The sequence below is a fragment of the Lunatimonas sp. genome, from assembly GCF_020832325.1.
GTDB lineage: Bacteria > Bacteroidota > Bacteroidia > Cytophagales > Cyclobacteriaceae > Lunatimonas.
The window spans coordinates 288,356-340,739 of record NZ_JAFIEU010000051.1; the positions used below are offsets into that span (position 1 = coordinate 288,356).

The 52,384-nt window shown below is 46.3% G+C and carries 58 protein-coding genes (1 of these 58 only partly in view); 53 read left to right on the forward strand and 5 right to left on the reverse strand.

Features of this window, described 5'->3' with window-relative positions; translation table 11 throughout:
• From rpoB to cysM, 44 genes are all read left to right on the forward strand, one after another.
• Positions 1-2,589: the 3' portion of a DNA-directed RNA polymerase subunit beta gene (gene rpoB / locus JJU34_RS21350; RefSeq protein ID WP_228694457.1), read on the forward strand. The gene continues 1,287 nt to the left of window position 1, outside the view; 2,589 of the gene's 3,876 nt are visible here — the last part of the coding sequence; its start codon lies off the left edge, out of view; its stop codon occupies positions 2,587-2,589.
• 50 nt (positions 2,590-2,639) lie between these two features.
• Positions 2,640-6,953 carry a DNA-directed RNA polymerase subunit beta' gene (gene rpoC, locus JJU34_RS21355; RefSeq protein ID WP_228694458.1) on the forward strand — a complete coding sequence of 1,438 codons (4,314 nt, stop codon included), beginning with the start codon at positions 2,640-2,642 and terminating at the stop codon, positions 6,951-6,953.
• A gap of 71 nt (positions 6,954-7,024) precedes the next feature.
• Entirely contained in the window at positions 7,025-7,351 is a 327-nt protein-coding gene (locus JJU34_RS21360; protein WP_228694459.1) for a DUF3467 domain-containing protein, read from the forward strand.
• A 100-nt stretch (positions 7,352-7,451) separates the two neighbouring features.
• A complete protein-coding gene (gene rpsL, locus JJU34_RS21365; protein WP_035806986.1) occupies positions 7,452-7,862 on the forward strand; it encodes a 30S ribosomal protein S12 in 411 nt (136 codons plus the stop codon).
• 22 nt (positions 7,863-7,884) lie between these two features.
• Positions 7,885-8,352, forward strand: coding sequence for a 30S ribosomal protein S7 (rpsG, locus tag JJU34_RS21370; protein WP_228694460.1), 468 nt, complete (start codon positions 7,885-7,887; stop codon positions 8,350-8,352).
• Positions 8,353-8,358: 6 nt separating this feature from the next.
• Positions 8,359-10,476, forward strand: a complete 2,118-nt coding sequence (gene fusA / locus JJU34_RS21375; protein WP_228694461.1) for an elongation factor G — start codon at positions 8,359-8,361, stop codon at positions 10,474-10,476.
• A gap of 13 nt (positions 10,477-10,489) precedes the next feature.
• Positions 10,490-10,795, forward strand: a complete 306-nt coding sequence (gene rpsJ / locus JJU34_RS21380) for a 30S ribosomal protein S10 (protein ID WP_010856297.1) — start codon at positions 10,490-10,492, stop codon at positions 10,793-10,795.
• 239 nt (positions 10,796-11,034) lie between these two features.
• Positions 11,035-11,667 (forward strand): 50S ribosomal protein L3, encoded by a 633-nt coding sequence (gene rplC / locus JJU34_RS21385; protein WP_228694462.1) that lies wholly within the window; start codon positions 11,035-11,037, stop codon positions 11,665-11,667.
• 4 nt (positions 11,668-11,671) lie between these two features.
• On the forward strand, positions 11,672-12,301 hold the full coding sequence (gene rplD / locus JJU34_RS21390; RefSeq protein ID WP_228694463.1) for a 50S ribosomal protein L4: 630 nt from the start codon (positions 11,672-11,674) through the stop codon (positions 12,299-12,301).
• Position 12,302: 1 nt separating this feature from the next.
• Positions 12,303-12,593 (forward strand): 50S ribosomal protein L23, encoded by a 291-nt coding sequence (gene rplW, locus JJU34_RS21395; RefSeq protein ID WP_228694464.1) that lies wholly within the window; start codon positions 12,303-12,305, stop codon positions 12,591-12,593.
• A gap of 13 nt (positions 12,594-12,606) precedes the next feature.
• Positions 12,607-13,431: a 50S ribosomal protein L2 gene (gene rplB, locus JJU34_RS21400; protein ID WP_228694465.1), complete on the forward strand. Its 825-nt coding sequence runs from the start codon at positions 12,607-12,609 to the stop codon at positions 13,429-13,431.
• Positions 13,432-13,433: 2 nt separating this feature from the next.
• Positions 13,434-13,712 (forward strand): 30S ribosomal protein S19, encoded by a 279-nt coding sequence (gene rpsS, locus JJU34_RS21405; protein ID WP_024284771.1) that lies wholly within the window; start codon positions 13,434-13,436, stop codon positions 13,710-13,712.
• A gap of 2 nt (positions 13,713-13,714) precedes the next feature.
• Positions 13,715-14,104, forward strand: coding sequence for a 50S ribosomal protein L22 (gene rplV, locus JJU34_RS21410; RefSeq protein WP_228694466.1), 390 nt, complete (start codon positions 13,715-13,717; stop codon positions 14,102-14,104).
• A gap of 3 nt (positions 14,105-14,107) precedes the next feature.
• Positions 14,108-14,848: a 30S ribosomal protein S3 gene (gene rpsC, locus JJU34_RS21415; protein ID WP_209329894.1), complete on the forward strand. Its 741-nt coding sequence runs from the start codon at positions 14,108-14,110 to the stop codon at positions 14,846-14,848.
• 21 nt (positions 14,849-14,869) lie between these two features.
• Positions 14,870-15,289, forward strand: coding sequence for a 50S ribosomal protein L16 (gene rplP / locus JJU34_RS21420; protein WP_228694467.1), 420 nt, complete (start codon positions 14,870-14,872; stop codon positions 15,287-15,289).
• A 9-nt stretch (positions 15,290-15,298) separates the two neighbouring features.
• On the forward strand, positions 15,299-15,493 hold the full coding sequence (rpmC, locus tag JJU34_RS21425; protein WP_209329892.1) for a 50S ribosomal protein L29: 195 nt from the start codon (positions 15,299-15,301) through the stop codon (positions 15,491-15,493).
• A gap of 8 nt (positions 15,494-15,501) precedes the next feature.
• Entirely contained in the window at positions 15,502-15,765 is a 264-nt protein-coding gene (gene rpsQ, locus JJU34_RS21430; protein ID WP_209329891.1) for a 30S ribosomal protein S17, read from the forward strand.
• A 2-nt stretch (positions 15,766-15,767) separates the two neighbouring features.
• Positions 15,768-16,136, forward strand: coding sequence for a 50S ribosomal protein L14 (rplN, locus tag JJU34_RS21435; RefSeq protein WP_228694468.1), 369 nt, complete (start codon positions 15,768-15,770; stop codon positions 16,134-16,136).
• Between the two features lie 2 nt (positions 16,137-16,138).
• Positions 16,139-16,483 carry a 50S ribosomal protein L24 gene (rplX, locus tag JJU34_RS21440; protein WP_228694469.1) on the forward strand — a complete coding sequence of 115 codons (345 nt, stop codon included), beginning with the start codon at positions 16,139-16,141 and terminating at the stop codon, positions 16,481-16,483.
• Complete coding sequence (gene rplE / locus JJU34_RS21445; protein ID WP_228694470.1) at positions 16,476-17,036, forward strand: 50S ribosomal protein L5; 561 nt, start codon at positions 16,476-16,478, stop codon at positions 17,034-17,036. The genes rplX and rplE overlap by 8 nt, the downstream gene beginning before the upstream one ends.
• A 2-nt stretch (positions 17,037-17,038) precedes the next feature.
• Positions 17,039-17,308, forward strand: coding sequence for a 30S ribosomal protein S14 (gene rpsN, locus JJU34_RS21450; protein WP_228694471.1), 270 nt, complete (start codon positions 17,039-17,041; stop codon positions 17,306-17,308).
• Positions 17,309-17,392: 84 nt separating this feature from the next.
• Entirely contained in the window at positions 17,393-17,788 is a 396-nt protein-coding gene (gene rpsH, locus JJU34_RS21455) for a 30S ribosomal protein S8 (RefSeq protein ID WP_228694472.1), read from the forward strand.
• A gap of 12 nt (positions 17,789-17,800) precedes the next feature.
• The gene (gene rplF / locus JJU34_RS21460; RefSeq protein WP_228694473.1) at positions 17,801-18,358 is read left to right on the forward strand and encodes a 50S ribosomal protein L6; all 558 of its coding nucleotides are present in this window, start codon (positions 17,801-17,803) and stop codon (positions 18,356-18,358) included.
• Positions 18,359-18,365: 7 nt separating this feature from the next.
• Complete coding sequence (gene rplR / locus JJU34_RS21465; protein ID WP_228694474.1) at positions 18,366-18,716, forward strand: 50S ribosomal protein L18; 351 nt, start codon at positions 18,366-18,368, stop codon at positions 18,714-18,716.
• An 8-nt stretch (positions 18,717-18,724) separates the two neighbouring features.
• The gene (rpsE, locus tag JJU34_RS21470; protein WP_209329885.1) at positions 18,725-19,243 is read left to right on the forward strand and encodes a 30S ribosomal protein S5; all 519 of its coding nucleotides are present in this window, start codon (positions 18,725-18,727) and stop codon (positions 19,241-19,243) included.
• A 4-nt stretch (positions 19,244-19,247) separates the two neighbouring features.
• A complete protein-coding gene (gene rpmD, locus JJU34_RS21475) occupies positions 19,248-19,427 on the forward strand; it encodes a 50S ribosomal protein L30 (protein WP_228694475.1) in 180 nt (59 codons plus the stop codon).
• A gap of 60 nt (positions 19,428-19,487) precedes the next feature.
• Complete coding sequence (rplO, locus tag JJU34_RS21480; RefSeq protein ID WP_228694476.1) at positions 19,488-19,934, forward strand: 50S ribosomal protein L15; 447 nt, start codon at positions 19,488-19,490, stop codon at positions 19,932-19,934.
• A gap of 3 nt (positions 19,935-19,937) precedes the next feature.
• Entirely contained in the window at positions 19,938-21,254 is a 1,317-nt protein-coding gene (gene secY / locus JJU34_RS21485; protein ID WP_228694477.1) for a preprotein translocase subunit SecY, read from the forward strand.
• A gap of 1 nt (position 21,255) precedes the next feature.
• Positions 21,256-22,032: a type I methionyl aminopeptidase gene (map, locus tag JJU34_RS21490; RefSeq protein WP_228694478.1), complete on the forward strand. Its 777-nt coding sequence runs from the start codon at positions 21,256-21,258 to the stop codon at positions 22,030-22,032.
• Positions 22,025-22,243 (forward strand): translation initiation factor IF-1, encoded by a 219-nt coding sequence (infA, locus tag JJU34_RS21495; RefSeq protein ID WP_209329880.1) that lies wholly within the window; start codon positions 22,025-22,027, stop codon positions 22,241-22,243. Before map ends, infA begins: the two co-directional genes overlap by 8 nt.
• A 53-nt stretch (positions 22,244-22,296) precedes the next feature.
• A complete protein-coding gene (gene ykgO, locus JJU34_RS21500) occupies positions 22,297-22,413 on the forward strand; it encodes a type B 50S ribosomal protein L36 (protein WP_009053196.1) in 117 nt (38 codons plus the stop codon).
• Positions 22,414-22,418: 5 nt separating this feature from the next.
• Positions 22,419-22,796, forward strand: a complete 378-nt coding sequence (gene rpsM, locus JJU34_RS21505; protein ID WP_228694479.1) for a 30S ribosomal protein S13 — start codon at positions 22,419-22,421, stop codon at positions 22,794-22,796.
• A 15-nt stretch (positions 22,797-22,811) separates the two neighbouring features.
• Positions 22,812-23,210, forward strand: a complete 399-nt coding sequence (gene rpsK, locus JJU34_RS21510) for a 30S ribosomal protein S11 (RefSeq protein ID WP_209329878.1) — start codon at positions 22,812-22,814, stop codon at positions 23,208-23,210.
• An 18-nt stretch (positions 23,211-23,228) separates the two neighbouring features.
• On the forward strand, positions 23,229-23,834 hold the full coding sequence (gene rpsD, locus JJU34_RS21515) for a 30S ribosomal protein S4 (RefSeq protein WP_228694480.1): 606 nt from the start codon (positions 23,229-23,231) through the stop codon (positions 23,832-23,834).
• A 33-nt stretch (positions 23,835-23,867) separates the two neighbouring features.
• Positions 23,868-24,857: a DNA-directed RNA polymerase subunit alpha gene (locus JJU34_RS21520; protein WP_228694481.1), complete on the forward strand. Its 990-nt coding sequence runs from the start codon at positions 23,868-23,870 to the stop codon at positions 24,855-24,857.
• A 6-nt stretch (positions 24,858-24,863) separates the two neighbouring features.
• Positions 24,864-25,415: a 50S ribosomal protein L17 gene (rplQ, locus tag JJU34_RS21525; protein ID WP_228694482.1), complete on the forward strand. Its 552-nt coding sequence runs from the start codon at positions 24,864-24,866 to the stop codon at positions 25,413-25,415.
• A 134-nt stretch (positions 25,416-25,549) separates the two neighbouring features.
• Positions 25,550-26,641: a glutamine-hydrolyzing carbamoyl-phosphate synthase small subunit gene (carA, locus tag JJU34_RS21530; RefSeq protein WP_228694483.1), complete on the forward strand. Its 1,092-nt coding sequence runs from the start codon at positions 25,550-25,552 to the stop codon at positions 26,639-26,641.
• A 19-nt stretch (positions 26,642-26,660) separates the two neighbouring features.
• Positions 26,661-27,938: a phosphopyruvate hydratase gene (eno, locus tag JJU34_RS21535; protein WP_228694484.1), complete on the forward strand. Its 1,278-nt coding sequence runs from the start codon at positions 26,661-26,663 to the stop codon at positions 27,936-27,938.
• A 215-nt stretch (positions 27,939-28,153) separates the two neighbouring features.
• Positions 28,154-29,275 carry a 6-bladed beta-propeller gene (locus tag JJU34_RS21540; RefSeq protein ID WP_228694485.1) on the forward strand — a complete coding sequence of 374 codons (1,122 nt, stop codon included), beginning with the start codon at positions 28,154-28,156 and terminating at the stop codon, positions 29,273-29,275.
• 197 nt (positions 29,276-29,472) lie between these two features.
• The gene (locus JJU34_RS21545; protein ID WP_228694486.1) at positions 29,473-30,684 is read left to right on the forward strand and encodes a carboxypeptidase-like regulatory domain-containing protein; all 1,212 of its coding nucleotides are present in this window, start codon (positions 29,473-29,475) and stop codon (positions 30,682-30,684) included.
• Positions 30,685-30,802: 118 nt separating this feature from the next.
• Entirely contained in the window at positions 30,803-31,090 is a 288-nt protein-coding gene (locus JJU34_RS21550) for a septum formation initiator family protein (RefSeq protein WP_228694487.1), read from the forward strand.
• Positions 31,071-31,646, forward strand: coding sequence for a hypothetical protein (locus JJU34_RS21555; protein WP_228694488.1), 576 nt, complete (start codon positions 31,071-31,073; stop codon positions 31,644-31,646). The genes JJU34_RS21550 and JJU34_RS21555 overlap by 20 nt, the downstream gene beginning before the upstream one ends.
• Positions 31,647-31,673: 27 nt before the next feature.
• The gene (epsC, locus tag JJU34_RS21560) at positions 31,674-32,507 is read left to right on the forward strand and encodes a serine O-acetyltransferase EpsC (protein WP_228694489.1); all 834 of its coding nucleotides are present in this window, start codon (positions 31,674-31,676) and stop codon (positions 32,505-32,507) included.
• Between the two features lie 34 nt (positions 32,508-32,541).
• On the forward strand, positions 32,542-33,420 hold the full coding sequence (gene cysM, locus JJU34_RS21565) for a cysteine synthase CysM (protein ID WP_228694490.1): 879 nt from the start codon (positions 32,542-32,544) through the stop codon (positions 33,418-33,420).
• 13 nt (positions 33,421-33,433) lie between these two features.
• On the opposite strand, the gene JJU34_RS21570 is transcribed toward cysM, so the two are convergent.
• The gene (locus JJU34_RS21570; protein WP_228694491.1) at positions 33,434-38,020 is read right to left on the reverse strand and encodes a LamG domain-containing protein; all 4,587 of its coding nucleotides are present in this window, start codon (positions 38,018-38,020) and stop codon (positions 33,434-33,436) included.
• A 383-nt stretch (positions 38,021-38,403) separates the two neighbouring features.
• Here JJU34_RS21570 and JJU34_RS21575 point away from each other — a divergent pair, with 383 nt between their 5' ends.
• Positions 38,404-39,024 carry a hypothetical protein gene (locus JJU34_RS21575; RefSeq protein WP_228694492.1) on the forward strand — a complete coding sequence of 207 codons (621 nt, stop codon included), beginning with the start codon at positions 38,404-38,406 and terminating at the stop codon, positions 39,022-39,024.
• A 30-nt stretch (positions 39,025-39,054) separates the two neighbouring features.
• Here JJU34_RS21575 and JJU34_RS21580 read toward each other — a convergent pair whose 3' ends face one another.
• Together JJU34_RS21580 and JJU34_RS21585 are read right to left on the reverse strand one after the other, a co-directional pair.
• Complete coding sequence (locus JJU34_RS21580; protein WP_228694493.1) at positions 39,055-41,472, reverse strand: TIM-barrel domain-containing protein; 2,418 nt, start codon at positions 41,470-41,472, stop codon at positions 39,055-39,057.
• On the reverse strand, positions 41,469-41,795 hold the full coding sequence (locus tag JJU34_RS21585; RefSeq protein WP_228694494.1) for a hypothetical protein: 327 nt from the start codon (positions 41,793-41,795) through the stop codon (positions 41,469-41,471). The genes JJU34_RS21580 and JJU34_RS21585 overlap by 4 nt, the downstream gene beginning before the upstream one ends.
• Before the next feature lie 402 nt (positions 41,796-42,197).
• On the opposite strand from JJU34_RS21585, the gene JJU34_RS21590 reads away from it, so the two are divergent.
• The 5 genes from JJU34_RS21590 (at position 42,198) to JJU34_RS21610 (ending at position 45,798) form a co-directional block, all read left to right on the forward strand.
• Positions 42,198-42,467, forward strand: coding sequence for a hypothetical protein (locus JJU34_RS21590; protein WP_228694495.1), 270 nt, complete (start codon positions 42,198-42,200; stop codon positions 42,465-42,467).
• Entirely contained in the window at positions 42,460-42,750 is a 291-nt protein-coding gene (locus JJU34_RS21595; RefSeq protein WP_228694496.1) for a type II toxin-antitoxin system RelE/ParE family toxin, read from the forward strand. Before JJU34_RS21590 ends, JJU34_RS21595 begins: the two co-directional genes overlap by 8 nt.
• A gap of 182 nt (positions 42,751-42,932) precedes the next feature.
• Entirely contained in the window at positions 42,933-43,853 is a 921-nt protein-coding gene (locus JJU34_RS21895) for a GIY-YIG nuclease family protein (RefSeq protein WP_228694497.1), read from the forward strand.
• A gap of 222 nt (positions 43,854-44,075) precedes the next feature.
• Positions 44,076-45,392 carry a DUF6090 family protein gene (locus tag JJU34_RS21605; protein ID WP_228694498.1) on the forward strand — a complete coding sequence of 439 codons (1,317 nt, stop codon included), beginning with the start codon at positions 44,076-44,078 and terminating at the stop codon, positions 45,390-45,392.
• Positions 45,393-45,507: 115 nt separating this feature from the next.
• On the forward strand, positions 45,508-45,798 hold the full coding sequence (locus JJU34_RS21610) for a hypothetical protein (protein WP_228694499.1): 291 nt from the start codon (positions 45,508-45,510) through the stop codon (positions 45,796-45,798).
• 19 nt (positions 45,799-45,817) lie between these two features.
• Here the strand turns inward: JJU34_RS21610 and JJU34_RS21615 are convergent, their stop codons facing one another.
• Together JJU34_RS21615 and JJU34_RS21620 are read right to left on the reverse strand one after the other, a co-directional pair.
• A complete protein-coding gene (locus JJU34_RS21615) occupies positions 45,818-46,903 on the reverse strand; it encodes an Ldh family oxidoreductase (RefSeq protein WP_228694500.1) in 1,086 nt (361 codons plus the stop codon).
• A gap of 88 nt (positions 46,904-46,991) precedes the next feature.
• Positions 46,992-47,963, reverse strand: coding sequence for an exopolyphosphatase (locus JJU34_RS21620; protein WP_228694513.1), 972 nt, complete (start codon positions 47,961-47,963; stop codon positions 46,992-46,994).
• Between the two features lie 316 nt (positions 47,964-48,279).
• On the opposite strand from JJU34_RS21620, the gene JJU34_RS21625 reads away from it, so the two are divergent.
• From JJU34_RS21625 to JJU34_RS21635, 3 genes are all read left to right on the forward strand, one after another.
• Entirely contained in the window at positions 48,280-49,863 is a 1,584-nt protein-coding gene (locus JJU34_RS21625) for an acyl-CoA carboxylase subunit beta (RefSeq protein WP_228694501.1), read from the forward strand.
• A gap of 125 nt (positions 49,864-49,988) precedes the next feature.
• Complete coding sequence (locus JJU34_RS21630) at positions 49,989-51,056, forward strand: M42 family metallopeptidase (RefSeq protein WP_228694502.1); 1,068 nt, start codon at positions 49,989-49,991, stop codon at positions 51,054-51,056.
• Positions 51,057-51,243: 187 nt separating this feature from the next.
• The gene (locus JJU34_RS21635) at positions 51,244-52,218 is read left to right on the forward strand and encodes a D-glycerate dehydrogenase (RefSeq protein WP_228694503.1); all 975 of its coding nucleotides are present in this window, start codon (positions 51,244-51,246) and stop codon (positions 52,216-52,218) included.
• The last annotated feature ends 166 nt before the right edge of the window (positions 52,219-52,384 follow it).

The window sequence follows — 52,384 nt, forward strand, 5'->3', positions numbered from 1 at the left end:
GCCAGGATGGCACGTACCATCCGCGAGCGGATGAACGTGCGGGATAACGAGGACTTCAAACCGGTGGATCTAATCAATGCGAGGACCCTGTCTTCTGTGATCAATTCCTTCTTTGGTACCAATCAACTTTCACAGTTTATGGACCAAACCAACCCACTGGCGGAGTTGACGCACAAGCGTAGATTGTCTGCACTGGGTCCGGGTGGTCTGTCCAGAGAGCGTGCAGGTTTTGAGGTGCGAGATGTTCACTATACCCACTACGGTAGGCTTTGTACCATTGAAACACCGGAAGGCCCAAACATTGGGTTGATATCCTCACTTTGCGTACATGCAAAGGTTAATTCCATGGGCTTCTTGGAAACTCCTTACCGCAAGGTAAAAGAGGGCCAAGTGAGCATGGATCCCAAGGATATCGTGTTTTTGACCGCAGAGGAAGAGGACGACAATAACATCGCACAGGCAAACGCTCCATTGGATGAATCCGGAAATTTCATCAACGACCGGGTCAAGGCTAGGTTTGAGGGGGACTTCCCTGTATTGGAACCTGCCGAGATCAACTACATGGACGTGGCGCCCAACCAGATCGTATCTGTTGCTGCATCGCTCATTCCCTTTTTGGAGCATGATGATGCAAACCGAGCCCTTATGGGTTCCAACATGCAACGGCAGGCAGTTCCTTTATTAAAGGCTGAGGCACCGTATGTGGGTACAGGTCTCGAAGGAAAGGCTGCAATTGACTCCAGGGCGTTGGTTTTGGCAGAAGCAGACGGTGTCATTGATTACGTAGATGCCAAAAAGATTGTCATCAAGTACGATTTGAGCGACGACGAACTGCTGGTTAATTTCAGCGATGAATATAAAACCTATCAATTGACGAAGTTCCGTCGAACCAATCAAGATACCACGATCAATTTGTCTCCGATTGTGCTGAAAGGTCAGCGCGTTACAAAAGGACAAGTACTGGTTGAGGGATATTCGACCAATCAAGGGGAGCTGGCACTAGGCAAAAACCTGCTGGTGGCTTACATGCCTTGGCAGGGATATAACTTTGAGGATGCTATCGTTATCTCTGAGCGGGTGGTGCGCGAGGATATTTTTACCTCCATTCACATCGAAGAGTTTCAACTCGAAGTTCGGGACACCAAGCGGGGAGAGGAAGAGCTTACTTCGGAGATACCGAACGTATCTGAAGATGCGGTCAAAAATCTGGATGAGAACGGAATCATCCGAGTGGGTGCTGAACTGAAGGAAGGTGATATCATCATCGGTAAGATCACGCCAAAAGGAGAAACCGATCCGACTCCGGAAGAGAAATTGCTACGCGCGATCTTTGGTGACAAAGCCGGAGACGTGAAGGATGCTTCTTTGAAAGCGTCCCCTTCGCTCAACGGTGTGGTGATTGAGACCAAGTTGTTCTCTAGACCGAAGAAGGACAAAGACCTTAGGGCAAAGTCAAAAGCTGAAGTTGAGAAGCTTAAGCAGAAGTATAGTAAGGATCTGCTTGGCATACGTGCTAGAATGATTCAGAAGTTGGTGGTTTTGTTGGATGGAAAAGTATCCAATGGTGTGAGGCACAAGTTTGGTGACGAAATCATCAGTAAGGGTATGAAGTTCAACCATCAGAATATCGAAAATAACCTGTTTCCTGCCAAGAACCCATACCGGGACGAGAGCAATTACAACGTGCCAGAGGAAGCCAATTTGATTTCTGACATCATTTTAGATGATTGGACAGATGATGCGCACACCAATAATTTGGTTCAGCAATTGGTGAAAAACTATACCAATTCCCGAAATGAAATTTCCGGGATCTTTAAAAGGGACAAGTTTACTTTGGAAGTCGGTGATGAGCTGCCAGCCGGTATTGTACAATTGGCCAAAGTATACGTAGCCAAGAAGCGAAAATTGAAGGTTGGGGATAAGATGGCCGGACGTCACGGTAACAAGGGTATCGTGGCCCGTATCGTGCGTGACGAAGATATGCCGTTCTTGGAAGATGGAACTCCGATGGATATCGTATTGAATCCCTTGGGCGTACCTTCCCGAATGAACATCGGTCAAATCTTTGAAACCGTATTGGCTTGGGCTGGGATGAGGCTTGGTAAGAAATACGCCACGCCAATCTTTGACGGGGCCACCACAGAGGAAGTTGCAGCAGAATTGACAGCTGCGGGATTGCCATCTTTTGGCAGAACTTACCTGTTTGATGGTCTAACCGGAAAGAAATTCGACCAGCCAGTTACTGTGGGTGTTTCCTACATGCTAAAACTAGGCCACTTGGTGGATGACAAGATGCACGCGAGGTCCATTGGACCATATTCTTTGATCACGCAGCAGCCTTTGGGTGGTAAAGCCCAGTTTGGTGGTCAGCGTTTTGGAGAGATGGAAGTTTGGGCATTGGAGGCATTCGGTGCTTCCCACGTCTTGCAGGAGATCTTGACGGTTAAGTCAGATGATGTAATTGGCAGGGCCAAAGCCTACGAAGCCATCGTTAAAGGGGAGAACCTTCCCAAGCCGAATATTCCGGAGTCCTTTAACGTGTTGGTGCATGAACTTAGGGGCCTTGCGCTGGAAATTACTCTTGACTAGAAAAGACTATTACGGGCTGCGAGGCCCTCAAACTACTCACACAAATAACTATGGCGTTCAGAAAAAATAAAAAACTAAACAACGACTTTTCCAGGGTCACCATTAGTTTAGCTTCACCAGAGTCCATTTTGGACAGCTCGCATGGTGAAGTAACCCAGCCGGAAACCATTAATTATAGGACGTACAAGCCGGAAATGGGCGGTCTGTTCTGTGAGCGGATTTTCGGACCGGTGAAGGACTGGGAATGTCATTGTGGTAAATACAAGCGCATTAGATACAAAGGGATTATTTGTGACAGGTGTGGCGTAGAAGTGACCGAGAAAAAAGTACGTAGAGAGCGCATGGGGCATATCGAACTGGTGGTTCCGGTAGCGCATATCTGGTATTTCAAATCCTTACCTAATAAGATAGGATACCTTCTGGGCCTTCCCACCAAAAAGCTCGATCAAATCGTCTATTACGAAAGGTACGTGGTCATCCAACCCGGTGTGAAAGGGGACGATGGATTACAATACCTCGATTTCCTAACGGAGGATGAGTACTTGGATATCATGGACAAGCTCCCCAAGGAAAATCAAATGCTGGATGACGAGGATCCTACCAAATTTATTGCAAAGATGGGTGCCGATGCATTGGAGATGCTGCTGGCCCGACTCGACTTGGATGATCTGTCCTACAGCTTGAGACACCAAGCTGCTACAGACACTTCGCAGCAGCGTAAAGCTGAGGCCCTAAAGAGACTCAAGGTGGTGGAAGCATTCCGCGATGCCAGAACACGTATTGAAAACCGTCCCGAGTGGATGATTGTCCGTATGGTTCCGGTTATTCCACCAGAGTTGAGACCATTGGTTCCTTTGGACGGAGGGCGTTTTGCGACCTCTGACCTGAACGACCTTTATCGCAGAGTAATCATCCGAAACAATCGTTTGAAGCGTTTGATTGACATCAAGGCGCCCGAGGTGATTCTTCGAAACGAAAAGAGGATGCTGCAGGAAGCCGTAGATTCGCTATTTGACAATTCCCGAAAGGTGAATGCCGTGAGATCTGACGGTAACCGAGCGCTGAAATCGCTTTCAGATATGCTGAAAGGAAAGCAGGGTCGTTTCCGACAAAATTTGCTTGGAAAGCGGGTAGATTACTCAGGCCGTTCCGTGATTGTGGTAGGCCCTGAGTTGAAGCTGCACGAATGTGGACTACCGAAAAATATGGCGGCTGAGCTATTCAAGCCCTTTATTATCCGAAAGTTGATAGAGCGGGGAATTGTGAAAACCGTGAAATCTGCTAAGAAAATTGTGGATCGAAAGGACCCCGTAGTGTGGGATATTCTAGAGAACGTGTTGAAAGGGCACCCTGTGCTGCTAAACCGTGCTCCAACGCTACACCGTTTGGGTATTCAAGCTTTCCAACCTAAGCTGATTGAAGGAAAAGCCATTCAATTGCACCCGTTGGTATGTACAGCGTTTAATGCTGACTTTGACGGTGACCAAATGGCGGTACACGTTCCACTGGGACATGAAGCCATCCTGGAAGCCAGCACACTGATGCTGTCTTCGCACAATATTCTAAACCCGGCAAATGGTGCCCCCATTACGGTGCCTTCCCAAGACATGGTGTTGGGACTGTATTACGTGACGAAAGGCAAAAAGTCCACCGAAGCCGAGCCGGTATTGGGAGAAGGCATGGTCTTCTATGGAGAAGAGGAAGTGATCATCGCATTGAACGAGGAGCGTATATCCAAGCATGCACATATCAAATGTAAGGTTACCGTCCGGAAGGAAAACGGCGAGCTTGCTAGCGAAATCATAGATACGGTAGCTGGTCGATTGATTTTCAATCAGTTCGTTCCAGAGCAGGTAGGTTTTGTAAACGAACTGCTCACCAAGAAGAAGCTTCAGCAGATCATTGCTGAGGTGGTGAAGATCTGCGGTATAGCCCGCACCGCCCACTTTTTGGACGATATCAAACATTTGGGATTCCAGATGGCCTATCAAGGCGGTCTTTCGATGGGATTGGACGATGTGATTATCCCCGAAGAAAAGGATCCGTTGATTGATAAAGCCAAGTCGGAAGTTGATCAGGTATGGAATAACTACCTGATGGGTCTGATCACCGATAACGAGCGTTACAACCAAGTAATTGATATTTGGACCAGAACCAACTCTAACCTCACTAACATCCTAATGAGGCAAATGGAGGAGGACAATCAAGGGTTCAATGCAATATTTATGATGATGCACTCTGGAGCCAGGGGTTCTAGAGAGCAGATTCGCCAGTTGGGCGGTATGAGGGGATTGATGGCCAAGCCGCAGAAGAACCTTCAGGGCTCGGTGGGAGAGATTATTGAAAACCCAATCCTTTCCAACTTTAAGGAAGGACTCGACGTATTGGAGTATTTTATCTCTACCCACGGTGCAAGGAAAGGTCTAGCCGATACGGCACTGAAAACAGCCGATGCCGGTTACCTGACTCGACGGTTGGTGGACGTAGCTCAGGATATGATTATTTCAGAGGAAGACTGCGGAACCCTTCGTGGGCTGGTAGTACAGGCGCTGAAAGACAATGATGAGATCGTAGAGCCACTTTCTGAACGAGTCGTAGGACGTATCGCGGTTCACGATGTGATTGATCCGATCAGTGACGAGCTGATTATATCTTCAGGTGAAGAAATCACAGATGCTGTTGCAAAGCGAATCGATGAATCTGCCGTAGAGGAAATAGAGATCCGTTCCGTGTTGACTTGCGAAACACGAAGGGGAGTATGTGCCAAATGTTATGGTAGAAACCTATCTACCGGAAGCATTGTACAGGTAGGGGAGTCTGTAGGTGTCATCGCGGCGCAGTCTATCGGAGAACCTGGAACCCAGTTGACCTTGCGTACTTTCCACGTAGGTGGTACTGCTTCCAACATTTCGGTGGAAGCCAGCATCAATGCCAAATTTGAGGGTATTGTAGAATTTGAAGAGGAGTTGCGCTGGATTGAAACTACTAACAAGGATGGGGAGTCCGTCTCCATCGTTATGGGTAGATCCGGTGAAATCAAGATCAATGATCAGAAGTCTGGCAAGACGTTGGTTTCGAACCACGTGCCATACGGAGCGGTATTGAACGTGAAGGATGGTCAGAAGATCGGTAAAGGAGAGTCGCTATGTACTTGGGATCCCTACAATGCCGTGATCTTGTCCGAATTCGACGGCACGGTGGAATTTGATTCGATCATTGAGAGTGTTACCTATAAGGAAGTAGCCGATGATCAGACGGGATACCGCGAGAAGGTAATTATCGAAACCAAGGATAAGACGAAGAACCCAGCGGTGATTGTAAATTACGGCGACGAGTCTAAGTCATACAACATACCGGTGGGAGCTCACCTTTCTGTAGAAGAAGGGGATAAAGTGCGCTCCGGGCAGATCTTGGTGAAGATACCTCGTTCAGTTGGAAAGACCCGGGATATTACCGGTGGTCTTCCTCGGGTGACGGAGCTTTTTGAAGCGCGTAACCCATCGAACCCGGCGGTAGTTTCTGAAATTGATGGAGTGGTTAGCTATGGAGGCATCAAACGCGGTAACAGAGAGATTTTCATTGAATCCAAAGATGGTGTGAAGAAGCGGTACATGGTATCTCTTTCCAAGCATATCTTGGTTCAGGAAAACGACTTTATTCGAGCAGGTGAGCCATTGTCTGACGGAGCCATTACACCAAACGATATTCTGTCGATAAAGGGTCCAACGGCTGTACAGGAATACCTAGTAAACGAGATCCAAGAGGTGTACCGACTGCAAGGTGTTAAGATCAACGATAAACACATCGAAGTGATCGTTAGCCAAATGATGCAGAAAGTGGAGATTCTGGATGCAGGAGATACTGGATTCTTGCAGAATCAGATCGTCAATAAGTGGGCGTTCCGAGAGGAAAACGACTCTATCTTAGATAAGAAAGTAGTGATGGATGCGGGAGATTCTTCTACGCTGAAGCCGGGTATGATCATTTCGGCGCGAAGACTTCGTGATGAAAATTCCAGCTTGAAGCGCAAGGATTTGAAACTCGTGCAAGTGCGGGATGCGCAGGCGGCTGTATCTCAGCCTACGCTTCAGGGTATCACTGCTTCTTCATTGGGAACAGAGAGTTTCATTTCTGCTGCGTCCTTCCAAGAGACCACCAAAGTACTCAGTGAAGCAGCCATCAAAGGCAAGCGTGATGAGTTGTTGGGTCTGAAGGAAAACGTAATTGTTGGTCATTTGATCCCTGCCGGTACCGGACAGCGTAATCTGGAGCGTGTGCTTGTGGGTTCAAAAGAGGAATACGAACGTTTGGTAGCGGAACGGGATAAGCAGCCAACTAAAAAGGCTAAAGAAACCGTGAAGTAAGTTTATATCCATAACCTAAAAAAAAAGGTCTGTGATTATGCAGGCCTTTTTTTCATTAAATCTAGACGAGCATGGCAGAACAGGAAAAGGATAAGCCAACAGGGCAGCAGATAAATGTGGAGCTGAGCGACGAAATCGCAGAAGGAGTCTACAGTAATTTAGCGATGATAGCGCATTCGCAGTCAGAGTTTGTGGTAGATTTTATTCGGCTGATGCCAGGAGTACCGAAGGCTAAGGTCAAATCCCGCATTATTATCACACCGGATCATGCCAAGCGATTGTTGGCCGCGCTGAAGGATAATATCGAGAAATACGAGATGGCTTTTGGCAAGATTCAAAATGGGCAGGGCGCTCCGGAATTCCCGCTAAATTTTGGTGGGACACTGGGAGAAGCTTAATGAAAATATAACTGCTTAATTTTGTTTGTTTTATTGATTTGTTTACCTTTGCAGTCCAAAAAATAAAAGTTTAAAAGCAGTAAATTAACTTTATCTATTAATGCCTACTATACAACAGTTAGTAAGAAAAGGTAGAAATACCCTCGAGACAAAGTCCAAATCCAGGGCTTTGGACGCTTGTCCGCAGCGTAGAGGGGTGTGTACCAGGGTGTACACCACTACCCCAAAGAAGCCTAACTCAGCGATGAGGAAAGTGGCCAGAGTGAGGTTGACCAACGGAAAAGAGGTAAATGCCTACATCCCAGGAGAAGGACACAATCTTCAGGAGCACTCGATTGTGCTTATCCGAGGAGGTAGGGTAAAGGACCTTCCGGGTGTTAGATACCACATTATCCGTGGAGCCTTGGACACTGCGGGTGTGAAGGACAGAAAGCAAGGTAGGTCTAAATATGGAGCTAAGCGTCCTAAGGCAGGCAAAGGAGCTCCGGCTGCACCAGCGAAAAAGAAATAAGATTTTATAACGTATAGTTAAAATGAGAAAAGCAAAACCTAAAAAGAGGTATATTCTTCCTGATCCCAAGTTTCACGATACCTTGGTAACCAAGTTTGTAAACTGTCTGATGGTTGACGGGAAGAAAAGTATTGCCTACAAGATTTTCTACGACGCGATAGCGAAAGTAGAGGAAAAAGTAGGTGAGAATGGTCTTGAGGTTTGGAAAAAAGCGCTTAACAACATCACTCCAGCCGTAGAGGTGAAGAGTCGTAGGGTTGGTGGAGCTACATTCCAGGTGCCAATGGAAGTAAGACCAGAGAGGAAGCAGTCGCTTGGCATCAAGTGGATGATTACCTACGCCCGGAAGAGGGGTGAGAAGACTATGATGGATAGGCTGGCAGGTGAAGTCATTGCTGCGGCTAAAGGTGAAGGAGCAGCGGTGAAAAAGAAAGATGATACGCACCGAATGGCTGAAGCAAACAAAGCATTCTCGCACTTTAGATTTTAATAGATAATGGCAAGAGATTTAAAATTCACCAGAAACATCGGTATTGCTGCGCATATCGATGCAGGTAAAACAACCACTACTGAAAGGATTCTTTTTTATTCCGGCGTAAGCCATAAAATCGGAGAGGTTCACGATGGTGCCGCTACCATGGACTGGATGGCACAAGAGCAAGAGCGTGGTATCACAATCACTTCTGCTGCGACTACTGTTTTTTGGAATTACAGAGACAACAAATATCAAGTTAATATAATCGATACTCCAGGACACGTGGACTTTACCGTTGAGGTAAATCGTTCATTGCGGATTTTGGATGGATTGGTGTTCCTTTTTAGTGCTGTTGACGGCGTGGAACCACAGTCTGAGACTAACTGGAGGCTTGCGGATAACTATAAAGTAGCCCGAATCGGATTCGTAAACAAAATGGACCGTGCTGGAGCCAACTTCTTGGACGTGTGTAAGCAGGTAAAGGAAATGCTGGGCAGCTATGCTGTACCCTTGCAGCTTCCTATCGGTGCGGAAGACAAATTCCGAGGCGTGGTAGACCTGGTAAACAACCGGGCCATGATCTGGAATGAAGCGGATATGGGTATGACCTACGAGGTGGTGCCTATTCCAGAAGACATGGAAGAGGAAGTTGCTGAATGGAGGGAGCACCTTTTAGAGGCAGTAGCCGATTACGATGAATCCTTGATGGAGAAATTTTTCGATGATCCTGATTCTATCACAGAAGAAGAGATCCTTTCAGCTCTCCGTAAAGCGGTGATCGATATGAAGATCGTTCCTATGGTTTGTGGTTCATCCTTCAAAAACAAGGGTGTACAGACCATGTTGGATTTGGTTATGGAGCTGTTGCCATCGCCATTGGACAAGGACGATATCATTGGTCACGCCCCTGATTCTGAAGAAGAAATCCGAATTTCCCCAGATGAGAGCGAGCCGTTTACTGGATTGGCGTTTAAGATTGCTACTGACCCATTTGTGGGTAGACTTTGCTTCGTAAGAGCATACTCCGGTAAATTGGAATCTGGTTCTTATGTATATAATACCCGTTCTGGTAATAAAGAGCGTATTTCTCGCGTGTTTCAGATGCACGCCAACAAGCAGAATCAGATCGATGCCTTGAGGGCAGGTGATATTGGAGCTGTAGTTGGTTTCAAAGATATCAAAACCGGAGATACCCTTTGCGACGAAAAGCGTAAGGTAGTATTGGAATCCATGGTGTTCCCAGAGCCGGTAATCGGATATGCCATTGAGCCTAAAACGCAGGCTGACGTGGATAAGTTGGGTATGGCCATTTCCAAATTGGTCGAAGAAGATCCTACTTTGCAGGTCAATACAGATCACGAAACTGGTCAAACGATCCTGAGAGGTATGGGTGAGCTTCACTTGGATATCATCATAGACCGACTTAAAAGAGAGTTTAAGGTAGAAATCAACCAAGGAGCACCTCAGGTAGCTTATAAAGAGGCATTGTTTGGATCGGTAGAGCACAAGGAAGTATACAAGAAGCAAACCGGTGGTAAAGGTAAATTTGCCGATATCGTGTTTGAACTTGGTCCGAAAGAAGCGGATTCTGAGACCGGAGAGATCAAGCCAGGATTGGATTTCGTGAATGGTATCGTGGGTGGTGTGATTCCTCGGGAATTTATACCAGCGATTCAAAAAGGTTTTGCGGAGGCAATGAAAAATGGTCCGTTGGCTGGATATCCGATTGAATCGATGAAGGTTCGGTTGTTCCATGGATCCTTCCACGACGTCGATTCCGATGCGCTTTCGTTTGAATTGGCTGCAAGAATTGGCTTCAAAGAAGCTGCGAAAAAATGTAAGCCCCAGCTGTTGGAGCCTATCATGTCTGTTGACGTGGTTACCCCGGATGAGTACACCGGTCCTATCACTGGAGACTTGAACAGAAGAAGAGGCTTGATGAAAGGGATGGATACGAAGGGATCGTCTACGGTTGTTCGTGCGGTCGTTCCGTTGTCTGAGCTCTTTGGATACGTTACCGACTTGAGGACAATTTCTTCCGGACGGGCAACGGCATCGTTAACATTCTCCCACTATGAGCCTGTTCCTACGAACATTGCTGAAGGGGTAATTGCCAAGGTAAAAGGTGAGAAAGCCTAAATATTGACAGAACATGAATCAGAAAATAAGAATAAAACTAAAATCTTACGATCACAGCCTGGTGGATAAGTCATCAGAGAAGATCGTGAAAGCAGTGAAGTCAACAGGTGCAGTAGTGGTGGGTCCTATTCCTCTTCCTACTAAGAAGGAGAAGTTCACCGTATTGCGGTCTCCCCACGTAAACAAGAAGTCTAGGGAGCAATTCCAACTTTGCACGTACAAGCGTTTGGTGGACATTTACTCCAACAGTTCCAAGACGGTGGATGCGTTGATGAAAATTGAGCTTCCCAGTGGTGTAGATGTTGAGATAAAAGTTTGACGGATGGTCGTCAAAAGCCTGCACCTCGGTGCAGGCTTTTTTATGGCACTATTTTTAGTTGATGGTTTTTGGTTTTTGCTCCCGCGAAAGGTTCCAGATACCCCCATGTTTTTACCTAATTAATTGAAAATATTAAAGTTGGGATTTGTAAGGTGAATTTAAATTGCTAACTTTGCAGTCCTTTAAAAAAGCACAGGTGTGTCCATACTTGTGTTTCTTGGTTTATTATATAACAGAAGATGTCTGGAATAATAGGAAAAAAAGTAGGAATGACTAGCATTTTCAGTGCCGATGGGCGTAATGTCGCATGCACGCTAATAGAAGCTGGTCCTTGCGTAGTGACGCAAGTAAAAAATGTTGAATCAGACGGGTACAATGCTGTTCAGTTGGCGTACGGTGAGCGTAAGGAGAAAAATACTCCCAAGCCGTTGGTTGGCCATTTCAAAAAGGCCGGCACCACGCCGAAGCACAAAGTTGTAGAGTTCAGGGACTTTAGGGTTGAATTCGAAGGTCAGGTTGACTTAGGAAAGACCGTTAAGGCTTCGGAAGTTTTTGTAGAGGGTGACTTCGTGGATGCGATAGGTACCTCTAAAGGTAAGGGTTTTCAAGGTGTGGTAAAGCGTCACGGATTTGGTGGTGTGGGTGGTCAAACCCACGGTCAGCACAACCGTCAGCGCCACCCCGGTTCGATTGGTGCTTGTTCTTGGCCTTCCAGGGTTTTCAAGGGGATGCGCATGGCCGGAAGAACAGGAGGTGACCGGGTGAAAGTGATCAATCTAAAGGTATTGAAGATCTATCCCGAGCAGAATCTATTGTTAGTAAGCGGATCTGTTCCCGGACCGAAAAATTCTTACGTAATTATAGAGAAGTAATAAGATGGAGTTAGCAATATTAAAACAGAACGGTGAAGAAACCGGCAGAACGGTTAATCTCTCCGATGATATTTTCGGCATTGAGCCGAACGATCATGCGATTTACCTGGATGTGAAGCAATACTTGGCCAATAAGAGGCAAGGTACCCACAAGTCCAAGGAAAGAAACGAAGTAGCTGGCTCTACCAAGAAGATCAAAAAGCAAAAAGGTACCGGTGGTGCCCGTGCTGGTTCTTTGAAATCGCCTGTGTTCAGAGGTGGTGGTAGGGTGTTTGGGCCTAAGCCCAGAGACTATTCCTTCAAATTGAACAAGAAGTTAAAACAGTTGGCTAGGAAATCAGCCTTTACTTATAAAGCCAAAGACAACAGTGTGTTGGTTTTGGAGGACTTCAGCTTTGAGGCGCCCAAAACTAAAAACTACATACAGCTTTTAGCCGGTTTGTCGCTTGCGGGTAAGAAGACGTTGTTGTTGCTTCCTGAAGTAGACAAGAACGTGGTATTGTCTAGCAGGAATTTGCCGAAGGCGAAGGTAATGGTGGTTAATGATGTCAATACCTATGAGCTGCTCAACGCCGATAGTTTGGTATTGTGTGAGGGCTCTGTAAGTAAGTTAGAAACCCTATTATCGAAGTAAGATGAAGAATGTATTAAAGAAACCTTTGATTACAGAGAAAATCTCTGCTATGAATGATCGGGGAGTGTACGGTTTTGTCGTAGAAAAGACGGCAAAGAAGCCTCAGATTAAGAAAGCGGTGGAGGATATGTACGGTGTGAAGGTAGTAGATGTACGCACGATGCGTTATGCTGCCAAGAAAAAGACCCGGTATACCAAAGCCAAGATCGTTTCAGGCTATACAAATGCTTTCAAAAAGGCGATTGTACAGGTTGCTGAAGGTGAGATAATTGATTTTTACGGAGAAATATAATTAAGGAAGAATCATGGCAGTTAAAAAACTTAAGCCGGTAACCCCCGGAACCAGATTCAGAGTAGCTCCTGCATTTGATGAGATTACCGCATCAAAGCCCGAGAAGAGTTTGTTGGCACCTTTGAAAAAAACTGGAGGCCGGAACAATTCCGGTAAGATGACCAATAGATATATAGGTGGTGGACACAAGAGAAGGCTTCGGGTCATTGACTTTAAGCGCAATAAAGACGGTGTTCCAGCTACAGTAAAGACAATCGAATACGATCCGAATCGTACCGCAAGGATTGCCTTGTTGTTTTATGCAGATGGGTCTAAGACCTACATTATCGCACCGGAAGGACTGGAAGTTGGCCAGGAAATCGTATCTGGTGAGCAAGTTGCTCCTGAGGTAGGTAACTGTATGCTGATCAATAACATTCCGTTGGGTACCATTGTACACGCCATTGAATTGAAGCCTGGTAAAGGTGCTGCAATGGCGAGGAGTGCAGGCAGCTACGCGCAGATCGTTGCCCGTGAAGGTAAGTATGTAACGGTTAAATTGCCTTCGGGCGAGATGAGAATGGTGTTAGGAACCTGTAGAGCTACTGTTGGTACTGTATCCAATGGCGACCACATGAATGTGGTGTTGGGCAAAGCCGGTAGAAACAGGTGGTTGGGCAGACGTCCAAGAACGAGGGGTGTTGCGATGAACCCGGTAGATCACCCAATGGGTGGTGGCGAAGGCCGTTCGTCCGGAGGTCATCCGAGATCTAGGACTGGTTTGCTCGCTAAGGGTAAAAAGACCAGGTCACCCAAGAAGTATTCTAACAAACTTATCATCAGTAGAAGATCTAAATAATTATGGCACGTTCATTAAAAAAAGGTCCGTATATAGAGCACCATTTGTTGAAAAAAGTGGATGCGATGAACGAATCCGGGAAGAAATCTGTGATCAAGACTTGGTCCAGAAGATCCATGATCTCTCCGGATTTCGTAGGCCATACCTTTGCTGTGCATAACGGTAATAAATTCATTCCGGTATTTGTGACAGACAACATGGTAGGACATAAGTTGGGTGAGTTTGCCCCGACAAGGAATTTCAGAGGCCACATTGCCAAAAAAGATAAAGGAAAGAGATAATCATGGAAGCAATAGCAAGATTGAACGATGTCCCTACCTCCACCAGAAAAATGCGTCTTGTGGCAGACCTTGTACGAGGCAAGCGAGTGGGACATGCATTGAGTATTCTGAGGTATACTCCTAATCATGGAGCCATTAAGCTGGAAAAACTTTTGTTGTCGGCAGTGGCTAACTGGCAGGCTAAAAATCCTGACGAGAAATTGGAAGACGCGGATCTGTACATCAAGACTATCATGGTGGACGGTGGCCGCATGCTGAAGCGTCTTAGACCTGCTCCTCAAGGCAGAGCTCACAGAATACGAAAAAGATCAAATCATGTAACCCTGATTGTTGATTCGGTCAATGAGGGCGTTACCGCTGATGTTGTAGAATCAACCGAAAATGTAAACTAACATATGGGACAGAAAGTTAACCCGATTGGTTTAAGACTTGGTATCATAAAGGGCTGGGATTCAAACTGGTATGGAGGAAGAGATTTCGCCGATAAGCTTTATGAAGATCAAAAAATCAGGAATTATGTGTATGCGCGTATACCTAAGGGAGGTATTTCCAAGGTAATCATTGAGCGTACGCTAAAGCGTATCACCCTTACCATCCAGACAGCCCGTCCCGGAGTAGTAATTGGAAAAGGTGGTTCTGAAGTAGACAAACTGAAAGAAGAGCTAAAGAAGCTCACCAATAAGGATGTGCAGATCAATATTTTTGAGATCAAGCGTCCGGAATTAGATGCAAAACTGGTAGGAGAATCTATTGGTCAGCAGTTGGAGGCTAGGATATCATTCCGTAGGGCCATGAAGCAGTCGATCGCCGCTACTATGCGAGTGGGTGCTGAGGGTATTAAGGTGAAGCTTTCCGGTCGATTGGGCGGTGCCGAGATGGCTCGTTCTGAGATGTACAAGGAAGGACGTATTCCACTTCATACGCTTCGAGCGGATGTGGATTATGCCATTTCTGAAGCTCAAACGGTCTATGGTATCATCGGTATCAAAGTTTGGATTTTCAAAGGTGAAGTTTACGGAAAGAGAGACCTTTCTCCCAACGTCGTAGCCTCCGGTGACAGCAAAGGAAATGCAGCACCTGCGGGCAACAGGAGACGAAGAGAAGGTGGACCGAAACGAAGAAAGCGAAGCAATTAATTTCACCCTAATTGACGAATCATGTTACAGCCAAGAAGAACGAAATTTAGAAAAATGCACAAAGGCAGAGTCAAAGGCCTTGCTCAGCGAGGGCATACTTTGGCATTTGGCAACTTTGGCATTAAGTCTTTGGAGCCGGGATGGATAACCTCCCGACAGATAGAAGCTGCCCGTATCGCGATGACTCGGGCAATGAAGCGAGAAGGACAGGTTTGGATCAGGATTTTTCCTGACAAGCCCATTACCAAAAAACCTGCGGAAGTACGTATGGGTAAGGGTAAAGGAGCGCCTGAATATTGGGTGGCGGTGATCAAGCCGGGAACCATCCTTTTTGAAGCAACCGGCGTTAGTTTGGAAGTGGCCCAGGAGGCGTTGAGATTGGCTCAGCAGAAACTTCCGGTCAGTACAAAATTTGTGGTACGTAGAGAATACGTAGGATAATATACAACGATGAAAAATTCCGAAATAAACGCACTTACAGAGGGCGAACTGAACGAACGTATCGTAGCTGAGCAGGAGAATTTGACTAAGTTGAAGTTCGCTCATGCCATTTCTCCCATAGAGAATCCAAATAAGATCAGTCAGGCAAAGAAGTTAGTCGCAAGATTGAAGACTGCTTTGAGGGCAAAACAACTAGCTAAATAATGAATACGATGGCTACTACAGAAAGAAACCTGCGTAAAGAAAGAATAGGAAAGGTAGTTAGCAGCGCGATGGATAAGTCCATTACGGTTGCTGTAGAGCGAAGGGTAAAGCACCCAATCTACGGTAAGTTCGTCGCGAAAACTACCAAATTTATGGCTCATGACGAGAACAACGACTGCAATCCAGGTGACCTGGTGAAGATCAGCGAAACTCGTCCGCTGAGTAAGAACAAGCGTTGGAGATTAGTAGAAATTATTGAAAGGGCTAAGTAATCATGATACAACAAGAATCAAGATTGAGTGTTGCGGATAATTCAGGTGCCAAAGAGGTGCTTGTCATCCGCGTACTGGGTGGAACCGGCAGGCGATATGCCTCCATCGGAGACAAAGTGGTCGTCACCGTAAAAACAGCTCTTTCATCCAGCAATATGAAAAAAGGTACCGTTTCAAAAGCGGTTATCGTTAGGACTAAAAAAGAAGTGAGAAGAAAAGATGGTTCGTATATCCGATTTGAGGATAATGCCGCTGTTCTTCTCAATAACAATGACGAGCCTAGAGGAACGCGTATTTTTGGGCCAGTCGCCCGAGAGCTACGTGAAAAGCAGTTTATGAAGATTGTCTCTCTAGCCCCTGAAGTACTGTAATCATGGAAAAGAAAGTGATAAAGCATCCCAAAATGCATATCAAAACCGGAGATACCGTGAAGGTTCTTTCCGGAGACGATAAAGGCAAACAAGGTAAAGTGCTTTCGGTAGACATCGCAAAGAGACGGGCCATCGTAGAAGGTCTGAATATTGTGACCAAACACCGCAAGCCTACCGCCAATTCTCCACAAGGAGCTATTGACAAGATGGAAGCGCCTATTCATGCAAGTAACCTGATGTTGGTTGATCCCAAGACTGGAGAAGCTACCCGAATCGGCAGAAAGCGTGACGACAATGGTAAATTAGTAAGGTATTCAAAGAAAACCGGGGAGGTGATCAATGGCTAAACCTAGATTAAAAGAAAAATTTGTTTCGGAAGTTTCCGAAGCATTGAAGGAGAAGTTCCAGTATAAGTCGGTCATGCAGGTTCCTCGTTTGACCAAGATCGTCATCAATAAGGGTATCGGTGCTGCCGTGGCTGACAAGAAATTGGTAGACCAAGGAGTAGAAGAGCTTACCATTATCGCTGGACAGCGTGCAGTGGCTACCAAGGCAAAAAACTCCATCTCTAACTTTAAGTTGAGGGAAGGCATGCCGATCGGTGCCAAAGTAACGCTTCGAGGTGACCGGATGTATGAATTTCTAGACAGGTTGGTAAGCGTTGCGCTTCCAAGGGTGAGGGATTTCAAAGGTATATCTGACAAGGGTTTTGACGGACGAGGTAATTATACACTTGGAGTGACCGAGCAGATTATCTTCCCTGAGATCAGCATCGAGAAAGTAAACCGTATATCCGGTATGGATATTACCTTGGTTACATCTGCTGATACCGATGAAGAAGCCTTAGCGTTGTTGAAAGCATTGGGAATGCCATTCGTAAACAAAAATAAAGATAACTGATCATGGCAAGAGAGTCGATAAAAGCTCGCGAGCGAAAGAGAGAGCGCCTAGTAGCCAAGTATGCCAAGAAGAGAGCTGAACTTAAGGCTGCCGGAAACTACGAAGCACTGGATAAACTTCCCAAGAATGCTTCTCCCGTCAGACTTCATAACCGATGTAAGCTGACCGGCCGTCCTAAAGGATACATGAGGAAATTCGGTATCAACCGGGTTACATTCAGGGAAATGGCTTCTGCGGGTAAGATACCTGGTATAACTAAATCGAGCTGGTAAAAATCAGACAAATGTTTTTATTCTGAGAATCATTGTGTAACTTTGCCCGCCCATTGGGGGCGTGCAGTTAGACTATTTATAAATATGACTGATCCAATAGCTGATTATCTGACCAGATTGAGGAACGCTATCAAAGCGTCTCACCGGATTGTGGAGATCCCTGCTTCTAATATAAAGAAGGAGATCACCAAGGTTCTTTTTGAAAAAGGGTATATTCAGAACTACAAATTTGACGAGAATGGCCCCCAAGGCACCATCAAAATTGCGTTGAAATACAATCCCGCCACCAAAGAGAATGCCATCGTTAATCTTACGAGGGTAAGCAAGCCAGGCTTGCGTAAATATGTGGGTAAGGAATCCCTTCCCCGCGTGATCAATGGTTTGGGAGTAGCCATTATATCTACTTCCCGTGGAATCATGACTGACAAAGAAGCCCGTACTGAGGGAATCGGTGGAGAAGTACTTTGTTACGTATATTAATATCGGAATACGATGTCTAGAATAGGTAAAAAACCAATAAATATACCGGCGGGTGTTACTGTAGACGTGTCCAAGCATAACGAGGTCACTGTTAAAGGTCCCAAAGGTACGCTGAAGCAGGAGATTAATCCTGATATTACCGTAACCGTTGAAGGAAATCAGGTGGTGGTAGTACGCCCCACGGATTCCAAACGCCACAAGTCACTGCATGGTCTTTACAGATCCCTGCTTAACAACATGGTGATCGGTGTAAGCGAAGGATACAAAAAGGAATTGGAACTGGTGGGTGTGGGTTATAAAGCCACTAATCAGGGACAGGTGCTCGAATTGGCACTTGGTTATTCCCACAATATTTTCTTCGCCCTGCCCCAAGAGATCTCCCTGAAAACGGAGACTCCGAAAGGTAAGAACCCCTTGATCACCTTGGAGGGTATCGACAAGGAACTGATCGGACAAATCGCAGCCAAAATCAAGTCCTTCCGAAAGGTAGAACCATTCAAAGGAAAAGGTGTACGTTTTGTCGGTGAGTTTGTGAGACGTAAAGCTGGTAAAACTTCTGCTAAAAAATAATTGAGACATGGCTTTTAATAAAAACGAACGTAGACGTAGAATTAAGAAGAGTATCCGGAGAAAGATCTCCGGTACTGATTCTAGGCCTCGCTTGGCGGTATTCAAGAGTAATACTGGTATATATGCTCAGATCGTGAATGACCTAAAGGGACATACGCTGATGAGTGCGTCTTCTAAGGAATTGGGAGCAAAGGCAAACGCCAATATTTCTGTTTCCAAGGAAGTTGGTAAAAAACTGGCTGAGAAAGCGTTGGCCGGGGGAGTGACCGAAGTAGTATTTGATAGGAGTGGATACCTCTATCATGGAAATGTAAAAGCTTTGGCAGACGGTGCCAGAGAAGCTGGCCTTAAATTTTAATAGATATTATGTCCCAAATACGAAAAAAACCAATTAGGGCTACTGATACTGAGCTGAAAGAAAAAGTAGTAGCTATAAACCGAGTTGCCAAAGTGGTAAAAGGTGGTAGAAGATTCTCTTTCTCAGCGATCGTAGTAGTAGGCGACGGAAACGGAATCGTTGGATATGGCTTGGGTAAAGCCAACGAGGTGACTGATGCTATTACAAAAGGCATAGAAGACGCAAAGAAGAACCTGATTCAGGTTCCACTTTATAAAGGAACTGTTCCCCATGATCAGTTAGGTAAATACGGAGGAGGATTGGTGCTCATCAAGCCTGCCGCTCCTGGTACAGGTGTTCTTGCTGGTGGTGCCATGAGGGCTGTCTTGGAAAGTGCCGGATATACCGATATCTTGGCTAAGTCTAAGGGATCTTCCAACCCACACAATGTGGTAAAAGCTACCATAGACGCGTTGGAAAACATGCGAGATGCTATTGCAGTTTCGCAGCAAAGGAGAGTAAAATTGTCTAAGGTTTTTAACGGTTAATACAATGGCTAAGGTAAGAGTTACACAAATACGAAGCACGATCAAGCGGCCTAAAGACCAAAAAGCGACTATCACTGCGTTGGGTTTGGGAAAGATTAACCGAACTGTTGAACTGGAAGGCACACCTCAGATATTGGGGATGATCAATAAAGTGAGTCACCTTGTAAAAACGGAGGAGGTTTGATTAGTTGATTCCACTTGGATCAGTACGTAATCAAGAAGCTCCTTGTTAAAATATAGACACATGAAACTACATACATTAAGTCCTGCTGAAGGTTCTGTAAAAAACAGAAAGAGGATCGGCCGGGGTACCGGATCAGGGAGAGGTGGCACCTCAACCCGAGGTCACAAGGGTGCGAAGTCCCGTTCAGGGTACAAAAGCAAGCTTGGCTTTGAAGGTGGACAAATGCCTCTTCAGCGTAGGGTACCAAAATTCGGTTTTAAAAATATTAACCGCATTGAATACAAGCCCATCAATTTGGTTGAGCTACAAAGGCTGGCTGATAAACTGAGCACAGACACCATTTCATTTGAAACCTTGGTGGAAAATGGTATTGTGTCCAAGAAAGATGTTGTAAAAGTCCTAGGAACAGGCGAACTTACAGGCAAATTAAATGTGAGTGCGCACAAGTTCTCAGCGTCCGCCGAGGAGGCTATCCAAAAAATTGGCGGAACGGTCAATAAGCTTTAAACAATGAAAAAATTCATCACAACAGTTAAGAACATCTTTTCAATCGAAGATTTGAGAATCCGTATTTTGAATACCATCGGATTTTTGGTGGTTTTTCGGATCGGTTCTTTTATCGTGTTGCCAGGTGTAGATCCCAATCTTCTCGGAGAATCCGCTGGAGGTATATTTGGATTGATAGATACGTTCCTGGGAGGGTCCTTTAGTAGGGCTTCCATCTTTGGGTTGGGTATCATGCCCTACATATCTGCTTCCATTGTATTGCAGTTGTTAACTGTTGGTGTGCCCTATTTTCAAAAATTGCAGAAAGAAGGGGAATCTGGCCGCAAGCGGATCAATCAGATTACTCGGGTTTTGACTATTTTGATTACTGTGGCGCAGGGCATAGGGTACATAACGGCTACCATTCCCAATGAGGCAATCATGATCAACAAGTCCATGTTTATGGTGAGCTCGTTGGTGTTATTGACTGCCGGTACCATGTTCTGTATGTGGTTGGGCGAGAAAATTACTGAAAAAGGTATCGGAAACGGTATCTCCATGTTGATCATGATTGGTATCATTTCTGCCTTGCCAGGTGCGATTATTGCGGAATCTCTTTCCAAAGGTTCTGGTGGTATCCTGCTGTTGATTATTGAGGCGGTTGTCTTATTCTTTGTGGTTGTGGGCACAGTTGCTCTCACCGAAGCCACTAGACGTATCCCTGTGCAATATGCTAAACAGGTAGTAGGGGGGAAAGTGTACGGTGGACAACGGCAATACATTCCAATCAAGGTAAATGCTTCTGGGGTGATGCCTATCATCTTTGCGCAGTCTTTGATGTTCTTGCCGGCACTAATCGCCCAGATATGGGCCGACTCCAGTGATATTGCTGCGTATATTGGTACTACATTCAGTGATTTTACCAGTTGGCAGTATAACTTGGTGTTTGCGTTGATGATTATCCTGTTTACGTTCTTCTACACTGCCATTACGGTGAATCCAGAACAAATAGCGGAGGACATGAAGCGGAACGGTGGATTTATACCAGGCATCAAGCCGGGTGGGCCCACAGCAGACTTCATTGATAACATTATTTCGAGAATTACTTTGCCAGGATCGTTTCTTTTGTCAATAGTCGCGATTTTGCCTGCATTCGCGATTGTTGCAGGGGTCAGTGGAGAGTTTGCTCAGTTTTATGGAGGAACTTCCCTACTGATTATGGTGGGGGTGATTTTAGATACGCTTCGTCAGATCGAAAGCTATCTGCTGATGAGGCACTACGAAGGTATGATGAAGAGCGGTAACATGAAGAATGACCCTTCGAGTTATGCAGTAGCTTAGTATGATACATTATAAGACGAAGGAAGAGGTCGAGTTAATAAAACAAAGTGCTCAGATTTTAGGAAAAGCGCACGGAGAAGTTGCCAAATATGTGAAAGAAGGGGTAAAGACCTCTTTTCTAGATAAGATTGCTGAAGAATACATAAGAGACCATCAGGGAATCCCCTCCTTTAAGGGGTACAACGGGTTCCCTGCTTCTCTTTGTATTTCTGTTAATGAAGTAGTCGTTCATGGGTTTCCCAGTGGCTACGAATTGAAGGATGGTGATATAATCTCAATAGATTGTGGAGTCTTTCACCAAGGTTTTCATAGCGATTCCGCTTATACTTACCCTGTCGGTGAAGTTTCCCCTTCTATATTGAATTTGCTGGATGTTACCAAGGCTTCCCTGTATTTAGGGATAGAGAAAGCGGTTTATAACAGCCGAATTGGTGACATTGGGCATGCCATTCAGAAATACGTAGAATCGAAAGGTTTTACTGTGGTACGTGAATTAGTAGGCCATGGGTTAGGTAAAAGCCTGCACGAAGCGCCCGAGGTGCCCAATTACGGGAAACGGGGTAGTGGTCAAGTGCTGAAGAGCGGTTTAGTGATTGCAATTGAGCCTATGGTTAATTTGGGTACCCGTAACGTGGTGCAGGAACGCGATGGCTGGACAATTCGAACGGCAGATCGCAAAGTGTCGGCCCATTTCGAGCACACGGTGGCGATCTTTGAAGACAAAACGGAGGTTCTCACCACACATCAGTATATAGAAGAAAATTTTACATATGGCTAAACAGGCATCAATAGAGCAAGACGGCACCATTATCGAGGCACTGTCTAATGCAATGTTTAAAGTTGAATTGGAGAATGGGCATCAGTTGATCGCTCATATTTCCGGAAAAATGAGGATGAACTATATTAAAATCTTGCCTGGAGATAAGGTCAAATTGGAGTTGTCTCCTTACGATCTTTCCAAGGGCCGGATTGTATATCGTTATAAATAACCAGTAAATCATCAGGGAGCGGCGGGAGCCACTTCCAAAAATTTGATACAATCATGAAAGTAAAGGCATCTATTAAGAAGAGAAGTGCTGATTGCAAAGTGATCCGTAGAAAAGGAAAACTTTATGTGATCAATAAAAAGAATCCCAAGTTTAAACAAAGACAAGGTTAATTACTATGGCTAGAATTGCAGGTGTTGACATTCCAGACAACAAGCGGGGAGAAATCGGCCTTACCTATATTTTCGGTATAGGCAGGAGCTCTGCTAAGGCGATCCTTAGCAAGGCAGGTATCTCATTAGATAAAAAAGCAGGTGAGTGGGACGACGACGAGTCTACCGCTATCAGGAACATCATTGCGGAGGAGTACAAGACAGAAGGTGTATTAAAGTCTGAAGTACAGCTCAGCATCAAAAGATTGATGGATATTGGATGTTACCGAGGTTTGAGACACCGGAAAGGTTTGCCAGTGAGAGGCCAGAAAACCAAGAATAACGCCAGAACCAGAAAAGGTAAGAGAAAGACTGTTGCCAACAAGAAAAAAGCAACTAAATAAATCTTGATTTAGATCATGGCTCAGAAAAGAAACGAAAAAGCGAAAGCTAAAAAGCGAGTTGTCAAGGTAGAAGCTGTGGGACAAGCCCATATCAAAGCTTCTTTTAACAACATCATCATATCCATTACCAATAATTCAGGTCAGGTTATCTCTTGGGCTTCTGCGGGTAAGATGGGATTTAGGGGTTCTAAGAAGAACACTCCCTACGCTGCGCAAATGGCTGCCCAAAACTGTGGTCAGGTAGCTTATGACCTTGGATTGAGGAAAATCGAAGTGTTTGTAAAAGGTCCTGGTGCGGGAAGAGAGTCAGCTATTAGAACTTTACAAAATGTAGGACTCGACGTTACGACAATTACTGACGTGACTCCGCTGCCGCACAACGGTTGTCGCCCTCCAAAACGTAGAAGAGTATAATTTTAAAGAAGAGATAGCATGGCTAGATATAGAGGTCCAAAAGCGAAAATTGCCCGAAAGTTCGGTGAACCTATCGAAGGGCAAAGTAAAGTACTTCAAAAGAAAAACTATCCTCCTGGTCAGCATGGCAGGGGAAGAAGGAAAAAGCAGTCTGAATACGCGATTCAGTTGATGGAAAAACAAAAGGCAAAATACATCTACGGTATCTTGGAACGTCAGTTTGCAAAGATGTTTGACATTGCCTCTCGAAAAAAGGGCGTTACCGGTGAAAACCTACTTCAACTATTGGAGTCTAGGTTGGACAATACCGTGTACCGTCTGGGCATTGCGCCCACCCGTAGAGCGGCCCGTCAGCTCGTTTCGCACAAGCATATCTTGGTTAATGGAGAGTTGGTAAACATCCCTTCGTACACCTTGAAGCCTGGCGATGTGGTTGGCGTAAGAGAGCGTTCCAAGTCTTTGGAGGCAATTACGAGTAGTTTGACAGGAAGACCTGCGAACAGGTTCCCTTGGTTAGAGTGGGAGGCGTCTTCTTTGAGTGGTAAGTTTGTCAGCATCCCTGTAAGGGACGACATACCTGAAAATATCAAAGAGCAACTGATCGTTGAACTTTACTCTAAATAAAAATTAATTCCCGACCTTAAAAGAACTATCGATATGTCCATATTAGCATTTCAAATGCCGGAGAAAGTGGTGATGGAAAAAGCAGATGATTTTCACGGTCTGTTTACGTTCAAGCCATTGGAAAAAGGTTACGGGGTTACTATTGGTAATGCATTAAGGAGAATCCTTCTCTCTTCCTTGGAGGGCTATGCGATCACTGCGGTAAAGCTACCCGGTGTAGTCCATGAGTTTTCCAGCATCGAGGGAGTAGTGGAAGATGTTACTGATATTATCCTAAATCTGAAGCAAGTAAGATTTAAAAAGCTGCATGAATCCATAGACGGCAAGATCACCGTGGAAGTAAAAGGCAAAGATGTCTTTACTGCCGGAGATATCGCCAAGTATACTTCTTCCTTTGAAGTTTTGAATCCGGATCTGATTATCTGTCATTTGGATGATTCTAAAAGCTTGGAAATCGAACTTACGGTTGAAAAAGGAAGAGGATACTTGCCAGCAGAGGAATCCAAGCCAAAAGAGCAGGTGTATGGCGTCATCCCAATCGACGCGATCTTCACTCCCATCAAAAATGTAAAATACCGTGTGGAAAACACCCGGGTGGAGCAGAAGACCGACTACGAGCAATTGGTGATGGAAGTTAGCACGGACGGGTCCATCCATCCGGAGAAGGCCCTTCAGGAATCTGCTAAGATTCTGATTCAGCATTTCATGTTGTTCTCTGATCAAACCATGGTAATCGATGCCCCAGGAAGTGGAGCCATCGAGCCTATTGATGAAGAATACCTGCACATGAGGAAGTTGTTGAAGACCTCTTTGAGCGATTTGGATCTTTCTGTCAGAGCTTACAACTGCCTAAAAGCGGCCGATGTGAAAACATTAGGTGATTTGGCTAGACTGGAGATTTCAGACATGATGAAATTCCGAAACTTTGGTAAGAAATCGTTGGCGGAATTGGAGCAGTTGATCCAGGAAAAGGGCCTTACCTTTGGAATGGATTTGTCTAAGTATAAACTTGATGAAGAATAAAATAAAATGAGACACGGCAAGAAATTTAACCACCTTGGAAGGACGGCACCGCACCGAAAGGCGATGCTTTCTAACATGGCTAGTTCGCTGTTCCTGCATAAGCGCATATCCACTACGCTGGCCAAAGCCAAGGAACTTAGAAAATACGTAGAGCCATTCATCACCAGGGCAAAAGAAGATACCACCCACAATAGAAGGGTAGTTTTCTCCTACCTACAAAACAAAGATGCCATAAAAGAACTTTTTGGCACGGTAGTCGAAAAGGTCGGAAACCGACCAGGAGGATATACCCGAATCATCAAAACAGGATTACGTCTAGGTGATAACGCCGAGATGTGTATCATTGAACTGGTAGACTTCAACGAATTGATGCTACAGGATGCTAAGCCTGCGAAGAAATCTTCTAGAAGAAGAAGCAGAAGAGGTGCGGGTAAGAGTGAATCAGAGGCCAATGTAGCAGCTCCCGTAGTGGAAGAGGCCGCTCCGGCTAACGAGGCTACTGAAGACCAAGCTCCTGAATCCGATGCTGATTCCACTGAGGAGAAAAAAGCGGAATAAGTTTGAGTATGTATGACTACATGCATTTTCGAAAGAGGGATTGGGCTTAGGTTCAATCCCTTTTTTGTATCCTTTCACCATTTATTCTATCACTTACTGATAAAATCCTTAAATTTGCCCATTCAAATTTCATCATGACAAGAAAAAAAGCAACACTTCTATTGGCAGACGGAATGGTCTTTCACGGTACACTCGTTGGAAAGGAAGGGACTAGTGGAGGAGAGATTTGTTTCAACACCGGAATGACCGGCTACCAAGAGATTTATACAGATCCCTCTTATACAGGCCAAATCATTGTAAACACCACTCCCCACATTGGAAACTATGGGGTGGTAGATGAAGAGGCCGAATCGGACAGGCCGCTGATTGCCGGTATCGTAGTGAATGATTTTTCGAACGTATTCAGCCGATTGGATGCCAAGCAATCGCTACAGGAATATCTTGAGGCCCATGGCGTCACCGGCATTGCAGACATAGATACCAGGCTCCTAGTGCGTCACATACGCTCCAAAGGAGCGATGAATGCCATCATAAGCTCTGAAATATCCGATATCGAGGAGCTAAAGGCGGAATTGGAAAAAGTACCCGACATGAATGGCCTGGAGCTGTCATCACAGGTTTCTACAAAAGAACCTTTTTTCTTTGGCGATGAAAACGCTTCTGTAAAGGTAGCCTGCGTCGACTATGGGATCAAGCGAAACATCCTTCGTTGCCTAGCTGAGCGAGGGGTTTACTGCAAGGTGTTTCCGGCCAAAGCCACTATTCAGGAAATGGAAGCTTGGGGTCCTGATGCCTATTTTCTATCTAACGGTCCCGGTGACCCGGCCGTGATGGATTACGCAGTGCATACCGCCCAAGATATTTTGGCATCTGGTAAGCCTCTTTTTGGAATCTGCCTAGGTCATCAGATTTTAGCCAGAGCCTGCGGGGTGTCTACCTATAAAATGCACCACGGACACCGTGGACTGAATCATCCCATCAAAAACCTGCTTACCGGCAACAGTGAGATCACCTCTCAGAATCACGGTTTTGTGGTTTCTAAGGAAGATATCGAAAAGAACCCGGATCTGGAAATTACCCACATACACCTCAACGATGGCACCGTTGCCGGGATACGCCTAAAGGGCAAGCCGGCATTTTCTGTGCAATACCATCCGGAGTCCAGTCCGGGTCCACACGACTCCAGGTACCTGTTTGACGAGTTCATTGCATTAACTAACCAGTAAAAAACAAACCTTTTATACTATGTCATTGATTCAAACTATTCACGCGAGACAAATTTTAGATTCTAGGGGTAATCCTACAATAGAAGTAGATGTGTTTACCGATTCAGGAGCTTTTGGCCGTGCAGCTGTTCCAAGCGGAGCTTCTACCGGAGTACACGAAGCTGTCGAATTGAGAGATGAAGACAAAAGTGTTTACATGGGTAAGGGTGTTTTGAAAGCCGTTGCCAATGTAAACGATGTGATTGCTTCCGAATTGGTAGGCTTCGATGTATTCGAGCAAAACCATATCGACCACCTGATGATCAGCTTGGACGGGACTAAGAACAAGTCCAAGCTAGGTGCAAACGCGATCTTGGGGGTTTCGTTGGCAGTAGCTAAGGCCGCAGCCATGGAATCGGGTCAGCCTCTATTCAGGTATATTGGCGGTGTTAACGCCAATACGCTTCCGGTTCCCATGATGAACATCCTGAACGGTGGTTCCCATGCAGATAATGCCATCGACTTCCAAGAGTTTATGGTGATGCCAGCAGGGGCAAAGAGTTTTTCAGAGTCATTGAGAATGGGAACTCAGATTTTTCATCACCTTAAGTCTGTCTTGAAAGCCAAAGGACTTTCTACAAATGTAGGGGATGAAGGAGGCTTTGCACCTAACCTGCGTTCTAATGTAGAGGCAGTTGAAGTGGTGCTTCAGGCCATAGAGAAGGCAGGGTTCCGTCCAGGTGAAGATGTATTCATCGCGATGGACGCCGCTTCTTCCGAGTTTTACGATGAAGAAAGAGGCCTATACGTATTTAAGAAATCTACCGGCGATGAATTGACTTCGCAGCAGATGTCTGATTATTGGAAAGACTGGGTGAACAAATACCCCATTATCTCCATCGAAGACGGCATGCACGAAGACGACTGGAACGGTTGGAAACTGATGACTGAGGCAGTAGGAGACAAGATTCAGATTGTAGGTGACGATTTGTTCGTAACGAATGTAGAGAGATTGCAAACCGGGATTGATCAGCAAATCGCAAATGCACTACTGGTGAAAGTGAATCAGATAGGTTCACTGACAGAGACGATCAATGCCGTGGATCTGTGTCACCGGAATAAATATAAGTCAGTGATGTCTCACCGTTCCGGTGAAACAGAAGACGCTACCATCGCAGACCTGGCTGTGGCGCTCAACACCGGACAGATTAAAACCGGATCTGCTTCCCGATCTGACCGTATGGCCAAGTACAATCAGCTTTTGAGAATTGAGGAGCAGCTTGGCGATGCCGCTTATTTCCCCGGTCTTAAGTTCTAAAATTAAAGAATGTATTTCGATCGTAAAAAGCTCCGAGTTTTTCGGAGCTTTTTTTATGCCTTTTTTTTAAATTATTAAAAAATTAGGCAAATTAAACAATCGATTTCATGTGCTTGTAATTTGTTCTTTAACGGTCACATGGAATCTCGCATGGTTTACAGTCATCCCAGTGTTTGACGGCTACGTCATGCTCGATTTCAACTAACCCAAAATGTATGCGCGTTATTCGCTTTTCTTTATATTTATCTATCCTGATTGCAGTGTGTACTTCCTGTGAATCCTCACCTAAAACTGCGGACCGCTCGCATATTGAGTTATTTAAGGTGAAAGAGGAAAGACTTCCTTTGGAAATAAAGGAGCTAATTCCTTTGGAAACTACGCCAGACAATTTACTCAGTGCCCAATCGGATGTTCGGTTTTGGAATGACGGATTCTTAATTTGGGAGAGTCAGCGTAGGGGAGATGTGCATCATTTTTTGGAAGATGGGTCCTATGCGGGAAAGGTATTGGAGGTTGGGGAAGGCCCAGATAAAGTGGCCCGAATATCCCATTTATTGCGCCCTACAAGCGATCTGGAAATTCTAACCGGACAGGGTATGGATACCGAACTTATCCGGTTTCCAATGCCAAAGGACACACCGGAATCCACCACATTGGGCGTTTTGGGCTTTTCTGCGGAATGGAGTCCATCCGGGCGCTTAGCGGTGTATGCCGGGCATAATTTACCGGTCTCGGACCATCGACTTTATTTGTTGGATGAGGAGGGGGGTATAGTCAGCCGGTTTTTGGAGAACGATTATTCCAACGAAATGATGCCGATCACAGGCATAAATCTTTATCCCTTTCCGAATAAATTGTTTTTCCACGATTCATTTGATCCGGTGATTTATGAAGTTGTAGGGGACACCATAGCACCCTATGTAACCTTTGATTTTGGACGCATGGCGATACCCTCTGAATTTTGGGAGGAAGATTTGATGGAGGCCTTTATGAAGCTGAATGAACGTGGATTTGCCGACGTCTATCGAATGCACGACAGTGAATCGTACAGTCTGTTTGAAATCTATGTTCAATCTATGGAAGGGGTCGAAAACCATCAGATCTTGCTGGATAAATCTACTAATTCCGTAAAGAAACAGGTTTTTCATCAGCACGGGTCCCATGTATTATACCAACCGGTAGGATTTCGTTCGGATCGGGAGTTGGTTTTTTTGGTGGAGATGAAGACGCTGAAGTCGGGTGTGGGGCAAATGGAATTGGCTCCAGGGCTGCGGGAACAGCTAGAGGGGTGGGCAGACGACGATAACCCGGTATTGATCGTGGCAGCTTTGCGTTAGGATACTCTTGTACTTGGTTCTACAAAAGCACCAATTATTCCCTATAAATGGCTATAAGATTGACCCTACATGTATGCCAAAGTTGCATTTCAAAAAGGAAGGAAGGAACTAACAGTTTAACGGACAAACTACAACCTACAATTTAACCTTCCGTAATATAGAAAAGGATGTACTAGATTCCTTTTTTCAATCAGGCTATGTTCAAACAGCTAGTAGCGGTATCGTTCGCTTTTTTTCTATCGATTGGCAGCAACTTCGGAATGGCCCAGCAGGTATCCATTACAGGGCGTATAGTTGATGGCACGACCAATGAGCCCCTTCCTTTTGCCTCCGTGTTCATCAACAATTCCATGCAAGGATCCGTAGCGGATCAAAATGGTCAGTTTGAATTGAAGGTGAATAAAGGTGTCTACGAAATTATTGTTTCCATGATGGGGTATGACAGACTGGTTTACCAAGCTGATTTTACCTCCAACCCTCCGACATACTTGTTTGAGCTTGCTCCGCTTGTTGTTGAATTGAAAGAATTGGAAATAAAGGCGGAAAGAAGCAGAGAGTGGTATGAGAACTTGAAAACATTTCAATTTTTTTTCCTTGGGAGCAGCGAGAATGGGATCCGAAGCAAAATTCTTAACCCGGAAGTGCTGGTCATAGACAGGCAAGAAAGTTCGCTAAAAGTCAGAAGTGTGGATTTTTTGGAAATTGAAAATCACGGATTAGGTCTACATATCAGGTACTTGTTATCATCCTTTCAATACGATATTGACGAGGGAATTTTCCGCTATATGGGATATCCCAGTTATATGGAATTCGATGGAGGTAAAAGGCACAAACTCAATAGATGGGCAAAGGCAAGGAAGAGAGCGTATTTAGGTTCTTGGATGCATTTTAAAAGAGCTCTCAGGGACGGTATAGTTAGTGAGGAAGGGTTTGAAGTGAGACGTATGGAATTGATTCCAAATCCGGACAGGCCTGATGATCAGACCATAGAAGAGGCGAAAAAACGCATGCAGGAAATACAGGAACTTCCGTATAGTTTGTTTAAAGATTCCCTTAATGCATTGATTGAGAAGGAGAAGCTACCTAAAACAATCGAGAAAGTGGAAGAGGACCTGTTGGCTTCCAATACCTACAGCCGTAACGTGGAGGGGGTCATTGAATTGGATTTTGAAAACTATCTTCAAATAACCTTTAAACATGCCAAACTCCCAAAAGAATATGTGAAGGGCTTTCATAGTGGCTACCGGCCGGTTTATGAAAATCCGGTTTCCAGCATTCACTTGATAGCTCCCCTCACCATTTACCCATCAGGTCAGGAATCGAATCCGTTAAACCTTCATTTATACGGATATTGGGCATGGCAAAAAATGGCAGATTCACTCCCTATGGACTTTTCATTGGAGGATTAATGGTAAATTCACATCGGTGGCTTCGCCGGAGGTGTCTTGGGTTTGATGATTTTATTCTCCTCTATTAACTGTTGGAATACCTTCATTGACTATATTTGTGTAAACATATAAGAAGGCGATGGGCAAATACCTGAAATACACCAAAAACTTCTACTTCATTTTTACCGTTTTATTTGTGGCTTGGATGGTCTTAATAGATACCAACGATATCGTAAGCCATATCAAGCTCCGTGCAAAGCTTCGCGATTTGGAGCGGCAAAAGGAGTTTTACTTGGAGAGAAAGGAGAAGGTGCAAAAGGATCGGGAAGAATTGATGAGCAATTACGAACTTTTGGAGAAGTTTGCCCGTGAAAGGTATTTGATGAAACGAAAATCGGAAGACTTATATGTTATTATCGAAGAATAGATTGACTGGTGGCAGACTGTTGCTATTGGTCATTAGCCTTACTATCCTGTCCTTTTCACAGGTGTTTGCCCAGCGTGAAATCTATCCGGAGGACAATCCCCCATTGTCTGAGAGGATGTACTTTGGGGGTAACCTGAGTCTTCAGTTTGGGACGATTACCTTCATAGATGTTTCACCCTTGGCGGGGGTCATGATCACGGAGAAGTACTCCGCGGGAGTGGGAGCCACCTATCAGTATTTCAATGACCGCTTTTTTAACTACAATTCCAACATTTATGGAGGAAGGATCTTTAATCGGTACAACGTCTTGCCACGGATATTTGCGCACGCAGAGTATGAGACTTTGAATCTGGAGGTAGCCAATCAGCTGCCCAATTCCAATGATATCGTGCTAACAAGAGATTGGGTTCCTGGATTTCTGGTAGGGGCCGGATATTTTTCACCGTTTGGCAATAGAGGAGGGATGAATTTTATGTTGCTTTATAACCTGACCCATGATAACTTAAGATCACCCTACCGTGAACCATATGTCATAAGAGTGGGTTTTGTATTCTAAAGCTATTCTTTCTATCCCCCCTTATGTATGAAATCGTTTATTGATCGCCTGCACCAGTCACACAACGATTGTCCGGGATGTCCATCGCCCAAGGTGATCAACCGTTTTTTTGAAGACATCCTTGGGTTACTCTTTCCAGAGCATGCCAATGAGGTGTTGAGGGAGCGTGGAAATTTGGAAATGAAGTACTTTGATCTTCAGGTGCAGTTAAAACGTATCCTTGCGAGGAACAATCAGCTTCATGCTGGAGACGGAGAGGAGCTTGCTGTTCGTTTTTTTGATTCCTTGGAGCAGGTATACGATCTTTTGCTGGAAGACCTGGAAGCGATCTTTTCCGGTGATCCGGCGGCGAAGTCTAAAACGGAAATCATCCGATGCTATCCTGGATTCTATGCAGTGGCAGCCTACCGTGTCGCACATTTGCTACATAAACTGGGGATTTTTCTAATCCCCCGGATGATTACGGAATACGCACACAGCCGAACAGGGGTTGAAATTCATCCCGGGGCAACGATCGGAAGACATTTTTGCATAGATCACGGGACGGGGATCGTCATCGGTGAAACAACCGTAGTAGGAGACCATGTAAAGATCTATCAGGGCGTTACCTTAGGAGCGCTTAGTGTAAACAAGGAGGATGCCGACAAAAAACGCCATCCTACCATTGAAGACGAGGTGATTATCTATGCTGGAGCCACTATTTTGGGCGGGGATACCGTGATAGGCAAGGGTAGCATTGTGGGAGGTAACGTATGGTTGACGAAGAGCATTCCTCCGAAAAGTAAGATATATTACCAGACCAAACTCTACGATGCCTCATCCAATCTGACCGATCTCTACGTACTCAAGAAGGACGATTGAAGTGGCAATTCCGTATGGCCAAACAAGTTACTGCATGAAATTAGTTGAGCTGATAGGCAATACACCGCTGATTGCCCTTGAAAATATCCCCGTTAATCCGGGTGTTAAGATTTTTTGTAAGTTGGAAGGTCAAAACCCTGGAGGGTCTGTCAAGGACCGTGCCGCTTACCATATGATTCGAAGAGCGATGGAGCGAGGAGAGATCCATAAGGGGTCTAGGTTGGTTGAAGCAACCAGTGGCAATACGGGCATTGCCCTTGCGATGGTGGCCAACTTGTTAGGCGTAGAGATGACCCTGATTATGCCGGACAATTCTACCAAAGAGCGGGTGCTCTCCATGGAGGCGTATGGGGCCAAGGTGATTCTTACCCCTGCCGAAAAAACGATCGAATATTCACGAACCCTGGCAGAGGAGATGGCTGCAAAGGAAGGGTACCACATGCTCAATCAGTTTGCCAACCCGGATAATTTTTGGGCACATTACCAAACCACAGGACCAGAAATCTACAGAGATACCGAGGGTAAAGTCACGCACTTTGTATCTGCCATGGGTACCACCGGGACCATTATGGGGGTGTCCCGTTACCTGAAGGAAAAGAACCCTAACATTCAGATTGTGGGAACCCAGCCTACGGATGGGTCCAGCATTCCCGGCATACGACGCTGGTCTCCGGAGTTTTTACCCAAGATATTTGAGGCAGACCGGGTAGACCGAGTTGTGGACGTAAGCCAAGAACAAGCCACGGCAATGACTCGGCGCATGGCCAAGGAGGAAGGCATCCTGGCTGGCATGAGCAGTGGGGGCGCCTTGTTTGCTGCATTAACGGTGGCAGCGGAATTGGAAGAAGGCGTGATTGTATGCATCACCTGTGACCGGGGAGACCGGTACCTGAGTTCAGATCTTTTTGGATAGAAAGAAAGTCTAATCATCTCGGTGAAAAGACATGGTGGGTACTTGTTTGATTGTACCGGTTTATTTCACCTACGTACCTAACCGAACTAATCAATCCCCATGCAGTCGCTGAAACGCCACTAATCAACGCTTTTGCAACAGGTTGAGCCACCCATGCCGTCAACTCCGGTACACAGGAGGAAAGGTTTGCGACAAATTTAAGGGTGCTATCTTCTTTGTCTGTTTCCGGCTGACTGACCTCTAGCGCGAAGACAGTGATAAAGAGGGCAACGTGAAGGCCTCCGAATAGGGTAGTCGACACCATTGAAAATTTATCAAAGAAATCTTTGCTAGTGGCTAGCTTATCAGAGGCCGTTATGGCTTCTAAAACCAGTGGAAAAAACTGTACGGCCCAGATTGTTTCTTCGACAGCAGCAGGTGCGTCGTTCGGGTTGGTCTCCAGATTAAACGAAGAACCTATCGGAAACTGCGAAAGCTGAAATAAGGTGTTAAAACTGAGCCCGATTCGTTTTAGCTTAGCAGATGTGGCGGGCATGCTGTTTAGGTAAGTATTAAACACACCCGTAATGGCAACGAATCCTAGAAAGCATCCGCCCAAGCCCAATGACGCTTTCTCCTGAGCGATCTGGGCTTGGGTACGCTCGTCTTGGTTTACAGGTATTACTGTTACTACCGAGGAAAATAGACTCCGGTACCGGTTTAGGTCTTCACCGTGAAAGGGCCCATGATCGGATCCCGTAGCGAGTTTATACAAAATGGTGGCCGGGATAGCACCTACCAATGCACCAAAGCTGTAAAGGGTAAGCGTGGCTCCGGAGTCTTGCATGATGTAATGTTCGTACAGCCTGGTCACAAAGGGGATATCAATCCGTGTTGCAAGGAGCTTATCGAGCTCAATAAGCAATTGTTCCAGCTGTGTAAAAAACCAGTCGATACCTGCAATCAGCATATCAAAAAGATTATCTGAGATAACTTCCAATAGATCTATCAACCGGTCCACGATCGTGGTTAAACTAAACTCGGTACCAGAGAACAGGTGCAGGTTGGCCATGTCGCTGAGAATTTGATCCGATTTGCCCGGGTTGTTGTTATTGATGATATTCAGCGCATCCTGTGCTTGACTGGGAGTTGTGGTTACATCCGTATCGTCGCTCATGTTTGCATCTTTGGCGTGATCGCTTGCCATATTTTGCATGTAGGATCCTTTGATACTGGTCCGCTGAGTAGGAGCGGTATTGTCATTCATGGACGACTTATGTTGCGTGGCATCGGATTTTAACTGCTCCAGCCACGTATGCGTGCTGGCCTTTAGCCCCTTTGCCCAATTCAGGGTGGCAGTCTTGGTTCTCCCAAGTTTCCCCTGTGCGGCTTTCATCGCCGATTTCAATAACTGTTCGTTGAACTGTTGTGTTTCCAGGATATCGTGCCAGTCAAGAATCGCTTTTACAAAATTAATTGCGCCTTCTACCGTAGCTTCTACTTTTGCCAAAACGCCCTTTACGGCTTCGACGGCATGCTCAACGGTATGAATGGCAAAAGCCGTTACCGCATCGAAGGCATCGGTGATAAATACCACAGCGACCCGTACCGTCTCCTTGATCGTTTCATATACGTGTTCTACCGTTTGCACTACAAAGCTCACCGCATCCCGGATTGCTGAGAAGAGGTCGAAGAAACTACGCGTACGGTTGGTTTCGTCTATCGCAGCTAGCAGGTCCGAATAGGAAGGGGTAGAATCAGACCGCTGCCGTTCATTGGTAAGTCCCAGCAGCAGGCGGGTTAGAGGATCATCTACGATGAGGTTTTCTGTTAAGGCCATATTTCGCGTCCGATTTGAACGGTGATTTTCCGTTACCACAAAGGCCCCGTTTTCATCCTTTCCAAAACTCCAATCAGGCATTTCATTGACAGAAAGGGAGCGGCTGATGCTGGATTGTCCTTGGTCCACCGCATATCCCGAAATCACATCGGTTTGCGGATTATAGGAATCGGGAGAAGCGGTAGCATTTTCGTAGAGGCGGCGCATCGGTGGTGTGACAATTTCCCGAAGACGCTGTTCCACAGGTCGAACCACAGGCGTGTTGCTCTGAGGTGTTTTTTCCGTTCCAACTCCCATAAAGTTCTGAATGGCCTTTGCCACATGAGATACAGAATCACGGTGCTCGGGCGAAACGATTGCCCTCGGCTCCTGGTCTGCAGCCATTTTGACTTTTTTGTTTAACAAATCGTCTTCGGTGACCGCTGCAAGCGCATGATGGGCCTGCCTATCCGGGAACACCAGGAGTGCATGATCCTGAAGCATGAAAGGGGCTGTAATGCGCAGCACGGGAGCTAGAAGGTCTTCCGCTGGCAGTGAAAAAGCGATCATTCCCTGTGCGTTTGTAGACAGCACGTAGGGCTGATTGATAGCTATCGGGTTCGTGGCTGTTTTGCCGGAATCTTCCGTTAGGATGTTTGTATTTTGAAATGGATTATTGGGTTCGGCTTGAATACTAATCGACAAGTCAAGGCCAGGAAGTAGGGAGTCGTTTCCGTCGTGGGCGATTATTTGTATGCGGTATGAATTTCGCGGTGTAATTTGATCATCGTCAAAATGATAGTCTTCCATCAACGTAACTTGAGCAACGAGGTAAGGAGACCCAATTGGTTCTAAGTCAATATCCGAAAGCTCGGTGAATTCAGGTTTGTTTACCGGAAAGGCATGTTGTTTAGTAGTCGAGGTATCTCTTCCGAGGGCATTTTCAAATGCCCAGCGACCTACCAGTCCCACTTCGTTCCCGGTGAGGTAATGATACATCATGTGTCGTATTTCCCCTATCGCCAAGGCCCTGTTCCAGAAGCGAATCTCGGCAAAGCTGCCGTCTACGGCCGTAGTGCCATCACCGAAGGCACCAAACTGCAGCTGCAACAGGTTCCCTAATTGGACTAAACCATTAGAAACGCCCGATGCAGGTGAAAAAGTGCTTGTTCCGTCAAAATAGCCGCTTACTCCTGTCGTGGAGATAACGAACGCCAAATGATGCCATTCTGTTAACTCGGTACCCGTGGAATCCATTGCAAATTGGGTGTATTGGTCGTCTACCGCATTCTTCACGGAAAGGACCAGTCGATCACCGTCTTTCGCCAAGGATACGTTGACCATTCCGTTGGTACCTAGACCACGAAGAAGGAAGCCGTCGGTATTTACCTGTGCCCAGAGCTCCAGCGTAAAATCCGACCCGGATAGATCGGTGTACGGTCGTGTTTGCATGCCACCCTTGTCCGGGCCAACGTGCAGCACTTCCCTCATTGCCAAGGTGGATTGTAAGGGGTACTTGACATCGTTTTCGAGCATGGGAAGAAAAACCCGATTGTTTCCATATATTTCCTCCTCCACTTTGAAGGTGCCTAGGGGCTGATAATCGGTTAATGCCGGATCGGAGGCATCCGGTAACACGCCCCGTGCGTATTCACCGATCTCCTCGGCAGATAGCGGTCGGGACCAAAAACGAAGGTCGATTAGATCGCCTGTAAATACGGAATCATCCGCATCGGAGGTTTGCCTTGCGCCAAGTAGAAGCGGCTGGCTTGCGATCACACCGTCATTCATGTACCTACCTGGAGGGTAGGGACCGGGTTGTCCATTCAAATAAAAGGTGGTAGAATTTGCCACAGAATCTTCGACAATGGCCACGTGGTTCCAATCGCCGGTGGCTGCCTGCAAGCCGGATCCGTAGCCGTTCAGGCTTAGTCCGCTGGGATCTTCAAGTATCCAGGGTGTTCCGCCATCATTGGGATGGTCGGAGTTGGATAGATCGCCATAGCTGATGAGCGTACCAGAGGCTCCCGCTCTGCACCGAATCCAAAACGCAACAGTTCGATCTCCGGTCGGGAAGCGTGAGTAGTTACCCGTAAACATAATGACAGGGTTATTGTCGGTGCGGATGTACTCTTGGGCATGGAAGAAAGGCTGTACGGTGTCGAGCCAACGTCCAAGGCGGCGGTCATAGTGTAGGTCATCGAGCGGGAGATTGAGGTACGGGGTAGCGTTTTCGGGCAGGTCTCCCAGTGCGTCTATGTTGATCGCTTCGGCGCTTAAGGCTTCCCTATATATGTGCAGTTCACTCATGCAGCCCCGGGCTTCCTGAAGGTTTCCAAATTGGCCATCCTGGGATAAATCCGGTGCTTGATTACCGATGTAAAGCGGACCTGAGGGGAGTAATCGCATGGATTGGGGTTGGCTGGCGCTATTGAGGATTTCGAGCGTGATGGTATCGATGAGTACTGCGTTGGCATAGCAGCTGATAGCATAGCCCGACGGCGTGCTTTGAAGCGTAATGGCAAGGTGATGGGCTTCCTCCGTCCAAAACAACGGAACGGCGCCGGTAGAAAAATAGTGACCGTTTCCGGCGAAGTTAAGGTCTATTCCGCCAGATTGAATGGAGATATCTAGGAAAGTCACCGTGTCATCGTATATACTACCGGTGTCGTAAAAACCGTAAAAAAGCCGGGTGGGCTCGTGGGTCCACAGCGAAAAGGTGCACGCTTCGGTGGGAAAATTATTAAGTTCAGAGACAAGAAAAACCTGGCCTCCTAGACCTGTGTTGGCTAATGTTTGCATGTGGTTGGAATTTGTTTGGTTAAAATGGTGTGGCGTATGAGAGCATTCGTTGACGAACCGATATTCTTGAAGGGCTATGCGGCGCGTACTTGAGATTCCAGCTGTACAGGTAGGAAGCGATTGGGAATCTTGGTTCTTACATCAGGGGTACGAAAAACGTGTACTTATTCATACCTATGTATGATTCAAAATATTTTCTGAAGGAAATAACAAATCTAATTTTGTATATCTATAAAAATACAATAAAAAAAATTATCATGTGAAAAAATATTGAAATAATTTGAAAATATTTTCACTCTATGGGTAAGGGTAAAGGGTTGTTAAGTTGTCCTACTTAAAATGGGCTTATCTAGACCGCTAATTCTTACCAAACAATTTCTACTATGCTTTTATTCATTATCTCGATGTTAGTTAGTTTTTCCGCTGGTTTTCATGCTGCGGATCGTTTCAGCAGTCAAGAGAAATTCCAGGTAATTCGGGAAGAGCGGGGCATTCAACTAGCGGAGCGCTGGATTGAGAAACCGGGATCAGGGGATTTTCGCGAGGTTCGCGTCATTATACGGATTGACGCCACGGCTAAAGCTATTCTTTCGGCCCTCCGCAATGAGGAGAAAGGAAAGCTGTGGAACGCAAACGCCAAACGATTTAGGACACAGGAAGTTTCTCCCGATGCCTGGATCAGCTACTCAGAATACCCCTTGCCGTTTCCGCTGGCAAACCGGTATTGTTACTTCATGCATTCTGCCGAAACGGTAAACGGTAAAACCACCGTTCAATTTGAAACCCATGAATCGCTTCTATTTACGGAAGGAAAAAAACTGGAGCCGCTAAAGGGGCTTTCTGGTAAATGGGTCATTGAGGAAAAGGGAAGATATGCTATCCTGAGTTATCATATCATATCCGTGCCCGACAGCGCGATGCCCCGATGGATAGTAGATCCAATCGTGCGAAAAAATCTCTGGACCAATATGGAGTTACTAAGGGCAACCGCAGAACAATCCTGAGCGGGCTTGGTTAGTAAATTCGTTGATTGGTCAATGAAGGGTAATCGTAAGCTTATCTAAAGGATGGGTAATGGTCAGGGTTCTCGTATCTTCGCATTCGTGGTACGGGTGCCGATTGTCCGGTAATGGATCAAAATCACTGATCCGGTCTACGAACGAAACATCCTCTTTTTCAAAAGTCTTTAAAACCTCCCCTACGCTAGCTTGGGTTTCTGTAAAACCATGGAAATAAATCTTTACCGTTTGGAACCTGCTTTCGTAATTGCCGATGCTTTCATCAAACGTAAGCACTTTGTGGGTATGGTCCATTACCAAATATCGTTTGAAATAGGCACTCCCTCTGTAGTCAAGCGTGGTTCCGTCGTCCTCGTAGTGGAGGTGGGTGCTCGTTCCGGATCCACGGTATACATGCAGGTGGAGAATCCCGTCGTGGGCTTCCCCGGTATGGGAAACCGGTTGCTGCATGGTCAGTAGGGTGCCTGCTTTTACAAATACGGGTAGGTAACTGAGCGGACTTTCCCAATAGCATACTTGGTCCCCCTCCAGCAATTGGGAGGTAAACAGGTAATACCATTTTCCCTTGGGTAGGAATACCTTGGTAACCGGCCGGAAACTTTCTACCGGAACCACCAAAAATTTATCGCAAAACAGGTATTGGTTGTCGAAAGGACCTTTGTACACCCGATCGTCAAAGGGGTAGTCAATGGCGAGACTTTTGGCTATTGGGAGTCCGCTGGAGCCACTTTCTAGAAAGGCTGCGTAAATGGTAGGCAGTAGTTTGTAACGTAGCTTTATGTAGTTTTTTGCGATTTCCTCCACCTCTTCTCCAAAGGACCATGGTTCGGAATCGTTGCTGTTGATCATGGAGTGTGCCCGGAAAAGGGGTGAAAAGGCACCCAAACTAATCCATCTGGCGAATAGCTGCGGGTTGGTATTGCCTGCAAAACCCCCTACGTCGAATCCAGAAAAAGGTACACCGCTCAATCCAAGGCTATTCACCAATCGGATACCCGCAAGCATGTGCTCGTCCGAGGCCACATTGTCTCCGGTCCAAACAGCTGCATGCCGTTGGATACCGGCATATCCAGATCGTGAGAGCACAAAGGGTCTTTGATTATCCGTGTGACGGAGGGCCCCTTCCTGAGTGCTTCGGGCCATTTGCATGCCGTACACATTCCGGGCCTTGCGGTGACTGCACCGTTCACCCTCAAAGTCAAACTCAATGATATTTGGCATGTGCTGTCCCCAGGTGGCAGGTTCGTTCATGTCGGTCCAGAAACCGTCTACTCCCAGGGAGCTGTAAAAGGAGAGTTTGTTCGCCCACCACTCCCTCGCAGCAGGCTTGGTGAAATCAGGAAAGGCACACCAGCCCGGCCAGACATGTCCTTCGTATGGCACTTGATCCGGATAGCGTATAAAAAGCCCTTGCTCAATCCCTTCCACGTAGGGAGTGTAATCCGGGTCCTTTTTAATGCCAGGATCCAGTATCACCACCACCTTGAATCCACGTTCCTTCAGACTTCTGATCATTGTTGCGGGATCGGGAAAGTTTTTGCTGTCAAAGGTAAACACCTTGTATTTTTCCATGTGGTGGATATCCAAGTAGATCATATCGGCAGGAATACCTTTTTCGCGGAAGGTTTGAGCCAATCGCAGCACCTCGCGATCCGGGTAATACGAGTACCGGCATTGCTGATATCCCAAGGACCATAGTGGGGGCATTTCCATCCTCCCGGTAAGCTGGGTATAGGCCTGAATGATGGATGCCACGGAGTCGTCGTGGAAAAAATAATAGTCCAAATCGCCATTGTCTGCGCTGAAATAGCTGAACCGGTTGTTACTGGCCCCGAAATTGAAAACCGATTTGTGGGGGTTGTCAAAAAATAGGCCGTACGCTTTGTCGCTGTGAAGTCCGATATAGAAAGGTACTGATAGATACAGAGGGTCTGCATCCAGGCCGTAGCCGAAGTGGTCGGTGTTCCAGTTGGTGTAGGCTTTTCCCCAGCGGTTCAGTCCCCCAGTCTTTTCACCTAACCCAATGAATTTTTCCCAAGGCTGCAGTTTTTTATAGCAGCTCACTTCTGTTCCCAACCAGTTGATACCGATGGCTGGATCCTCTTCACAGAGTACTTTCCCCTCCGGGGTCGCAAAGGACAGCGAAAAGCATTCTCGGGAAATGGTTAGGGTCATCTTCTTGGTTGCTAGCCATAGGATGTCAGGCGAGGAGCGAAACTCAAACAAACCAGACACGGGTTTGGTGGTAACTGCATAGGGATTGGGAGAAAATACCTCGTGTCGACTCACCTGAACGCGGATGGTGTGGTCTGCATAGACCTGAATGGAAAAATAGGCCTCTTCGGTATGCCCACTAATTCCGTAGGGTGTTGCCTCCCAATTTCGGATGGGTCCCGGGGTGATGATGGTGTGTGGCTGCTGCAAGGGAGTCATGGCAGATGGCTGGGTTTACGTTTTGTTCGTGGTGCGTTCACCGGTACCAAGTTAGCAAGTATACCGAAGGGAAAAACCCGCAACCTATGTTCTGGGTGTTTGATGATGGAGCGAACAGGTTTTGTCTGTTTAGTTAGTGAGTAAAAGGGCTGATTTTCAGCGAAGAAACAGACTGGCAAAAAGTGGTAGGTTTCACTAGGAAGGAGTTGGTTTTGGTGCAAATGATTGGTGGGGCCAATTTTTTTTTCGAGTTTTTTTGAAAGTAAATCCACCCAATTTACGCCCATATTATTGGCTGGTTTTAGTAAATAACTTGGATGCATACCCCTGTATTTCCATTAAATCCGACGCGTTTGCTGTTCTTGGTAATTCATTGTTTTTTATTTAAAAAAGATTATAAACTTTTTGATAGTATCTATATATCCCCTGCAATTTTTCTGTATGGATAATTTTATATATGTAGTGTATAGATAACTAGAAATGTTTTCTGATCGCAGGGCAGCGGCAGAAATTGTTGCCTTTGCCCTGATAGACCCCCAGGCGGGAGCAGAATCGATTACACCCTACTATTTCTAATCTCCTTTACAGTCGTAATTCGTTGCATGCCATTTGTAATGGGTTACCAAACAAGTTAATAGCAAACCCCCGCCATATTGTACACTTTTTTTAGCTTTCTTGGGATGACGCCAAAAAGATGTTAAATTTACAGCATAAATACAGCAGCGATGGGTAGAAAAACAGTGGATTTTGGCGAGACCTTAGATCGGTATATTGATTTTGCCGTAAAGCAAGGTGGGTATAAAACCGAAGCCGAATACTTGCGGTATTTGGTTCGGAAAGATGAAGAGCGAAACAGGGAGTTTTTACTTACCAAAGCGGCTGTTCAAGAAGGAATCGAGAGCGGTGTCAGTCCGAAAGTTAGGACCGCAGAAGAAATCGTGACACTTGCCAAGAAAAGAGCGTTGGGAAAAACCGGTGGAAAACACCATGGCTAATTACGTTTTATCTGTCAAGGCAGACGAAGATGTGGATGCTATTGCTGACTACTCTTTAGAGAAATGGGGTGAAAAACAAACCCTTGTTTATATTGAGGAGTTGTTCAACTGTCTGGAAAAAATCGCTAGTAGTCCTGAAATTGGGCGAGATGCATCCGAATTTTTCACACACCTTAAACGCAATAATTACAAAGCCCACAGTATTTTTTATTTACGCTCCGAATCGAATATAATCATTGTGCGTATTTTAGGACAACAACAGGACTTTCACCGTCACTTATAGTCGGCATGCAGGGAATGTCCCCTCCTGGAAAAGCTCGTCTTTTTTGAATTGTCCGTCAATTGCAGCATTTTTTTGTCTTCCAATAGCTAGATACACGTAAATCGCATCATCGAATGGTTCAGGAACATTTCATAATCTACATCTTGTAAATAGGCTTCTATTTCAGAAATGGCATCAAGGATGTGATTCAAACGAGCACTGTCTCCTACCCTACTTCGCATAAATCAGCTCTTTTTCACGATCTACTCGAGGATGATTTGGATATTTTTGGAGATGATGAGGGGCTTTTTGATTTTAGGCATACGCCAAAGGTCACCACTATGCCAGACTATGTGGCTAGTAGAAAACCCTGCGAGGATTTTGAGGATTTTGAATCAGTACTCAAGTCCTGTCAAGCTGACCTAAAGCATGGAAAAAGAAAGATTAAAGATTTTAAAAATGAGCAACAAATAGATGTTGGCTATTTCTTCGTGTTAAATGGTATTTTAGTATACGTTGCCGAAGTAGAAGAGAGGAAACTAGACAAATCGGGTAAGATGAACGCTCGATTGAGGTGCATATTTGAAAATGGCACCGAATCAGATATGCTCCTGCGATCTCTTGCGGCAGAGCTTTATAAAAACGGGAAAAGAATCACTGAAAATCACGGTAATGTCAATGCAGCATTGCAGAAAAGCTTAGGGGCCATTATTGAAGAGGATAAAGAAACAGGATTTATTTATGTGCTGAAATCAAAAAGCAGTCGGGAGGAAATAGCCTCATTGGACAACCTTTACAAAATAGGCTATTCCCGGACAGCCGTAGCTGAACGGATAAAACATGCCGCAAAGAAACCTACCTATCTAATGGCCGAGGTGGAATATGTAGCAGGATGGAAATGCTACAATATGAATACCCAGAAATTTGAACAATTGATCCACAATTTTTTTGGTTCCTCCTGCCTAAATATCGATGTCTTTGACGAAAAAGGAAAGAGGTACACACCACGGGAATGGTTTATTGCACCCTATGAAGTGATCGAAAAAGCGATTGCGCTAATTATCAGCGGCGAGGTCGTGAAGTATCGCTATGATGTGGACGAGGAGCGGATTGTGGGGAGGTAGGTTTTGTAAATCCATTGTCTTCGTTTTAAAAACCTCTCATAAGCAGCATATTGCAATTAATTTTCTATATTTAGCAGCAGCACCCAGCAAAAGGTGTATTTCCCGAGTCAACTCCTTATTTAAACGAATCACCTTAGCATAATCTGCAGATATAAATGTAGATCACATGCTGACCAGCGCTTCAATTTCCCTGCAGGTAGCCACCATCAGAAAAAGGAACCTATGATTAAATTCTTTCGAAAAATCCGCTTTAACCTGTTGGAGGAAAATAAGATTGTAAAGTATCTGAAATATGCAGTCGGTGAGATTGTGTTGGTTGTCATTGGGATCTTAATTGCTATCCAAATCAATAATTCCAATCAAAAGCGCTTAAATGCCGAAGCATTGGAAGGCTATCTGAATAGTATAGCCAACAATATTCAGAGCGATCTGCAAAAAGCCGAAAAGTTCACCCAAAAGCGCCTGGAGCTTTTTCCAAGAGTATCAGCCATCAGGCAGCAAATGTCTCCGGAATATCAGAAAATCATGTCGGAAGTTTATGGTGAAAACCTAAACGCAGAATCTCGCTACAGTGCCCAAAACCTCAGCTTTATAGCTCAGACCATCAACGGAGTTTGGAGCAGCATTTATCTGACTCCCAATCTCAGCGGGTTTGAATCCTTGAAGAGCTCAGGCTTCTTGAGTCAGCTTCAAGGGACAGATTTGGAGCAACTTCTTTTCGACTACTATAATTTATTGGATGAGCTGACCATCTTGGAGAACAATTACAATTCCGGTATTCAGCGTTCGTTTGACGATTTTATCAACGCAGACCTTCCCGGAACCTTTGCTTTATTTTCCCAGGGTACGAGAGACTGGAATACCGAACTGAAGGGACAACTACCGGCTATGGTGGATGAAATCCTCGAGCACCCGACGCTCATTCCTGTTTTTTTCTGGCCATATGAACTCATCGTCAAATATGAAAACCTTATCGTAAGGGGTCAAGCCTTACATGAAATGATTGTCACAGGCAAAAAAGCGTTTAACGAAGAAATCAATCAGCAGTTAGTACAGATCTTTGATGAATACGGATCGGTCCCCTATCCCAAAATCATACGAAACGGATACAATACGCATTACTACAACAGTGCAGTGGCAAGCCCAAACAACAACCAAGGAGTTAATATGCAATTTTTAGGTAGCCATATCGCACTTCAGTTTTCCGCGGAACCCTGGGCAGCGGCTTACTGGTTTGTTGGAAGTGGTGTCCCTGACTCAAATAGGGTGAAAGACTTTTCAAATTTCCAAACACTCCGACTCAAACTTAGAGGCATACTAGGTGGCGAAAAGGTGGATATCGGCTTGAAAGACAAATCAGACCCAACAGATGGCAGCGAGACGAAAATCCCTTTAACTTTAACGAATGAATGGCATACGTATGATATACCACTCACTAGCTTTGCTCCTACCCGGCTAGAGGAGCTGTTCGTAGTAGCTTCCATCGTCGTAGAAAATCGGGCGTATACCATCGAGATCGAATCCATGGAATTTTTATAAACATTTTTTTTATCCGTGATCAACTACCGGACAGACTGCCACTTCAACCGAAAACTTTCTGCTCACCAGGACATGTTACGTTCATTACCCGTCCTAAGAATAAACAACGTTGACCATGAGGAATTTTCTATTTGCTGGCATAGTCCTAATGCTCTTTTCGTGTGGGGAAGATCAAGCCGATCCGTATGTGGTAATTCCTTACGAAGTGGAGCCGGTGCAAACCGATATTTTTCAATCTTGGGGATTCCTTTACTTTAGGGATCGAATAAGGAACACACGTGAGCACCCACCAGCGGATTTGGTTCGCTTCAGTAGCGAGGGGTTGTTTGCGCTAATCGCTGTACCTCAAACGCAGCTATTTTCCATAGAACCGGATGGGGCGGACGAACAGGAAGTGCCGAAATGATGCGGGGCGACTTGGCTTATCACTGCGATTCATCCCAATTCACACCCAATCGTTCACCTAAGCCCCTGAGGTCGTCGACTACAGCGGGTAGAAGCGGAATACCTTCCCTTCTTCGAACTTCCTCCAATTCCCGCTCGGGATCTCCGGGGATGACCACTTTCTCTTGTCCCTCCACCGTTTTTGCTTTCCGAAAACGCCCTATCCAGGTATCCATATGCGATTTGAATTCATCGGCAGGACGGAAGGCATCTACGCGCATGGCACCGAAGAAATGTCCCAGCCCTTCGCCCACCGGATTGGGATGTGGCTCCAAAAAGGCCACAAACGGCGGTACCCAGGGCCCATAATTAGCCCCTGAGAGCACGGCAGAGAAAATATCCACCACGGCGCCCAGGCCATAGCCTTTGTGGGAACCGTGCTCCCGGTCGCCACCGAGCGGCAGCAGGGCTCCCCCGTCTTTTACACCATTCGGGCTGCTGGTAGGATTGCCGTCTTTGTCCTGAATCCATCCGTAGGGAGCTTCTTGCTGTTTACGTTGTAGGATTTCCAATTTGCCGTTGGCGGCAGTAGTAGTAGCCATATCCAGCACAAATGGCGGTTGGGTTGCGGCAGGAATGGCCACGGATATCGGGTTGGTGCCCAGAAGTCGCTCCCGTGAAAAGGTGGGGCTGACCAGCGGACTGGCATTGGTCAGCGAAATGCCGATCATGTCGTGGGCGAGGGCCTGCATAGCATGGATGCCAGCGATGCCGTAATGGTTGGAGTTTTTGACAGAAACCCATCCCGTTCCGGCCGTTTTGGCTTTTTCAATGGCCACCTGCATCGCGTAGGGCGCTACCACCAGCCCAAGGCCTCCGTCGCCGTCCACCACTGCCGTGCTGGGGGTCTCGTGTATGATGCGAATGTTGGGCTGGGCGTTTATGCGGTTTTTTTCCCAAAGCCGCACGTATCCCGAGAGTCTGGCCACACCATGGGAGTCGACCCCCCTCAGATCGGCCGAAAGAAGGACTTCCATTGCCGTGGAGGCATCCTTTTCAGGACATCCGATACGTAGCAGGATTTCTTTCGTAAACCGTTCCAGTTGAGACAAAGGATAGGTACTCATAGGTGAGAGGGGTTGTAATACAGATGGAAGGTGCAAAATTCGCAAAATTCAGGACAATCAAAAAGAATAACCGGAAAAGGCCGCAGGTTTAGATTGCCTGCCGGGCGTAGTGGAGGGGTTTGGTACCGCTTTGGTTTTGGAGAATCTCGGCGATAGCACCCTCCTTCAAGGAGTAGGTAGAACAGTGCAGCAGATCGGTATCTACTTGTCCCAAAATAAACTGAATCAGACAGGAAGCAACGACGATCATATCTACGCGCATGGGAATCATACCCTGGATCTGTAGACGCTCGGCCCTGTCCAGGTGGATCAGCTGCCCTGCGATTTGTTGGAAACTAGCTGCCGGAATGGAATACGTACTTTGATAGCGAAACTTGGCTTCCTGTATCCTTGCCCGGTACATGTCGGTTAGCGTATCGAAGGTTCCCGAGGCACCTACTAGACGCGACGGTTGAAAATGGGCGATGGCATGACAGAGGGTCTCCAGCTTGCTTTCCAGGTACTCGTTTAGCCGGGAAATTTCTGTAGGCAGGATGGGATCGTGATAATGAAAGAGGTCCAGCATCCGTTGACCACCAATTTCAAAACTTTGTTTCCAGAAGATGCGGCTTTCGTTTCCAATGATAAATTCCACAGATCCGCCGCCTATATCCATCATGAGCGAGGTTTCGTCGTTTAGGCTGCCGCTTAGGCGAATGCCTTTGTAGATGAGTTCCGCTTCCCGGTTGCCATCGATTATATTGACGTCTATACCTAGACGCTCCCTGACGTCCGCAACAAACTCATGGCCATTGCGGGCATTTCTAACCGCACTGGTGGCAAAGGCAAAAACGCGATCTATTTGTTCGCCTTTGATTAAGTTGGAAAAGTGGGTGAGGGTGTGGAAGGCTCGTTTCTTTGCTTCAGGAAGAATCAGCTCTTTGGAGATACCTCCTTCTCCCAGCTTGACCGGAATTTTTTCTTTGTAAAGCGTACGAAAACCGTTATCTGCCAATTCCACAAGAAGCAGATGAAAGGTATTGGTTCCCATGTCGATGACTGCCGCCTTTTCCACCATGATACCGGTCATTTTTTAATGGTGCGAATATAGAAAGTTTATTCAAATCCGCAGGTTACGTAATGATTATATATTCATAAAAATGATGTTTATTTTTACTAACGGGTTGGGATATTTGATTGTTCTTATTTTTCGCCGGAAAAGCACTATTGGAATCCACTGCTGTATTCCCGGAGAACTTTTTTTACCTTGTTAGTGCTTACCGCACTTTACGGTGTGATAAAAAAATTGGCGGGATGTGGGGATTTATTCGCGCGCTATTTTTCTCCCTGAGAGGTGCTGCCTATATTTGGTAAGCAGGAAATGCCAAACCAACCCTATGAAAACAGACAAACCAACAACAAACGTCCCGGGCATAAAGCAGCAACAACTGGATTTGCTCAAATCCAAAAACGAGGAAGCGATGCAGGGAGGAGGCAAAGCCCGTATTGCGGCACAGCACGGAAAAGGAAAACTAACCGCAAGGGAGCGCTTGGCGCTGCTGTTGGACGAGGGGTCTTTTCAGGAATTGGATAAGCTCGTCGTGCACCGGGGTCGAGATTTTGGGATTGAACGCGAGAAATACCCAGGCGATGGGGTAGTTACGGGTTTTGGCCGGGTGGCCGGACGGCTGGTGTATGTTTTTTCGCAGGACTTCACCGTGTTTGGCGGATCGCTGTCGGAGACACATGCCGAAAAAATTTGTAAAATTATGGACCTCGCCATGAAAAACGGTGCACCCGTGATCGGGCTTAACGATTCAGGTGGCGCGCGGATTCAAGAAGGAGTTAGTTCTCTGGGAGGCTATGCGGACATTTTTTACCGCAATACCTTGGCGTCTGGAGTGATCCCACAGATTTCGGCTATTATGGGTCCTTGTGCCGGGGGCGCGGTGTATTCACCGGCCATCACGGATTTTATCCTGATGGTGGAGCATACTTCTTACATGTTTGTGACCGGCCCCAATGTGGTCAAAACCGTAACGCAGGAGCAGGTAAGCTCCGAGGAACTGGGAGGTGCTTCGGCACATAGTGCCAAAAGTGGCGTGACCCATTTTGCATGTGTGAACGAGGCGGCCTGCATCGCCTCCATCAAGCAATTACTGTCCTACATGCCGCAAAACTGCGAAGAAGAAGCGCCCCGTTTGCCCTACACTGGCGGTCAGTCCGAAATCCGGGAGGTATTGGACGGGATTATTCCCGAAAACCCCAATCAGCCTTACGATATGCGGGAAGTGGTAGCAGGAATCGCCGATGAAGGCAGTTTTATGGAGGTACACCGGGATTTTGCCGAAAATATCGTCGTTGGCTTTGCACGCCTTGCGGGAAGAAGCATCGGCGTGGTAGGCAACCAACCGGCAGTACTTGCCGGAGTCTTGGATATCAAGTCCTCGCTCAAAGCGGCCCGGTTTGTGCGGTTCTGTGACTGCTTTAACATTCCTTTGGTGGTGTTGGTGGATGTGCCGGGTTTCTTGCCAGGTACCGACCAAGAGTGGAACGGGATCATCAGCAACGGGGCCAAACTGTTGTATGCATTTTCTGAAGCTACAGTACCTCGGGTAACAGTCATCACCCGCAAGGCCTATGGAGGTGCCTACGATGTGATGAACTCGAAACATATCGGAGCGGACCTGAATTTTGCCTGGCCCTCGGCAGAGATTGCTGTGATGGGAGCTAAGGGAGCGTCCGAAATCATCTTCAAAAAGCAGATCGCCGAGGCGGAAGACCCGGAGGCAAAACTTGCAGAGAAAATCGACGAATTTACCCGTAAATTTGCCAATCCATATGCTGCCGCGGAGCGAGGCTTTATCGACGAGGTGATTCTACCGAGGGATACCCGACACCGGTTGATCCGGGCTTTTTCCATGTTGGAAAATAAAGTGGATAACTTGCCCAAAAAGAAGCACGGTAATATTCCTTTATAACAGGTTGGCAAGGAGGGTCCCGGGAAAAATCGCTCAACGGTGAATGGGTGATAGTTGGATCCCAGGCCTGGTATTTACCGACTAGAAATGGCTAATTTGAAGTGTAGTGTACTAACCAAAACGCAATGACAAAAAACGAAGAGTTCCTATACCGTTACCTCAATAATGCTTCCCCTACGGGCTTCGAAGCGTCGGGACAGCAGATTTGGCTGGACTATGTAAAACCATTGGTGGATGATTACTTTACCGACGCCTACGGCACCGCAGTAGGGGTTATCAATCCAAAGGCGGATTATAAAGTGGTCATCGAGGCCCATGCAGATGAGATCAGTTGGTTTGTAAATTACATAACCCCGGAAGGGTATATTTATGTGGTTCGAAACGGGGGCTCCGATCACATGATCGCGCCTTCTATGCGGGTGAATATCCACACCGACGATCGGGTAATCCAGGGGGTGTTTGGCTGGCCTGCCATCCACGTGCGGGACAAGGCTAAGGAAGAAGCTCCAAAGACCGAGAACATTTTTATAGACGTAGGTGCCCGTTCCAAAGAGGAAGTAATGGAAATGGGGATTTATGTGGGCTGTGTGGTCACCTTTAAAGATGAATTGACCGATTTAAATGGCAAATTTTACACGGGGAGGGCGTTGGATAACCGCATCGGTGGCTACATGATTGCCGAAGTAGCCCGATACCTAAAAGAACAGAAAAGGGAGCTTCCCTTTGGCGTCTATGTGGTCAATGCGGTTCAGGAGGAGATTGGACTTAGGGGTGCAGAGATGATTGCCGCACGTATCAAGCCAAATGCCGCGCTGATCACGGATGTGTGTCACGATACCACCGCACCGATGTACAATAAGGTAGTGAGTGGGGATTATACCGCCGGTAAGGGGCCGGTGTTGACCGTGGGGCCAGCGGTACACCGTAAATTGCTGGATTTGGTACTTGCGGCTGCCAATAAGCGCGAGATACCCTATCAGCGCTCTGCTTCATCGAGAAGCACCGGGACGGACACCGATGCCTTTGCTTATTCCAACGGTGGGGTGCCCTCTGCCTTGATTTCCCTGCCGCTAAAGTACATGCACACGACCGTAGAAACAGCCAGCAAAGCGGATATCAACCATGTGATCCAGCTGATGGCAGGTTTTCTCGAGGACTTCGACCCCTCGTTTGACTTTCGGTATGTGAAGTAGTGGGCAAGCCATTGTTGCAGATTCTTTTCTCTATACCGTTTGCTGCCTGTAGATACGGAGATAAAGCACAGCCGTAAGAAACGGTAGGAATAAAAAAAGTAAAGAGTATCAGTACATCAAAATAATATGATTATCAGGTGGTTGTGATCCGTTTCACAGGTACAAACGCTGAAAAACAATTAGACACATGAAAGTTTTTATCAATAAGATTATTCCCGACTATGGCCTTGGACTGCTGGAGCAGGCGGGGGTGGAGGTGACGATGTGGCGGGAGCCTTCCGTGCTTACTAGGGAGCAGGCGATCGCTTTCTGCAAAGAGCACGATGCCTTTTTGAGTGCAGGACAAGCAGGCTTGGATGAAGGTTTTTTTCGTGAATGCAGCCATCTTAAGGTAGTGGCCCTCCATTCTGTAGGCTTTGACGGGGTAGATATCGCGGCGGCCACCCAGTTGGGCATTCCTATCGGAAATACCCCAAACGTGTTGAACAAGGCTACGGCTGAAACCGCGCTTCTTTTGATGCTCACTGTGGCCAGAAGAGCACTTTATTTGCACCGAAAAATTAAAAAAGGTGAATGGGGTGTTAGCCAGCCCACGCTAGATTTGGGGTTTGATCTTGCCGGAAAAACTCTTGGTATCGTGGGGTTGGGTAGGATTGGTGCGGAACTGGCCCGCATGTGTACGCAGTCTTGGGGGATGAAGGTCGTCTATCACAATCGCACGCGAAACGAGGAGGCAGAAAGGGAGTTTGGCGCCACCTGGCTGCCCTTTGAGGAACTACTGGAGCAGAGCGACTGTGTATCGGTGCATACCGCCTTGACCGAGGAAACGAGGGGCTTGTTTGGATACGAGCAGTTCAAACGCATGAAGCCCCGTGCCGTATTTATCAACACAGCCCGTGGAGGTGTGCATCGGGAAGACGAACTCATTCGGGCCTTGCAGGAGGGTTTAATATACGGAGCAGGTCTGGATGTGACTGATCCGGAGCCCATGGAGCCTGATAATCCCTTATTGGAGATGGATAATGCCGTGGTGTTTCCGCATATCGGATCTTCCACCGTAGAAACCCGCAACGAGATGTCTCGCTGTGCTGCCGAAAACATTCTGGCCGGATTGAAGGGAGAGCGTCTTCCCTATCCGGTAAACCCCGAAGTGTACGGTTAAAAAAAAAGGGGCTGTCCGAAAAGGGCAGCCTTTTTTTAGTGTGCCGTGCATGGTAACTAACTAGGTGGTGAAAGTCCACTGTGGGGGTTTGTAATCGCCAACCACTAGCCAATAGCAAGGGTGTCCATCGTGAGGTGGAATCTGAAGGAAGCAGGCGGCAAAACTC

Excerpts from the sequence above, each read along its gene's own strand:
- rpoC (WP_228694458.1), top strand. The coding sequence starts at position 2,640 with ATGGCGTTCAGAAAAAATAAAAAACTAAACAACGACTTTTCCAGGGTC.
- JJU34_RS21360 (WP_228694459.1), top strand. The coding sequence starts at position 7,025 with ATGGCAGAACAGGAAAAGGATAAGCCAACAGGGCAGCAGATAAATGTG.
- rpsL (WP_035806986.1), top strand. The coding sequence starts at position 7,452 with ATGCCTACTATACAACAGTTAGTAAGAAAAGGTAGAAATACCCTCGAG.
- rpsG (WP_228694460.1), top strand. The coding sequence starts at position 7,885 with ATGAGAAAAGCAAAACCTAAAAAGAGGTATATTCTTCCTGATCCCAAG.
- fusA (WP_228694461.1), top strand. The coding sequence starts at position 8,359 with ATGGCAAGAGATTTAAAATTCACCAGAAACATCGGTATTGCTGCGCAT.
- rpsJ (WP_010856297.1), top strand. The coding sequence starts at position 10,490 with ATGAATCAGAAAATAAGAATAAAACTAAAATCTTACGATCACAGCCTG.
- rplC (WP_228694462.1), top strand. The coding sequence starts at position 11,035 with ATGTCTGGAATAATAGGAAAAAAAGTAGGAATGACTAGCATTTTCAGT.
- rplD (WP_228694463.1), top strand. The coding sequence starts at position 11,672 with ATGGAGTTAGCAATATTAAAACAGAACGGTGAAGAAACCGGCAGAACG.
- rplW (WP_228694464.1), top strand. The coding sequence starts at position 12,303 with ATGAAGAATGTATTAAAGAAACCTTTGATTACAGAGAAAATCTCTGCT.
- rplB (WP_228694465.1), top strand. The coding sequence starts at position 12,607 with ATGGCAGTTAAAAAACTTAAGCCGGTAACCCCCGGAACCAGATTCAGA.
- rpsS (WP_024284771.1), top strand. The coding sequence starts at position 13,434 with ATGGCACGTTCATTAAAAAAAGGTCCGTATATAGAGCACCATTTGTTG.
- rplV (WP_228694466.1), top strand. The coding sequence starts at position 13,715 with ATGGAAGCAATAGCAAGATTGAACGATGTCCCTACCTCCACCAGAAAA.
- rpsC (WP_209329894.1), top strand. The coding sequence starts at position 14,108 with ATGGGACAGAAAGTTAACCCGATTGGTTTAAGACTTGGTATCATAAAG.
- rplP (WP_228694467.1), top strand. The coding sequence starts at position 14,870 with ATGTTACAGCCAAGAAGAACGAAATTTAGAAAAATGCACAAAGGCAGA.
- rpmC (WP_209329892.1), top strand. The coding sequence starts at position 15,299 with ATGAAAAATTCCGAAATAAACGCACTTACAGAGGGCGAACTGAACGAA.
- rpsQ (WP_209329891.1), top strand. The coding sequence starts at position 15,502 with ATGGCTACTACAGAAAGAAACCTGCGTAAAGAAAGAATAGGAAAGGTA.
- rplN (WP_228694468.1), top strand. The coding sequence starts at position 15,768 with ATGATACAACAAGAATCAAGATTGAGTGTTGCGGATAATTCAGGTGCC.
- rplX (WP_228694469.1), top strand. The coding sequence starts at position 16,139 with ATGGAAAAGAAAGTGATAAAGCATCCCAAAATGCATATCAAAACCGGA.
- rplE (WP_228694470.1), top strand. The coding sequence starts at position 16,476 with ATGGCTAAACCTAGATTAAAAGAAAAATTTGTTTCGGAAGTTTCCGAA.
- rpsN (WP_228694471.1), top strand. The coding sequence starts at position 17,039 with ATGGCAAGAGAGTCGATAAAAGCTCGCGAGCGAAAGAGAGAGCGCCTA.
- rpsH (WP_228694472.1), top strand. The coding sequence starts at position 17,393 with ATGACTGATCCAATAGCTGATTATCTGACCAGATTGAGGAACGCTATC.
- rplF (WP_228694473.1), top strand. The coding sequence starts at position 17,801 with ATGTCTAGAATAGGTAAAAAACCAATAAATATACCGGCGGGTGTTACT.
- rplR (WP_228694474.1), top strand. The coding sequence starts at position 18,366 with ATGGCTTTTAATAAAAACGAACGTAGACGTAGAATTAAGAAGAGTATC.
- rpsE (WP_209329885.1), top strand. The coding sequence starts at position 18,725 with ATGTCCCAAATACGAAAAAAACCAATTAGGGCTACTGATACTGAGCTG.
- rpmD (WP_228694475.1), top strand. The coding sequence starts at position 19,248 with ATGGCTAAGGTAAGAGTTACACAAATACGAAGCACGATCAAGCGGCCT.
- rplO (WP_228694476.1), top strand. The coding sequence starts at position 19,488 with ATGAAACTACATACATTAAGTCCTGCTGAAGGTTCTGTAAAAAACAGA.
- secY (WP_228694477.1), top strand. The coding sequence starts at position 19,938 with ATGAAAAAATTCATCACAACAGTTAAGAACATCTTTTCAATCGAAGAT.
- map (WP_228694478.1), top strand. The coding sequence starts at position 21,256 with ATGATACATTATAAGACGAAGGAAGAGGTCGAGTTAATAAAACAAAGT.
- infA (WP_209329880.1), top strand. The coding sequence starts at position 22,025 with ATGGCTAAACAGGCATCAATAGAGCAAGACGGCACCATTATCGAGGCA.
- ykgO (WP_009053196.1), top strand. The coding sequence starts at position 22,297 with ATGAAAGTAAAGGCATCTATTAAGAAGAGAAGTGCTGATTGCAAAGTG.
- rpsM (WP_228694479.1), top strand. The coding sequence starts at position 22,419 with ATGGCTAGAATTGCAGGTGTTGACATTCCAGACAACAAGCGGGGAGAA.
- rpsK (WP_209329878.1), top strand. The coding sequence starts at position 22,812 with ATGGCTCAGAAAAGAAACGAAAAAGCGAAAGCTAAAAAGCGAGTTGTC.
- rpsD (WP_228694480.1), top strand. The coding sequence starts at position 23,229 with ATGGCTAGATATAGAGGTCCAAAAGCGAAAATTGCCCGAAAGTTCGGT.
- JJU34_RS21520 (WP_228694481.1), top strand. The coding sequence starts at position 23,868 with ATGTCCATATTAGCATTTCAAATGCCGGAGAAAGTGGTGATGGAAAAA.
- rplQ (WP_228694482.1), top strand. The coding sequence starts at position 24,864 with ATGAGACACGGCAAGAAATTTAACCACCTTGGAAGGACGGCACCGCAC.
- carA (WP_228694483.1), top strand. The coding sequence starts at position 25,550 with ATGACAAGAAAAAAAGCAACACTTCTATTGGCAGACGGAATGGTCTTT.
- eno (WP_228694484.1), top strand. The coding sequence starts at position 26,661 with ATGTCATTGATTCAAACTATTCACGCGAGACAAATTTTAGATTCTAGG.
- JJU34_RS21540 (WP_228694485.1), top strand. The coding sequence starts at position 28,154 with ATGCGCGTTATTCGCTTTTCTTTATATTTATCTATCCTGATTGCAGTG.
- JJU34_RS21545 (WP_228694486.1), top strand. The coding sequence starts at position 29,473 with ATGTTCAAACAGCTAGTAGCGGTATCGTTCGCTTTTTTTCTATCGATT.
- JJU34_RS21550 (WP_228694487.1), top strand. The coding sequence starts at position 30,803 with ATGGGCAAATACCTGAAATACACCAAAAACTTCTACTTCATTTTTACC.
- JJU34_RS21555 (WP_228694488.1), top strand. The coding sequence starts at position 31,071 with ATGTTATTATCGAAGAATAGATTGACTGGTGGCAGACTGTTGCTATTG.
- epsC (WP_228694489.1), top strand. The coding sequence starts at position 31,674 with ATGAAATCGTTTATTGATCGCCTGCACCAGTCACACAACGATTGTCCG.
- cysM (WP_228694490.1), top strand. The coding sequence starts at position 32,542 with ATGAAATTAGTTGAGCTGATAGGCAATACACCGCTGATTGCCCTTGAA.
- JJU34_RS21570 (WP_228694491.1), bottom strand. The coding sequence starts at position 38,020 with ATGCAAACATTAGCCAACACAGGTCTAGGAGGCCAGGTTTTTCTTGTC.
- JJU34_RS21575 (WP_228694492.1), top strand. The coding sequence starts at position 38,404 with ATGCTTTTATTCATTATCTCGATGTTAGTTAGTTTTTCCGCTGGTTTT.
- JJU34_RS21580 (WP_228694493.1), bottom strand. The coding sequence starts at position 41,472 with ATGACTCCCTTGCAGCAGCCACACACCATCATCACCCCGGGACCCATC.
- JJU34_RS21585 (WP_228694494.1), bottom strand. The coding sequence starts at position 41,795 with ATGCATCCAAGTTATTTACTAAAACCAGCCAATAATATGGGCGTAAAT.
- JJU34_RS21590 (WP_228694495.1), top strand. The coding sequence starts at position 42,198 with ATGGGTAGAAAAACAGTGGATTTTGGCGAGACCTTAGATCGGTATATT.
- JJU34_RS21595 (WP_228694496.1), top strand. The coding sequence starts at position 42,460 with ATGGCTAATTACGTTTTATCTGTCAAGGCAGACGAAGATGTGGATGCT.
- JJU34_RS21605 (WP_228694498.1), top strand. The coding sequence starts at position 44,076 with ATGATTAAATTCTTTCGAAAAATCCGCTTTAACCTGTTGGAGGAAAAT.
- JJU34_RS21610 (WP_228694499.1), top strand. The coding sequence starts at position 45,508 with ATGAGGAATTTTCTATTTGCTGGCATAGTCCTAATGCTCTTTTCGTGT.
- JJU34_RS21615 (WP_228694500.1), bottom strand. The coding sequence starts at position 46,903 with ATGAGTACCTATCCTTTGTCTCAACTGGAACGGTTTACGAAAGAAATC.
- JJU34_RS21625 (WP_228694501.1), top strand. The coding sequence starts at position 48,280 with ATGAAAACAGACAAACCAACAACAAACGTCCCGGGCATAAAGCAGCAA.
- JJU34_RS21630 (WP_228694502.1), top strand. The coding sequence starts at position 49,989 with ATGACAAAAAACGAAGAGTTCCTATACCGTTACCTCAATAATGCTTCC.
- JJU34_RS21635 (WP_228694503.1), top strand. The coding sequence starts at position 51,244 with ATGAAAGTTTTTATCAATAAGATTATTCCCGACTATGGCCTTGGACTG.